The organism is Candidatus Nitrosocaldus islandicus (genome assembly GCF_002906215.1).
Classification (GTDB): Archaea; Thermoproteota; Nitrososphaeria; order Nitrososphaerales; family Nitrosocaldaceae; genus Nitrosocaldus; species Nitrosocaldus cavascurensis.
Window position 1 is genome coordinate 57,672 of the sequence record NZ_CP024014.1, and the last position, 55,472, is coordinate 113,143.

The window sequence follows — 55,472 nt, forward strand, 5'->3', positions numbered from 1 at the left end:
TTATGAAGAAGAAGAATATCAGTGTTACAATCCTTGCATGAGGGAACATCACCATGTACGCTCCTAGCACTCCAGATATTGCGCCAGAGGCACCAACAGCAGGTATGAGCATCTGCTCCCCTCCAACGCCCATTGCCCATGCTAGATGTGCCATTGCAGCAGCAAAACCCCAGAATAGGTAGCATGCAAGGTACTTTGCATGACCAAACCTATCCTCTATGTTATCCCCAAATATCCAGAGGAAGAGCATGTTACCAAGTATATGCATTATGCTACCATGCATGAACATTGATGTTAGTATGGATATACCAGCATCGATGAACTGAGCATTGCTAACATCATCAAGGAACCTTGCTGGTACAAACCCATGGTTAAGGAAGAGCGTTATAGTTGCTCTTTGATCCATGAAGAACCTTGTTACAATAACCTCCCATATGAATACGATGAAGTTAACTGCTAACAGTGCATAGTTAACGTAAGGTCTAGTTGTTCTAGGATTCTCATCATAGAGTGGGAACATCCATATAACTGCTGCATAACACTATTTATATTATGGGTTAGAGGGAAGGCAGAGCATGGTTATTATTAAAGGTTTGTATTCAAGCATACATGCCTCTAGTAACCATATCCCTATGGCCTGGAAGAACACAGCAGCAGAAGGAAGAGCTTGCAAAGGCTATAACAGATGCAATAACCAAGGTTCTGGGTAGCAAAAAGGAGCATGTGATAATAGTCTTTCAGGATATACCTAAAGAGAACTGGTATGTTGCAGGGAATCCTTTGACATAATAAATGTTAGCAGAAGATCATCATGCGCTAATTCAACCAATAAACAACAAACAAGCAAACCAATCAACGATCCACCAACAATCAAATATTATTTATTTAATGGTGAGCAACTAACTATGGCTATGAATAGTGATGAAGGGAAGAGGAGGAGGGTAGCAGTTGTACAGTTCAGATCATCTGTTAGCAAGGAGGAGAACCTAGAGAAGGCTCTTCATTACATAGATGAGGCAAGTAGAGATGGTGCATCCCTTGTAGCCTTTCCAGAGTTCACCATGGCATACTCACCTGAGGAGCAGAGTGCAGATACCCTCTACCATATAGCAGAGGGCATAGATGGTAACTTTGTATCAAGCATAAGGGAGAGGGCTAGGATGGGTAGAGTTGATGTTGTAATAACGATGTATGAGAGGGGCTTGCATAGCAATAAGGTATATGATACTGCACTTCTCATAGATAGCAATGGAAGCATAAGATCTGTCTACAGGAAGGTACACCTGTACGATGCCCTTGGCTTCAAGGAGTCAGCAAAGCTTCTAGCAGGTGATGAGATAGCATTGCCTGTAGATGCACCAATAGGTAGGTTAGGCATGATGATATGCTATGATGTTAGGTTCCCAGAGATGTCAAGGATACTTGCACTCCTTGGGGCAGAGGTATTGATCATACCCTCAGCCTGGGTTCAGGGTAGGATGAAGTATGAGCATTGGCAGACTATGCTTAGGGCAAGGGCTATAGAGAATGGATGCTATGTCATTGCTCCAGATCAAGTAGGCAACATATACATAGGGCATAGCATGGCTATAGATCCCTTTGGAGGCATAATGCTGGATATGGGTGAGAGGGATGAAGGGCTTGGCATTGTTGATGTTGATGTAAAGCATGTGTATGAGGTTAGGAGCAGGCTACCATTGCTAAGAAACAGAAGGGTGGATGTATATGCTAGGTATTCAGATACAATGCAGAGATACGTGTATGAATGATGGATAGGCTAGTGCTGATTGATGATGAGCATAGACTAACTAAATATTGCTTATAATTGATGCTAACTAAATGCTGTTATAGATATGCAGGGTAGTTTACTTACGTTTTTATATATGGTGAGGGGATAGGTTAACGTGAACAAGGTTTGTGTTATAGGTGCTGGTAGCACTAGGTATGGCAAACTCAGCGAGGGTATAGTTGAGTTGGCAGTGAATGCATCTAGAGAGGCTATAAAGAGCGCAGGAATAGAGGTTAGGGATGTACAGTATGCATTCATATCCAACGTATTTGGTGTTGCAGATAAGCAGGTTCATCTAGCCCCTGTTATAATGAGTGATCTAGGGATTGCTAATGTTCCAGGGCTAACAGTAGAGTCAGCATGTGGGAGTGGTTCAATAGCATTCAGGGAGGCATATGCTAACGTTGCTGCTGGCTTCTACGATGTTGTGTTAGTTGTTGGGGTTGAGAAGGTAACCCATACAGGTACTGCAAGATCAACCACACTCTTCTCATACTGCTCAGACTTCTTCTATGAGGGAGGTAATGGTGTATCATTCCCAGGGCTATTTGCATCAATGGCTAGAGCATATATGCACAAGTACAATGCAAGTGAGGAGGATCTAGCACTTGTTGCTGTGAAGAACCATGAGCATGGGCTTCTTAACCCCAAGGCGCATCTAAGGAAGAGGATAACTGTTGGGGATGTTCTAGAGTCTCCCCCAGTAGCAAGTCCATTGAAGCTCCTTGACTGCTGCCCATTCTCAGATGGTGCTAGTGCTGTGATACTTGCAAGTGAGGAGTATGCAAAGAGCCATGGTCTAGAGTATGTAGAGGTTATAGGTTCTGGAAGGGGGGCATCACCAGCAACCCTCCAGGATAGAGAGGATATAACCACAATACCAAGCACAAGGGCTGCTGCTCAACAAGCATTCAAGCAGGCAAGGATAGAGCCTAAGGATGTTGACTTTGCTGAGGTTCATGACTGCTTCACAATAGCAGAGATTGTGGATATTGAGGATCTTGGCTTCTTCCCCAAGGGCAAGGGGGTAGAGGCTGTTAGGCAAGGGATAACTAGGCTTGGAGGTGAACTACCCATAAACCCCTCTGGTGGTCTAAAGTCAAAGGGTCATCCCATAGGTGCAACTGGTGTTGGACAGGTTGTTGAGGTGTATGAGCAACTACTTGGAAGGGCAGGGGAGAGGCAGGTTAAAGGTGCAGAGATAGCATTAACACACAACTTTGGTGCAACTGGTGCTAGTTGTGCAGTGCATATATTCAGAAGGGCTTAGGATGGGTGGGTAGAGGTAGTTAGATGGGTAGGTGTATGATGATGAGTATTAGCAGGGAGGAGTTTGTAGCAAAGTTGAAGGAGGGTAAGGTACTCCTCTACAGGTGCAGGAGGTGCAATAATCTGCAGTTAGCAACAATAGTATTCTGTAGGAAGTGTAACTCTGATGAGTTTGAGGTTGTGGAGGAGAAGGGTGAAGGTAAGGTTGTTACATTCACCATACTCTATGTGCCTCCTGAAGGTTATGAGAAGTACGCTCCATATGGCTGGGCTGTGGTTAGACTTGACTCTGGAGTGAACATCTCTGGCTTCATAGATGTCAAGTCTGCTAAGGATCTACCACTCAACTCTAGGGTTAAGATAGTAGACTATGATGGTAGGGGTATAGTGCTAAAGGCTGAGGATAATACTAGTAATAGCAATAGCAGTAGCAATAGCAAGTAAGCAAACTCTATTATTTTAGGTTAAACTATCTTGATAATATTATAAAGTATGATTGCCTACATCTCTTATTGCCCCTTATGAGAAGATAAGGTATGCCTATAGAGATCATATGCAGCAAGTGTGGTGCACTGCTATCTACCATCTCTATATTGAAGCCAGTAAAGGATATCATGAAGAACGGTAATAGATGTCCATCATGTGGTGCACTGCTTCTAGCAGACTTCGTTATAGAGGTTACAAGATTCTAACAAATTATTTACATTTCCTATCCTTCTATGCTATAATCTTACAGTTAAGTGTATTAAAAACAACAATTACAACAACACTAATTAATTAATTTCATCTACCAATTAACTACTACCATTAATGCTGCTGCTATTATGATATGTTATTTGGCTGCTATTAATCTACTCAACCACCCTTGCAAGCATTATGTTCACTTCTCTACCATCATCAGAGAGATCAACCTGCATCCTCATCCTGCTTGATATCCTAAGCCCATATGGTGCTGAGTGTATGACTGCAACTATCCTCCCGCCATCCCATACCTCTACCATGTACTCATCCCTCCTGCTACCATACTCTACTGCCAATCTGAACTCTACCATTGAGTATAATTATACATGCATATAGATATATCCATCCTCTCCAACATCTACCCTATACACCCTTAGATCACCAGACCTGTACCACTCTGGATCCTGTTCAGGCCAATTATTCCCATTGTGCCATGGCTTTATCTTAACCAACCTTCCAGTATCTATATCAAACTCAAACCCATGCAGAGGGCAGACTATATTGTTATCGTTGAAATGCCCTCTATGTAGATAGGCATAGCGATGGGGGCAGTGTGCATCACATGCAAATACCCTACCATTATGCTTCCCTACAACATACTCTCTCCCATCAACCCTAACCAGCACCATTGACTCATCCTTTACATCCTCTAACCTGCATACCCTTACAGGCACACCAGAGAGAGATTGCAAGGAATTTTTAAATGTTGATGATAGTATGATGTGTATATGTATGATGTGATAGTCGTTGGAGGGGGTGCTGCTGGCCTTACTGCAGCACTATACACTGCAAGACAGGGTATGAGCACACTTGTGCTTACAAAGGATATAGGAGGACAGGCAATACTTACACCAAGCATAGAGAACTATCCTGGATTTGAGAGTATAAGCGGGCTTGAGTTTGCAGAACGTGTAAAGGAGCAGGCAGAGAGGTTCAATGCTGAGTTTAGGTATGAGGAGGTTAAGGGTATAGAGGCTGCAGAGAGTTACTATCTAGTAAGGAGTACCATGGATGAGTATGAAACCATCTCAGTGATACTTGCATTTGGGAAGACACCTAGGGATCTTAACGTTCCTGGAGAGGCAAAGCTTGTAGGCAAGGGTGTATCATACTGTGCAGTATGCGATGCTCCCCTCTACAAGGGAAAGAGGGTTGCTGTAGTTGGTATAGGTGATCCTGCACTAGATGCTACGCTCATGCTATGCAGTATAGCAGAGAGAGTGTACCTTATAAGCAGGAGTTCAGCACTTATAGGGCATGAGGATCTTATGGGTTCATGCTCAAATGCTAGGAACGTTGAACTACTCTTACGTGCAAACGTGCTTGAGATAGTTGGTGATAACAGGGTTAAGGGTATAAGGGTAAAGGATGCTCAAGGTATAAAGGATATAGAGGTTGATGGGGTATTTATAGAACTAGGCTACATAGCAAGGACAGAGTGGCTAAAGGGATTGGTTGAGTTGAATGAGAAGGGTGAGATAGTTGTTAACAAGAACCAAGAGACATCTAGAGCAGGGATATTTGCTGCTGGTGATGTAACAGATACACAATTCAAGCAACTTGTGATCTCTGCTGGAGAAGGCGCAAAGGCTGGACTTGCAGCATACAACTATGTTCAGAGGCTTAAGGGCAAGCCAGTTGTAAGGTCTGACTGGAAGACACTCCTAAGCAGTAAATAGATTGATTGATTGATACAAATAAAATAGAGGATAAATATTCTATCTCTATCTCTAACCCTTGCTAGAGATGCTCTTCAACATACTCCTCATAGCACTCATAAGTGCAAAGATCTCAGGACTCCTCATTAGAGCAAGTAACTCCATTATGCTAGCCTTCTTCTTTGGTGCCTTGATCTCCTCATACATGAGATTCAAGCCTTTAGGTAACTTCTCTGCAATCTCAAAGAGCATAGGTTGGTCTATCCTGCTGAGCATGTAGAGTAGCATCATTAGGTTCCCTATGGCAGCCATCATCTCTGCTCTAGCCATGTAGTTGAAGCCCTCATCAAAACCCTCAGCAAGCCCTTCTAATGCTGCAAGCATACCACTCTCCTTAAGCCTTGATAGTGTCCTAAGCAGGCTCTCTATAGCATCAGAGTTATCTGCAAGCATATCCAGCAGTCTTATCACCTTCTCAGCCTTCTCCTCTGGTATGTTTAGTGTTAGTGCCATAATACTCACCCACCTCATCCATCCATCTATCTCATCTTACTCAATTCCATTACTTTCATCCTCCTATCTACCAAAGAGTTCTGCAAACCACATCCTCTCGAATGCCATCTTTATTCCTCTGAATGCCTTCATACCTCCAAGCATCCAGCACTCTGGGTACTTTGCCTCTCCAGCAATCACCTTTGAGAAGTCACAGAATACAGCAGCACCAGCATACCCTATATCCATAACACATATCCCGCTCCTGTTGTAGTTCATTGCCATGTATGCACCAGATAACTCATCTGCAATCTGCGTAGCTATGTAATCTCCTTCAAAGTGTGCAAATACACCAGCCATGCCTATACCTAGGGTAGGTGCTATTATATCCCCTAATCCAAATACATCATCGTATCTAGCGTTCCTTAGGTTCTTCCTTGCTACACTCATGTATCCAGTTGCCCCATCAGCAATATCGCTCTCAGCAACTGCCCTAGGTGGCATGTGTGGTGGTATAACCACTGCAAGATCATAATCTAGAGCATCCCCATCCTTTGCTACTATCCTCTTCCTCTCCCCATCTATGTGATCTACCTTCCAGTTGCCATGGAACCTTATCCTGTACTGCTCTAGGAAGTTGCTGAATGCTTTCTGCATGAATGGGCCGAATGGCTCCATTGGAATGTTCCAAGCAGGGTGGAATATGCTTATCTCTGTTCTATCATCAACACCCCTCTGCTCTGATAGGTAGCGGAGCATCAATGCAAGTTCAAATGGTGCTGGAGGGCATCTGTATGGCATTGATGCTACCCCTACTACTATCCTTCCTCCCTTGAACCCAGCAAGAGCATCCTTGAACCTTAAGGCATCATCCAACTCCCATGTATGGTATGCATGCTCCATACCCTTAAGCATCTCAGGTCTCAACTCTGCGCCAAGTGCAACAACAAGATAGTCATAATCAAGCATCTTTGTACCTCCACCTCCATCATCTACACTAACCTTCCTATCTGCTGCATCTATGGACTTGACTGAACCGTTAAGGAAGTTTATGCCCTTCCTCTCTAGTAGGATGAGTTCTCTCCTAATATCATCTGGCTTCCTTGTACCCATGGCAAGCCAGAGGTAGGATGGTCTGAACTCATGGTACCTATTCTTATCTACAAGGGTGATGCTTACCTTATCCTTGAGCATCTTACTTAGCCTTGAGGCTACAACAACACCACCTGCTCCACCTCCAAGGATCAGTATCCTCTTCATAAATATACTACTATAAGCATGCTAATATCACTTATCTCAATTCTCATCCATAGTAATATGATAAGCAAACTTTAGTTACAAAAGAAAAGAAGAGTGTGGTTTAACCGTGTATGGTTCTTAGATGCTGTCCAGCGTGAGGAGATTCACCTATGAACCTCCTCCTAAAGTGCGCAGATGGTCTACCATAGAGGAGTTCAAGGAACCATGCCTCATGCTCTATCTCCTCCTGCATTATCCTCTGTGCAATATCATATGTCCTTGGGTCCTTACCAAAGGTCATCTCACATACAGCTGCCCATGACTTTATTGCACACTGCTCTGCAGCAAGAAGAACCTTTATTATCTCCTTCACATCTCTCCAGTTCTCTGGCAACTTTGCATCTGGGCATGCTGCCTTGTTTGCAAACTCCCTTATATCCTCTGGAAGGGATCCTCCCAACTCATATATCCTTGGAACCATAGCCTCAAAGTGGTTCCTATCCTCTATCCTTGCATCCTCCACAATCTCCTTTATACCTTCACCATCAAGGCCTACACAATGCATCCTTAGGATTGTGTAGTAATAATAGGTTGTGAACTCTGCGCTAACCCCTGCTATGAGGAGATCGAGCAACTTCTTAACATCAACCCCTGCCTGCTTTATAACCTGTACTGCAACAACATCCTCCTCCTTAACCTGCATAGTCTTGGCAGGATCTCCACTCTTGCTCATACCATAGATAACTGTAGAAATGATTTAAACTTTATCATGTATGTTAGATGCTTTCAATCTAGTCAAGTTTCATAGCATCAATGGATAAAACTATTTTACAAAGGTACTTTAATATGATGAGTGCTACCCATGGGTGATGGGATTGACTAATGATTATGCTGAGAGGGGTGATGGAAGTAACAATATCAATAGTAATAGCAACAGCATCGAGCCAGTCCCTAAGCGTGTTAAGATGATATTCTCCGTTATGGCAAATCCAAACAGGATAGATATACTAAGGATACTAAACTCAAAAGGTTCACTCACATACTCTGATCTAAAGGCGCAGGTAGGCTTCAAATCCAAGAAGGAGAGTGGTAAGTTTGCCTACCATCTAAGGAAGCTCTTGAAGCACTCACTTGTAGCATTGAATAGGGCTGAGAGGAAGTATGTGATAACCAACAAGGGCAAACTCATACTTAACCTAACTAGGCAGATAGAGGAGAGGTCTGTTATGGAGAGCGGGAATATATATGTAAGAACAAAGGATAGGATAGAGGAGTTCAATACCCACAAGGTAACCCAGTCCCTTGTAAGAGAGACTAATATGCCACCAGAACTTGCACAGAAGATAAGCGAAGAGGTTGAGAACAAGGTTCATAGGATGCAGGGAGTATATCTTACAACACCTCTCATAAGGGATATAGTAGGTTCCATACTCTTGGAGCATGGACATGAGGATTACAGGGAGAGGTTCTCTACCATAGGCATACCATTATCGGAGATGGCTAGCATGCTTGCTAATAAGAGTTATGATATAGGTATGTTGATGAACAACATGGCTGATGCATTGCTCAAGGAGTACCATCTCTTCCATATACTACCAAAGGATATAGCAGATCTGCATCTCTCAGGTGATATAAATATAGCAAGCTTGAGTTGTTGGAGCATGATGCCAGATACCATCTTTGTTAACATCAAGGAGTTGCTTGATAACTACAACGAGAGCGGTAATAGCAAACCAAGGTTACATAGCATAGATGGAATAGATGATCCATTCATAAAGGTTGGCATATTATGCAGCATAATTAGCAGGTATGCAGCGGATGAGGTTGTAGTGTATGGGATATCTGATGTGTTGGATGATGGTACAAATGGGATAACAGGAGATAAGTTTGCTAGAATGCTTATGATTATATCATCATCCATTACAAACTCAAGGATATCGTTTGTGCTTAGAGAGTTCTTTGATAATAAGGGTGTTGCTGGTGAACTTTTAGATGGTTATGCTTACTATGTTAAACATGCCCAACTTCCTAAAATCTCTATCGTGCTTCCCAACCATAATCATGATGGTGATGGTAATACACTCATCGCTGAGTATGTTGATAAGATTGTTGATATATCATCTATGGGTGGATCTATAGCAGTAAGCGATGGACTTGCAGGATCTAACGGGTTGAGGTGCAACAGTGAATGTACAAACCTTGTACTACATTCACTCTCAATAAACCTGCCTAGACTTGCATATGAGTCTAATAACGATGAGATATACTTTAGGGCAAGGCTTGTACTGCTACTCAAACCCATACTAACAGCACTATCCTCTAGGAAGGCTATGGTTGAAGATTCTCTGAAGCATGTACTACCCTTCCTCTCTGATGGCTCTGTGATGGATACAAGCATGGTTATAAACATGGTAGATCTACAATCATCCATATCTAATGTTCTTAAGCATGATGATATGGTAGATGTAGCAAGGAAGGTTAGAAGGACGCTAGTTGATAAGAGCAGGGAGATGGGGTATGGTATAAGCATAGCAATGATCGATGATGGAAGTGCATCAAGACTTGCTAGACTTGATGTGGAGAGGTATGGCAGGTTACCTACTAATGGGAGTGATTACATGCATGGTGTAGAGGTACATGCTGAGGATATGCCTAACCTTGATGCAAGTTACTACACCAACATAGCAGCGTTAAGCAGTATATTCGATGGTGGTATAACAACAACCCTAGATGTAAGCAATGTTAACCCTAGTGTTGCAAGGAATGCTATAACTCATGCTATGAATATGTTTAGTTTCTTTAGGATAGTAAGCAGGGGGGTAAGGGTATGCAATAGGTGTGGTTCAAAGTTCAGTACTGCTAGCATAACTGCTATGAAGGGTAGTAGCGCTAATAGATGTCCAAACTGTAATGCGCCTATTATAAGTATCAAATAAAGTATATCTCTTATCTACTCTAGATATGTAGTAGAATTCAAATAAAGGATGCTTACAATATACAATAATGAAGGATAGTACCGATGTGAAGCCCCAAGACCTAGCCAGTGCTATAGGCAAGATAAGGAAGAGGGATGGTAGCATAGTTGAGTTCCAGATGGCAAAGATAACCAATGCAATATACAAGGCACTTGTTGCTACAAGGAGGCCAGACTATGCCCTTGCTGAGAGGCTTGCAGAGAAGGTTGTGCAGAGGCTCATCAAGCAGGGATTCGATGCAAGCAACATACCAGGGGTTGAGGATGTTCAGGATATAGTTGAGACAGTGCTCATAGATGAGGGCTTGGCAGATACTGCCAAGGCATACATACTCTACAGGCATGAGAGGAGGAGGATAAGGGAGGAGAAGATGAAGATACTTGAGAGGAGTAGGCTTGATGAGGTTGACAAGGCATTAAGCACAAACTCTCTACGTGTACTTGCAAGCAGATACCTGCTGAAGGATGAGAGTGGTAAGATAGTTGAGAGTCCAAAGCAGATGTTCGAGAGGGTTGCCATACTGATCGCTATACCAGATATGCTTAGGGATGCTAGAGTCTTCATGCTAGATGGTAAGTTCAAGAGGGATGATGTTGCAAGGGTTAATGCATACATCGAGAGTATAGATGAGCTTGATGGAAGGTATAGCATAGGAAGGTACAGGTTGAATAAATGGCACCTTGAGGCAATGCTTAGACTCTACAAGGAGTTAGCATTACAGAACAGGATGAAGGTAGGCATAGATGAACTGCTCAGCATGCTTGAGAAGGGTGAGTTTGATGCGTATGAGAAGAGGGTTGAGGAGTACTATAGGCTCATGGTTGATATGTACTTCCTACCAAACTCCCCAACACTCATGAATGCAGGTACAAGGCTTGGTCAGTTGAGTGCATGCTTTGTCCTCCCAATACATGATGATCTAGCAAGCATAATGAAGACTGCTACAGATGCTGCACTCATCTTCAAGTCTGGTGGGGGAGTTGGTATAAACTACTCAAACCTTAGGCCAGAGGGCGATATAGTTGCATCTACAAGTGGAGTTGCATCTGGCCCAGTATCGTTCATGCGTATAGTTGATACAACCACTGAGGTGGTTAAGCAGGGAGGCAAGAGGAGAGGTGCAAACATGGGCATACTTGAGGTATGGCATCCAGATATAGAGAAGTTTGTAACGGCAAAGACCAAGCCAGGAGTGCTAGAGAACTTCAATGTAAGTGTTGGGGTATGGTCAGACTTTGTAGATGCTGTAAAGAGCAATGAGAAGTATGCATTGAGGAACCCAAGGAATGGGAAGATAGTTGGCTATATAGATGCTAGGCAGATGATGGAGTTGATTGCCATAAGTGCATGGCAGTCAGCAGAGCCTGGAATGATATTCCTTGATAACATGAACAAGTATAATGTGATGAAGGATGTGCAAGGGCTGATAAGGGCAACAAACCCATGTGGTGAGCAGAGCCTCTACCCATACGAGTCATGCAACCTTGGCTCAATAAACCTTGCCAAGTTGGTTAAGCGTAGGGCCGATGGGAGTTACGAGTTTGACTGGCAGAAGTATGAGCAGATAATAAGGCTAGCAACTAGGTTCCTTGATAACGTTATAGATGTGAGCAAGTACCCAATAGATGAGATAGATAGAGCAACAAAGGCTAGCAGGAGGATAGGGCTAGGGATAATGGGCCTTGCAGACCTACTCTACATGCTAAAGATACCATACAACAGCAGGGAAGGTTATGAGTTGATGAATAGGATTGCTGAAGCCTTGACATACTACAGTATGGATGAGAGTGTTGAGATAGCAAAGGCTAGGGGAGCATTCCCACTCTACAACGAGAGTGGATACATCCAAGGTAGATTACCAGTTGCAGGTTACTATGAACTTGCAAAGGAGGAGCATACACATGATTGGGATGCGTTGATAGAGAAGATAAAGCGCTATGGGATAAGGAATAGCCAAACCACTACTGTTGCTCCCACTGGAACGCTAAGCATGATAGCTGACTGCTCTGGAGGTATAGAACCTACATTCGCACTTGTGTATGAGAAGCATGTAACTGTTGGCAAGTTCTACTATACCAACAGGATATTCGAGGAGGCTCTAAGGGAGGCAGGCTTATACAGTGATGAGCTGCTTAAGAAGATAGCAGAGAACTATGGCTCTGTTAGAGGGCTTGATGAGGTGCCAGAGGAGATGCAGAAGGTCTTTGTTACTGCAATGGATATACACTGGGCAGACCACATCATGGCTCAAACTGTGTGGCAGAGGTGGATAAGTAATGCAATAGCAAAGACCATAAACATGCCTAACGATGTTACTGCTGAAGATGTGAAGTGCTCATATCTCCTTGCCCATGAACTAGGGTTGAAGGGCATAACAGTATTCAGGGATGGTTCAAGGCAGCAGCAGGTTCTTCACATAACTGGTGAGAGCAAGGTTAAGAGGTTTGATGCTATCCCAAGCAGTTATGTTGTAGAGTACATAAGGAGGTATGTAAAGGATGGTTCATTGCTAAGGGAGATAGAGGGTGCTATACTTAAGAGTGATAGGGCTAAGAGTAGTAGTAGGGGGTATGTACTTACTAGTGCTGGTGAAGGTGAGGTTCTATGCCCACTCTGCAAATCCAAGTTGGTCTTTGCTGAGGGTTGCAATACATGCGTGAACTGTGGATGGAGTAGTTGTATAGTCAGTTAATAATAGTATTAGCCTCCCATTCTATACATCCCTTTTTATTTATCTCTCTGTTAAGAAAGGATGCGATGGTTAGTTGTATGTATCAACCCCTACTCTAAAAGAACTGAAAGAGTAGGCCTAGCATAGATATGATATGGATAAGAGGAACAGGTTTGAGATAGTTGCAGATATACTTACAGTGCTGGAGAGAGAAGGAGCCATGTATAAGACACAGATAGCCAACAAGTGCAATCTAGATACAAGGATGCTAGGCAGGTATATAGATATGCTTCTAGATGCAAGGCTTATAACACATGATCCAGATCAACCTAGAGCATTCATCATAACAGATGAGGGGAGGAGGTATCTCATACTCTACAGGAGGATAAAGCAGATGCTATCTGATTATGAATTCAACTTGCACTGATCCATACATACATGCATACATAAATGATTATACTGGGAGATTTGGGTTTATGATCAATGCTAGTAGTGCTGCCCTAACATCCTTGCCATAGGAGGCCTGCTTGAAGTACCTTGCCCTTGAATCAGAATCAACCTCATATGCTACCTCATCAACCCTAGGCAATGGATGGAGCAGTATAGCATCGCTCTTTGCATCTTCTAGCACTCTACCATCTATTATGTAACTATGCTTTACCTTCTCATACTCATGTGGATCTGGGAACCTCTCCCTCTGTATCCTTGTTACGTATATAACATCCAGCACATCTATAACCTCATCTATAGAATCATGCTCCTTGATGTGCAAGGAGTCTAATGCATAAAGGGATTCCCTCCGTATCCTAAGCATTGGTGGTGCTATAAGATGTACCTCCACACTATATCTAGCAAGAGCATAGAGTAGAGAGTATACAGTTCTACTGTACTTCAAGTCTCCAACTATACCAATCTTGAGTCCATCTATCCTACCCTTCTCCTTCATCATCGTGTATAGATCAAGCATTGCCTGTGTTGGGTGCTCCTCTGCTCCACTCCCAGCATTTATAACTGGCTTCTCTGCAACCTCTGCTGCCAATCTTGCAGAGCCATCAAGCCAATGCCTAAGCACTATAACATCACTGTACGAGTCAACAACCCTTATAGTATCAACAAGGCTCTCCCCCTTCTCCATGGATGACTCTTTGCCACTTGCTATACCTATGCTTGTACCACCTATGGATGCCATTGCTATCTCAAAACTCAGCCTTGTTCTAGTGCTAGGCTCAAAGAATAGGTAGCAGAGAACCTTTCCCTTGCATATGCTTAGCCTCTCCTGCATGCTCATCTCCCTTATCCTATCAGTTGCCTTGAAGAGCATCTCTAACTCATCCCTTGCTATATCCCTAGTTGAGATCACATCCCTTCTATAGAACGGGTTATCCATGAGCAAGAAGATTATAAACCACTATATATGCAATTAGTACATGTCAGCAACAACAGAGGAGCAACTCCTAGTTAGGAGGATAAGGGAGGGTACTGTTATAGATCATATAGATGCGGGTAAGGCACTACTCGTACTTAAGGCTCTAGGCATAACTGGCAGGGAAGGTAATGTTATTACAGTAGCGATGAACGTGCCTAGCGTAAAGCTTGGGAAGAAGGATATAATCAAGATAGAGAATAGGTTGCTTGCTGTAGATGAGACCAACAAGATAGCACTTATAGCACCTAGGGCAACAATAAATATAGTTAGTGAGTATAGAGTTAAGGAGAAGAGGAGGGTAGAGCTACCAGATCTGCTGATAGGTGTATTCAATTGCCCAAACCCATCATGTGTAAGCAATGCAGAGAAGAGCATAGCAAGCAGGATAGAGGTTATAGATAGAGAGAAACAAAAATTAAGGTGTTGGTACTGTGGCAGGATGTTAGAGGCTAACGAGTTGATATCAAGCATCTATTGAGCCCTAACCCTATCCTCTCAGCATAGTACTCCATCATCCTTGCATGCCTTGCTTTCTCTGCATAGTTATCAGCCTTCTCAAACCTTATCATGTGGTATCTGAGTTGGCTGAGATCGCACATGCATATACCAGTTACAGGCTTGTACTTTGTGTTTGAGATCTCATGCTTCTTCCTATCAGCGTAAAGGGATACAGCGTAGGTTGCAAATGGCAGACCCATTATAGATGCCATCGCAAGATATACCTTCCACCCTATGGTTATTGGACCAGTTAAGAATAACATTAGTGCTATTGCTACAGCACCTATTGGTATAAGCAGTAAAGAGTATGCAGCAAGCCTATCATATGGTTCAGCATCATGCTCAAACTTGGAGAGCAGTTCTTCTAGCCTTGGTTCTATCCTATACCTACTCTTACCCTCAACCATTAGGGACATATACCATCTATTCGCAGAACTTGATTAAAAAATTTACTATATCAGAACTATATGCTGGAATCGATAGCAGGATAGCCAGATCCTCCTATCATAGTTCTATAAAGATTTACTTTATATTATATGAATCATATATATAAGTTTGTTATTATCATAAAACTGTCTAGATTTACAAATAGATAATTGTGATAATCAAAAGATTATAATCTGATAGGGATATAATCTATCTTTATTGATATAATTTATTTATGATTATGATTATTGGCATACAATTTTTAAAATATGAGTAAGGAGAGAAGATTGATGAGATGAGTACGCAGCAGATAAGCGCTGGGAGGATTATGAGGAGGGCAAGGCAGAACAATGTAGATCCAGGTGTGTTGATGAAAGGGGCATGGGTGAGCACGATGCTTGCTTTAATAATAGTACTTCCTTTGGCAGGGGTTATACTTGCCGTTAACAGTCTTACTGGTAACATAGCGATTGCAGCAGTAGCAGGATTTGCAATTCATGCTGTAACTCTAGCATTCATTGGAAGGATAAGCGATGCTCTAACTGCTATGCTTGAATAAGTAAGTAATGGAAAGCCTTGGTTCTTATTTTGCCTCTTCTATTATCTTAAGCATAAAGTTAAAATCCCCTCTACACATATGCATTGTGATTAGCAGTTGGCACCACTTAGCCTACCAAACAGGATATTTGGCACTGTAAAATCATTTGCTACCAAGGGTTCCCTACTCTCTAGGGAAGTGCTTGAGATGCTTGCAGAGTCAAGGGATATGGATGAGTTCATAGTAAGGCTTAAGAACACAAGGTACGTTGATGCTGTATCTAGGCTACAGAGACCATACACTGCTGTTGCTGTAGAGGGTGCTCTAAGGGAGGATCTTGTGAACTTCCACTCAAGTCTAGCAAACGTTGCTAGAGAATCTGAACTGCTCAATACATACTTTATAAGGTACATAATATACAACCTGAAGGTTATACTTAAGGCAAAGGCACTAAACAGATCCTATGAGGAGATACTCCCTTACGTGAATATGCGTGCTGAAGAACTCCTTGGTAGAAGGGATGTTGTTGTTAAAGCACTGGTAGCAAAGGATCTGGATGAGGCAGTAGCAAGCCTTGCAGGGAATGAGTTTGGGGAGGATGTGCAGAGTGCTGTGAATGTGTACAAGGAGAAGAGAGATCTGCAGGTATTCGATACATTCCTAGATCACACATTCTACCTTATGCTTGCTAGGGCTCTTGCAGCACATTGGCGTGACTCTGATGTAAAGGGTATAATAGTGCCTGAGATAGATGCGTATAACATACTTGCCATACTAAGAGCAAAGTTCTGGAATCTTGAGGAGGAGCAGATAAGGAGGCTGGTTGTAAGCAAGGTACCAGCCATAGACCTCTACAAGCCTGGCAGCTCTATAATGCCACTCAACCCAGTAAGACTCCCAACCCTGACTGTTGAGAGTATGCAGAAGATGATATCTGCAGAGAGTGTTAGCAGTGCAATTGCTGAGTTGGCAAACACAGCGTATAGGAACCTTGTACCACAACCACAGCAGTATACAAGTGATATAGATGCTATAGCAATCCTTGAAAAGAACCTTGAGGATATGCTGTACAGCAGGTACATAGCAACTTATCATTCCATGTTCAAGCACTCAACCATAATAGCAGCGCTGAAGTTAAGGGCGCTAGAGGTTAGGAACCTCTCTGCTATAGCAACGGGCATAGAGCAGAAGATGACTCCTGAGGTAATAATGAAGAAGTTGTATCTGCCTTACCTTCAACAACGCTAATAATAATATTCTATTGAATAATAATAATCTTGTTATTATTACTAACCGCTAATACCGCTACTACTAGCCCTAGCAACTCTCTTCCTCTCATCATCACCTGCATCTCTCATGGCTTTATCCTTGCCCTCCCAGATGAATATTGTGTAGAGCATCCTAGGCACTATCTTCCTGAACTCTGTTCCCTCGCCAGAGTACCACTTGGGGAACCACTCGTACAGGTGCAGCCTTATTGCCTGTATGTATACTATGAGCCCCTCAAGCATCATAACACCAAGGTTACCCCCTGCTAGCACTGCTATACCCCCTCCTATGTTACCTTGGCTCTCAAACTGGATGTATGCGCTGTTTATAGTAACCATTAAAGCAACATGGACTATGAGCATTATCCCCAATCTGCTGTAACTTATCGTATGTGAGAGCCACTCCAACGGCCTTATGAAGAATGCCTCCATAACAGCTCCTATCATCCCGCTCTCCTCACCCTCTCCACCATGCGCATGCCTCCTAGCCTCAATCATGTGTCCTAGCAACTGTATTACCATGCTTGCTATTAGTGCTGTAACTGCAGCATCTGCAACTATCTCAACCCTTGCCCAGTCACCAAGTATGGGTGTTATCCATGGCACAGGCTCCTCATGCCTGATCCCTGTAAGGCTGAACATCCCTATGACATCGTACCCAGCACCTATGGCAGAGAGTATCAATGCTACTACCGATAGATAACCTATGAGCGATGGTATGTGTACAGTTATGGATTCGAACCCCTTCCCTTCCCTGAAGCCCTTTATTATCCTAAGGATGAATGCACTGACAAGATGTGCTACACCTATAGCTACTGATACCTCAAGCACCCTAAGCACCTGCTCTATGCTGAGTTCTGATACATCAAGTATGCCTATTATATAGCCTAACTGTGTATGAAGCAATGGCTCAAATACAGCAAATTTGTCTATATGCCAGCCAAAGACCTCCCCAGTTATCAAGCCTGCAATTGTAGCACCAAGCCCACTTGCAGCAAGTAGTGTGCCCCAACTCCTTATGCTACCAACACCTCTAACCCTCAAGAGCATGCCTAGCAGGAAGAGCAGGAAGCCTTGACCAAAGTCAGCAAACATGAGACCATAGAATACTGGCCATACAAATGCTATCATTGGGGTAGGATCGTTCTCCTTCCTTACAGGTATACCTTGCTGGGATGTTATAACCTCGAACGTCCTCATGTACGTTGGATTCTGCATAAGTGTTGGGGAGTCTGGGTTATCCTCACTAACATCCTCAACTATGCATACCCAGTCCTTGCTGAGTTCTCTGAACCTCTTCTCCATACTTGCAGGTATGTAACCCTCTATGAGTGCAAAGTTCTTTGTGCCTGCTGGTTTGCGCATAGTCTCGAGTACATCCTTTGCTGCCTTTGCACCCTCATGGAGTGAGAGCATGGTTGGTGTAACATTAGCCTTGAACCTCTCTATAGCCTCTTCCACCTCTTCCTTCTTCCTCTCATACTCTGCTATACCCTTCTCAACCTGTGCATATGCCTCGCTTGGGTTCTGAGATAACCCCTTGGGTATTGTGAATGGATGTACATCGAATGTTCTGAATACCTTAACAACCTTCTCTGCATCTTCCCTAGTGCTTATAACCAATAGTGTTGTATTCAACTCACTTGAGCCTATGCTCTTAACATATACACCTTCAAGGCTCCTCTCTATCTCTGCAACATCGTTCTTGCCTACTATGAATATGGATGCGTAGAACCTCTTCATCATACTCATGGTATCTATGTTCATGTTTATGTTGGATGCTGTCCTTAGAACCTCCCTTATGCCCTTATACTCCTCAAGCACCTTGCTTACCCTGTTATGCTCAGTTAGTAGTGATCTAGCCTCCTCAATGATTGGCTTGCTCCTAGCCTCCAAGTCCTTTATAAGATCCTCAAGATCAGATATCACAAGCTTGGTCTTGATGTTTGGTGCACCCTTGAACATAGTATCAAGCACTCCAGTCTCCAGTTGGATGTTGAGTGATTTTACAACATCCTCTATTGATTGGAGCAATCTGCTAGCATCTAGCAGGAGATCATCTATGTCTGGATTAGTGTAGTGTGACTCCTTGTTTATTGGATGGAACCACTCCAGTTCCGCTAGCCTGTTTATGGCATCTGCAGCCTCCTTTCTAGGCAAGATGAGGCTAACCTTTTGCAATTTGACCAGTGGCATATCTATCCGCTCACCTCATTCCTTCCTTACATTGGATGGTTTAAAAATTCCTTCTGTATCTCTAACCCTCTTACTGCCCTAGTATTATGAAGACTACCACTAGACCGTATATTGCTATAGACTCTACCATACCTATGAATATGAATACCCTAGACTGGATCTTTGGGTTCTCGCTTATTGCTGCAAGTGCTGCAGCACCAACGTAACCCAGACCTAGTCCTGCTCCAAGTGCTGCAAGCCCAAATGCTATTGCAGCACCAAGCATCTGCTCTCCCACAACAGTCTTTGCTACCTGCTCCTCCTGTGCAAAAGCACTTCCTGCTGCTACTGTTAGCATCATCGTTATTGCCATTGCCACTGCGCCAATCACTAAAGCAAGAGATCTATAACTCATTTGGCTATGGGTTAAGATTACCTATATTTAACTATAACTCAGAAAGTGTTGGATTTTACAAGTGAAAGTGGATCTTGCATGTATTTGTAGATAACCAATTCCTAAGAGTAAATATGGATGGTATGGGGATAAAATATATAAAAAATGTAACCTAACTAACTTTTAAATACCCTCTGCTTCGCTAACCTAAGTTCATCCCTTATCCTTGCAATAATCCTATCCTTCTCCTGCTTGATCCTCTCCTCAGCCTCCCTATACAGGGTATCTATAGCCTCGTTCATCTTGCTAATGCTACCTCCTCCTTTTCCTTCTCCTTCTCCTCCCCTTCCTCACCCTTACTCAAAGCCTCAACCCCTGCAGCCATACCCTTCTTCTTCTCAAGGGTACTCTTGACCTTCTTGAGCCTCACAAACTCCTCCCTCTCCCTCTCCTCAAGCACATGGCCTATGAACTTTATTGCATGCTCGTAGTATGGCACTATAACATACTCTAGAGCGTTTATGAGCCTCTGTGTCCTCTCCAGTTCCTTTGCTAGACTGAATATTGCATTCTCGTACTCTGCAGCCTTGTATATACCTGGAAGTAGGTTCTTTATCAGTCTAGCAGCCTTGTCAACTGCTGCATTGGTATCAGCAAAGCTGTATGAGAGTACTGCCTTGCTATCCTTGTATGCTACCTGCAGTGTTGGTACCTTAACATCAACGATGCGTCTAACGTTCACATCAACCTCCATGGATGGAGGGGTTAGGGATGCTATTGCCTCTACAGTGTTTGTACCAAGTGTGAGATATGCATCCCTAACTGCATCGTACACATCCTGCAGTGGTGCCCATATCTCTTCTCTAGCCTTGCTTGCCTCCTCTATCATCTCATCTATCCTCTTCAATAGAACCTCACGCTTGTCATCAAGTATCTTGTGTACCATCTTTGCAACCTTGAGAGAGCGCTTGAACCTTATGAGTTCTATCTTTGTTGGGACTATACTCCTGCTAGAGAATGACATATGCTACCATCCTCCTCCCTTCTCATGAGCCTAAACTACAGCATCGCCAACTATGCATAACCATCATCACTTGCATCCTCCCATCCACCCACTCATTCATCCATCTATCTATCAACCAACTACCCCCTAGCCTTGTAGTACTTCTTTATATGCACTTCCTTTATCTTTGTCAACTCACCCTCTGGAAGGGTTGAGAGTACATCCCATGCCCTCCTCAGCGTCTCCTCTAACGTTCTATTCTCATCAACACTCTGCTTGAGGAACTGCTGCTCAAATGCATCACCAAAGTCAAGGTACTTAAGGTCAACGCCTGTAAGCCCTGCCTTCCCAACTATCTCTGATAATGCCCTAACTTCTTGAGCCCTAGCATATGCATCATACAACTGGTTACTAACCTCCATGTGATCTGCTCTAGTCTTACCCTCTCCTACACCATCCTTCATGAGCCTGCTTAGACTCATTAGCACACCAACTGGAGGATATATATCCCTCCTGAATAGATCCCTGCTAAGCACTATCTGCCCTTCAGTTATATAGCCTGTTAGGTCTGGTATTGGATGGGTTATATCATCTGCTGGCATTGAGAGTATTGGCATCTGTGTTATGCTTCCCTTGATATTCTTTATCCTACCTGCCCTCTCATATATCGTTGCGAGGTCTGTGTATAGATAACCTGGGTAACCCTTCCTCCCTGGAACCTCTTCTCTCGCAGCGCTTATCTCCCTCAATGCTTCAGCATAATTGGTCATATCAGTAAGTATGACAAGGACATGCATGTTAAGATCGAATGCTAGATACTCTGCAACTGTTAATGCTACCCTAGGTGTTATTATCCTCTCTATTGCTGGGTCATCTGCAAGGTTAAGGAAGAGCGTGCTCCTCCTAAGTGCTCCACTCTCCTCAAGGCTACGCTTGAAGTACTGAGCCTCACTGTATTGCACGCCTATGGCAGCGAAGACAACTGCAAACTCCTCCCCACTACCTACAACTGTTGCCTGCCTTGCAATCTGTGCAGCAAGGATGTTGTGGGGCATACCAGAACCTGAGAATATTGGTAACTTCTGTCCTCTAACCAGTGTTAACATACCATCTATCACAGATACACCAGTCTGTATGAAGTCTCTAGGGTACTCCCTCCTCTCAGGGTTGATTGGTGCACCATTCACATCCCTGAACTCCTCTGCTATAGGCTCTGGAAGCCCATCTATTGGCCTTCCAAGACCATCGAATATCCTACCAAGTAACTCCTGTGATACTGGGACCTCCATGGTCTTACCTAGGAACCTTGCCCTAGTACCTTTAACACTCAACCCTGTTGTACCCTCAAAGACCTGGATGACCGCCTTGCCCTGCCCTACCTCCAGTACCTTGCCTAACCTCTTTATCCCATCTATGGTCTCTATCTCTACAAGCTCATCAAACGATGCCTTGCTTATACCCTCAACTATCAGCAATGGTCCCCTTATCTCACTAACCTTTGTGTACTCAACACCAACCTCAACCAACTACCTGCTTCACCTCCCTAGCAGTTAAAGCCTTGAACTCTTCAACCATATCATTGTATAGAGCATCTATCTTGCTTATCTCCTCCTCGCTTATCTCAAACTTTGCCTTGAGCATCCTTGTTATTATCTGCATGGATCTTATATCGGCCAATGAGATCCCTGCCTTCAATGCCTTCTGTGCCTCTCTATAGAACCCAACCATGAGCCTTAGTAGTTTGAACTGCTTTGCTGGGCTGCAGTATGTGTCTATCTTATCGAATGCTGCCTGCTGAAGTATGCCTATCTTTATCATCCTTGCAACCTCTAGCACCAACTTCTCCTCATCTGGAAGAGCCTCAGGGCCTAGAAGCCTAACTATCTCCTTGAGCGTATCCTCCCTCTGGAGTATGTAGTAACCCTCTTCCCTCAACCTGAGCCACTCCTCACTAACATTCTTCATCCACCACTTTGCTATGCTATCAACGTAGCCTGAGTAGCTTATCATCCAGTTTATTGCTGGATAATGCCTAGAGTATGCCAATCTAGTGTCTAGACCCCAGAAGGTCTTTATGAACCTGATGGTATGTGTAGTTACAGGCTCGGTAAAGTCTGCACCAGATGGTGATACAGCACCTATGAGTGTTACAGAGCCTATGCGCTCTGGTGTACCCAATGCTATTCCTCTACCAGCACGCTCATAGAACTCAGCAAGCCTTGATGCTAGATAGGATGGATAGCCTTCCTCAGCAGGCATCTCCTCAAGCCTCCCACTCATCTCCCTCAACGCTTCAGCCCATCTACTTGTAGAATCAGCAACTAGAACAACATCATAGCCCATATCCCTGTAGTACTCGCCCATGGTTACTCCAGTGTATATACTTGCCTCTCTAGCAGCAACTGGCATGTTGCTTGTGTTTGCAACAAGCACTGTACGCTCCATCAATGGTCTACCAGATCTAGGATCGGTTAGATGAGGGAACTCAACAAGGACTTCAGTCATCTCATTACCTCTCTCCCCACACCCTATGTAGATCACAACCTGTGCATCTGCCCACTTTGCTATCTGGTGCATAGTAACTGTCTTACCTGTACCAAAACCTCCAGGTATTGCTGCTGTACCCCCCTTTGCAACTGGGAAGAACGTATCTATTACTCTCTGCCCAGTTATCAAAGGTATCGCTGGATCTAACTTCTCCCTCAATGGTCTAGGCCTCCTAACAGGCCAGTAATGGTACATCTTTGCCTCATACCTTCTCCCATTCTTCTCAAGTGTTGCTATTGGATGCTCTAGATCGTAAGCATCTTCACTCTCTATAGCAATAACCTTGCCTCCAGGGCTGTCTGGAGGAAGCATTATATGATGCTTTATCAACGGTGTCTCCTCTACTGTACCCAACCTACTCCCTGGCTCAAGCTCATCACCAACCTTTACTGTTGGGATGAATCTATACCTCTTCTTCTTATCAACTGGATCTACTGCTATACCTCTACTTATGAATGCACCAGACTGCTTTGCTATATCATCTAGAGGTCTTTGAATCCCATCGTATATCCTTCCTATAAGCCCTGGGCCTAGGAGCACACTGAGGGGGTTCCCAGTACCTATAACTGGCTCACCTGGCTTAAGACCAGAGGTTGACTCATACACCTGGATGAATGCTGTATCCCCTGTAAGCCTTATAACCTCGCCTATAAGTCTTGACTCCCCAACGTATACCGTCTCGTACATCTTTGCCTCTGCCATTCCATCTGCCTTCACTGCTGGCCCGCTTATCCAGATTATCCTTCCCTTTGCTACCATATCATCACACCATAAAGAGTCTGGCTATATCTTTCTTTAGTATTGGCTTCATCCTCTCTATCCTGCTATCAAGTGTGTTATCCAGTATTATTGAACCATCCTTGGACCTTGCCCTTATACCTCCTAGGCAGTCTATGCTGTTACCAATCTCTATGCTGAAGTTGTACTTGTGCTGCAACTCTAGCACTATCCTGTCAACAACATCTCTATCACTATCATTGCACTCTAGCACAGCATCCATACCAATTGCATCCAATGCATTCTCTATAAGCCTTCTCATCATAGCCTCGTACCTCTCATCTGCCCTTATGTTATCTATCCTTGCTATAACATGCTTGAATACATCGTTTACAGCCTCCTCTATGAGGAGGAGTTGCTTGTTCCTTACAGCAAGCCTACTACTCTCAACTATCTGCCTCTTCAGGTTCTCAGCCTGCTTGCTTGCACCCTCAACTATCTTGCTATACTCAGACTCTACACCTGCTCTTGATGCCTTTAACCTCTCAAGTGATTGAGCATAAGATGATTCTATCTGAGAGATGAGATCGTTCTCAACTTGAGATACAACCTTACCAACTATACTCTCAAGCACCTTATCATGATCATGAGCCATACCAGTACGCTATACTCTCTTTTGTAAGAGAATTTTAATCTTACTGAGAGAGCATCTGCATGAAGTTTACCAACTCGCTCCTCTTATCCTTGCTAAGACTCATGAACGTCTCTATGAACTCTAACTCTGCCCTTATGCTCTCTGCAAGAACATATCTGAACTTATCTGCAGTTATAGGCACCATGCTATCTATATCTAGGCTATAGTGCATCACATACTCACCTATCAACCTTAGAGTTAGGGATGGTGCAACCTCAAGCAGTAAGAGCAGCCCATCTCTCAACATATCCTGCTCTATTGTATAGATACACTGCCTAAGTATGCTTATCTTTGCATCGCCCAACTCATCCAAGCATGAGGCTACAAGCATTCCTGCCTGCGTAAGTTCGTAGTATGGCACACCCTCATGCTGTAGTGCCCTAGGCCCACGCTTTGGAGGCAGCCTACCCTTCTCCCTGACTATGTTTGTTGGTATCAGTATCTCATCCAGATCCCTGAATATGCTTGAGTAGATGTTCTGCCAGCGTGTATTGAACTTTGATGCTAAGGCATGTGCTATTGCTATCCTTGTCCTCAACTCAGGGTCTTGCTCAACTGCCAGATATGCTATTATCTCCCTCTGCCTCTTTGCCTCATTACTTAGCATCCCCTTCTTGCTCTTGTCCTTCTGTACCTCGAATATTGCTAACCTTATCACCAATCATCGCCTTATACTTACATACCACTATTAACTATTTTAGCATTTATGCACTTACAATTAATCCATCTTCTCTATAATCGATTATGATAGTTATAATCATAGTATATGCTATCTTGCTACATCAAAATTCCTCTCTGGCCATCCAGTTACAGAGTATGTACCATTTGCATTCCACCTAACCTTCCCCTCAACAAGTGCATCCCATATCCCCTCTAAGCCTTTAACCTTGGTAACCTTTATTGTATCTTTGAGAAGTAATTGTGCATTTGGTAGAACGTAGTTTGTCTTCCCGCTACCAGTTACTATGCCCTCTAGGCTCTCTCCTATCATAGAGTCCCCAAGCCTTACACCATCTGCATACAATGTATACTTTATATTCTCAAGTATAACTGTAGTTCTGCTAAGGTTGAGTACACTGAATGTAACCTCTATCGTTGTTGTATCATCACCACCCTTGCTTACATTCACGCTATCCAAGTCTATTACAAGTTCCTGAATAGCAGTTGGCTCGCCCTGTTGCTGTTGTTGCCCTTGCTGCCCCTGCCCTAGATATGGTAGCAATACTATTATACCAACTATCAGCGCAGCTATACCAACACCTATGGCAGCAACCATGAGATTCAATCTTATCAATGGTATTGCTTGAACCTAACTTAAATGCTTAACCCGTAGCAATGGTTAATATTCATGCAGAGAGGAGCATATGCATACATGCAGTACCATGAGGCTGTACAGATAGGACAGGAGAGGGCTAGGAAGGCACAGTACAGGCTCTTTGAGTACACAGGCTTTGCTTACCTACTCAAGACTGTCAAGCGCAAAGGCTCAACGTTTGAACCAGTTGGCGATGAGGAGTTGGTGAAGATGGAGAAGGTTGGTGATGAAGGATATATAATAGCATTGTGCGATGCAGAGGGCTATGTTAAGGCTCAAAGCAGACCATTGAAGTATGAAGAGGCTATAAAGGTGTATGAGAAGATGGTTGCAGATGGTTTTAGGACATTTAAATGATGTATGGAAAGAGGTAAGGTAGTAGAGAGATGTATTATTAACTAAAGAACAAATAAAACCCTTATATCCAACATATGAAGAGAGTATGGTATGCAGTTCGACTATGAGGAGTTTCAGAACGTTGAAGAGGTTATGGCATACCTTGTAACTATTGCACCACTGATGAAACAGATTATGACCCTTCACACCTATAGAGGGTACACATTCGCCCTACTACCATTCTCCCCCCTCTCTGGAGATCATATACTCATGGTTTATGCAAAGAAGGAGATAGAGCAAGGCTTGATGGAGTTCGATCTCTCAACCCTAAAGTATAGGAAGGTTACTGCAGTGGAAAGGGCTGATAAGAACTACTTTATAGTAACAACCCCAAAGAGGAACACGCTAGCAGATAAGGCAATAGAAGAGTTGGAGAAGGTAAGTAGTAGTAATAGATGAATGTATATATGATATCTTGCTGAGGGAAAAAAGGTAGATAGATAGGATTCTACATGCTAGAGACCAACTTGCTAGTACGTATTATGTTTACAAACATTAACCATCTGTTGATGAAAGAGGAATGTATGCATGATTCATATCAAACTGTTATGGTGTGTATCAATAATTTGCAACCTTCAACGCATGTATGGTATCCTTAAGCATATCAATTCTATGCTTCACTACACGTACCATAAGCATGTAATCTCTACTGGAGTACCTTGCTGAGATTATAGTACTACTCTTACTCCATAGGTATCTGCTGCTGTATGCCTGTGTAGTTCCTACTCCCTCAACTATCCTCTTCTTCCTTATACTAGTGACTAGGAATGGTATGGAGTATCTCTCTGCATGCATTGCAAGTAATGTTATGTATGATGTTAAGAGTTGGTTGAGTGAGGTTACCTTAACCCTATCGTAGAGATGGTAGAATCCATGTATTGAATCAAGTACCACTAACCTTGTATCTGCATCTATGTTTGAGCAAGCAGTAGCAAGCAGATCCTCAACCCTGCCTATATCTGGCACCATTATATCGATCTTTGCGCCCTTGCTTCCTTCTTCCTTTATGCCCATGATACCATGCATCACATATGCAGTGAATACTGTATCCAGATCTATGTACACTATCCTACCATCATCTAAAGATCTTACAAGGCTTGATAGTAGGCATATCCTTGCTAGGGCATCCTCTGCTACAATAAGGTTGATACCATAGCAATCAAGCAGGGTTAGCAACACATCATTCCTCTTCTTCCTTTTCCCTTCCTCCTCACTCCCCTCCCCTACCATATTCATATCTTTAAATTGTACACCATTGTAAGTATGTACCGATAATAATGAATTTGGATCCAGATTCTATAAAGAGGGATTTCCCAAGGATGAGGGGCATATACCTTAACAACGCATCCAGCGCACCTGTACCATTCATAGCAATAAAGGCTGTAACAGACTTTCTCATCTCCTACGATGAGTATGGTCCAGACTCTAATGCATCAGCATCTATGTTGGATGAGCTCTTGAGCAGAGCTAGGAAGGAGGTTGCAAGGCTGATAAACTGTAGGGAGGATGAGATAATCTTCACACAGAGCACAACCCATGCCATAAACATCGTTGCAAACTCTCTTAAGATAGGCAAGGGTGATGCTATAGTTATAAGGGATGGGGAGCATGAGCATCCTGCAAACCATTATGCATGGTTAAGGTTGAGGGATGGAAGAGGAGTAACGATAAGAACACTCAACCTCAAGGATGAGGATGGGAGTATAGATGTTGAGGAGTTGGAGAAGATCGTTAACTCTGAAGGGATAAGGCTTGTAGCATTGAGCCATGTACTCTTCAACACTGGCCTCATCTTACCAGTGGAGGAGGTTAGCAAGGTGTTAAGGGATAGCGATAGGAGGATACACCTATTCGTTGATGCTGCACAGAGCGTTGGGTGCATGGATGTTGATGTTAAGAGACTAGGCTGCTCATTCATCGCATTCCCATCATCCAAGTGGTTATGTGCACCTCCTGGCTTGGGCATACTTTACTGCAGTAGAGATGCATGGGATGATATTGAACCACTGTATGTTGGAGGAGAGTCAGCATTCATACATGATGGACTATGCTACAGGGAGATGCCTTACAGGATGCAGGCTGGGTTTAGAGGATATGCACTGCTTGCTGGATTGCTTACAGCGTTACAGTACATAAATAGCATAGGGATAGCAAAGATAAGGAACTGGAATATGCACCTTGCGGGGATGATAAGGGAAGAATTACAGAATCATCAATATGATAAACTCATAAAGCTTTATGGGCCAGATGATCCTAGGCTGAGATCAAGCATAGTGTCATTCAACTTCAATGATAAGGATAGCGATACTATGGTTAGGAGACTGGTTGGAGATCTTGAGAGAGAGGGCATAATAGTTGCTGAGAGAGAGGTATTAAAGAAGAAAATAGTCAGGGTCTCTCCTCACTTCTTCAACAGCGAGGATGATATAGCAAGGTTCTTGGCCACATTGAAGAGGCTGCTAGTGCTCACTTCTTAACCTGCTGCCCTTGGCCCTCTATAACTATCATAGTTAACGTTGATCTTACCTTGTCTATCCTCCTTATCTTCCACGTTATTATCTCCCTCAACTTGTCCATCGAATCAGACTCTATCTTTGCCACTATATCATACACACCATATACTCCAGCAACCTCCCTTGCCTCTGGTATCTTCCTTATCTCCTTTATTATCTCCTCCTCTGCTCCTAGATCGCAGTTTATTAACACATATGCAGTTGGCATAATCTAGCATTCTTATTCCACTATTTAACCTATTCTATCATCATTTTGTAATATAGGGGATGATGATCTTAAATTATAAGATGATTCCCATCCCTTCCTTCTTTCTACATCCTCTTCCTTCCTTCCTTAATTAATTGATTCCTCTCTCCTCTTCTACCTCTTATCTTTGCCCTTCTCCCTATCCTTAGCACTACCATACCTTATGGCCTTGAACCTAAATGATAAACCAAATATCAGTATCCCAGTTACTATGAGCATCATCCCCCTTATGAAGGCAAACTCATCACCAGATATGAATATTGCCAATACACCTATCACAATTATTGCTGCACCAGCCCCTATACCAATTACACCTATATTCATTGCAGTAGTATGCAAGGTACTGATTTAAAAAGATAAGAAAGAACTACTATATTATTATTTATCTTGGCTTCGAAGACTCCAACCTCTTGCATGCCTCAACTAGATCGTTGAAGGTTCCCAATGGCACTATCTTCAAAGCATTGAACGATGCTATATCAAGATCCATTGCAAACCTCTGAAGCCTATGTGCATCCTCAGCATCAGCAACCCATACAAATGTATGCTCCAATGCAGAGTGGTACATGCCTAAGAACCTTACACCGTGCCTCTTTGCTACCTCATCGATACGCTCGCTTATTATAAGGACTGTACTCCTGCTCTTCTCATTGTACAATGGACAGCTCTCAACTGTATGCTCCCCAAAGAGACCATAGAGCGGCATTACTGCTGTTCTAGCAGCATATTATTTAACATTTAATAACCTACCTAGTTTAATCTTAATGCTTATGGCTTCATAAAGTATATTAATGTTTGAACCAACTCATGCCTTAATGAAGGCAGCAGTATTCAGGGAACACAGTAAGGATCCAAGACAGGTTGTTAAGATAGAGGATATAGATGTGCCGAAGATAAAGGCTAATGAAGTGCTCATAAAGGTTGAGGCAGCAGCCTACAACTACAACGATCTCTGGGCTATATGGGGTGAACCAATAAAGGTTCCCATGCCCCACATCTCTGGAAGTGATGCTGCTGGTACAGTTGTTGAGGTTGGTGAAGAGGTAACAAGGTTCAAGAAGGGAGATAGGGTAGTGTCACACTCAAACATATCATGCAGGAAGTGTGATCTCTGCATCTCTGGCAGGGAGTATGACTGCAATGAGAGGCTTGTATGGGGCTTCCAGACTGGTCCTCTAGATGGTGCATACGCTGAGTACACAAAACTGCCAGAGGTCAACGTAGTCAAGTTGCCAGATAATGTATCCTTCACCGATGCTGCAGCAGTATCCATGGTTGGGATGACCTCATGGCACATGCTTGTAGGTAGGGCAAGGATACATCCAGGGCAGACTGTGCTTATAATGGGAGGTACTAGTGGTGTTGGGAGTATAGGCATACAGATAGCCAAGCTATTCAACTGCACAGTTATAGCAACTGCAGGGAGCGATGAGAAGATGGAGGTTTGTAGGAAACTAGGGGCAGATTACGTTGTTAACCATAGAGAGCCAGATTGGGCAAGGAAGGTTAGGGAGTATACGAACAAGCAGGGAGTTGATGTTGTATTTGAGCATATAGGCAAATCAGTATTCCTTGATGAGGTTAAGTTGCTTAAGATGGGTGGTACGCTTGTAACCACTGGAGCAACAACAGGCTATGATGCACAGTTGGACCTAAGATACCTCTTCTTCAAGGGTCTAAACCTTCTTGGCTCAACACAAGGTACAAGGGCAGAACTGAGCGAGGTTATATACTGGGTCTCAAAGGGCAAGATAAAGCCGTATGTGCATGATGTACTCCCATTCAGCAGGATGGTTGAGGGGCATGTGATGATGATGGAGAATAAGATAATAGGCAAGTTGGTAACAACACCATCCAAACTCTAAACTATTATCATTATTTTTATATATTATTTGAAGGAGAGTAAAGACTAAATCATCTCCTAACCTGTTATATGCCATGACCATAGCAGGTAGGCTGATAAGGACACTGCTCTTCGTGCCAGGTAACAACCCAAGGTTCATAGAGAAGGCAAAGACCCTAAGGGCAGATATAATATGCTTGGACCTTGAGGATTCTGTACCAATGGATGAGAAGGATAGGGCAAGGACAATGGTAAGGGATGCTATAAAGGCTAGGAAGGATTACGCATCTGAACTATACATTAGAGTGAACTCGCCAGATTCAGGACTGATTAAGGATGATCTGAAGGTAGTTGATGAGGGGCTTGATGGTATAGTTATACCCAAGGTTAATGAGGCAAGGGAGGTTACAAAGGTAGCAGAGGTGCTTGATGAACTTGAGAAGAAGTATGGTATAGGAAAGAACATAGAGATCATGCCATCTATAGAGAGTGCAAGGGGTGTTGTTAATGCATACAGTATAGCATCTTCAAGTGATAGGGTCTCAGCCTTAATATTTGGTGTATTCGACTTTATGCATGATATGGGGCTAGAGTATGCTGAGGATGCTATAGGCTTCAACTATGCTAGAGCAAAGATCCCTGTTGATGCTAGAGCAGCAGGTGTATATGCAATAGATGGTATATGGCAGGCAGTTGATGATGTGGATGGGCTAATAAGGGATGCTATGCTAGGGATGAGGCTAGGCTACAAGGGGAAAAGCATAATACACCCAAGGCAGATAGAGCCTGTACATAAGGTCTTCGTGCCAAGCAAGGATGAGATTGAGTGGGCAAGGAAGGTTGTAGTAGCGTTGGAGGAGGCTATGAAGCAAGGGCGAGGTGCTGTTAGGCTTGAAGGCAGGATGGTTGATGCTGTACACTACAAGAGGGCAAAGGCACTACTGGAGGCTATAGGTAGCAGCACAGACTGATCCATGGTGAGATGATGTATATGTTCACAGGTATAATCAAGTGTATGGGCATAGTAGAGGATGTAAGGATGAGTGAGGGTGAAGGTAGTGCAATGACCATTACAGTAGATATCAAGGAGATCGCTGCTAGAGTTGGTGTAGGGGATAGCATAGCAGTTAATGGTGTATGCTTGACAGTTGTTGCACTAGAAGGTAGTAGAGCAAGGTTCAACCTAGTAGGAGAGACTATTGCAAGAACTAATCTAGGCATGCTTAAGAGAGGAGATAGTGTTAACCTTGAGCCTAGCCTTAGGGTAGGGGATAGCATAGATGGGCATTTTGTTCTAGGGCATGTGGATGGTATAGGCAGGATAGTTGAGAGGAGGGAGGAGAGGGATCAGGTAATTATGAGCATAGAGGTCCCTAATTCTCTGATGAGGTATATAGCAGTGAAGGGTTCCATTGCTGTTGATGGTGTAAGCCTTACAGTTACTAGCATCAAGGACAACAGATTCTCTGTAGCATTGATACCACATACACTACAGGTAACAACCCTAGGTAGAAAGCGTGAGGGCGATACTGTTAATATCGAGGTTGATATGATTGCTAGGTACCTAGCAAACCTCCTAGAGCATACCAATATATTAGTAGATACAAAATAATTAGTAAGATTTATAATGCTACTCCCAGGAGTTACAGGAGAAGGCAATGAAAAGGGGGTTGAAGGTAGGAAGCAAGATAGGATCTAGATCGAGCCTTGAGGATGCTATAGATGCGTTGAGAGATGGGAGGTTTGTACTACTCCATGATAGTAAGGATAGGGAGGATGAGGTTGATATGCTCATCCCTGCCCAATTCGTTACCCCAAAGAGTATTACTACAATGCGTAGAGATGCAGGGGGGTTGATATGCTTAGCATTGGGTCATGATGTTGCAAGCAGATTGGGCTTGCTCTACATGCATGATCTCCTCAATCTAGCATTGGATGGTAGGTTGAGGAGCATGGTATCAACATGCTCTCCCTATGGAGATAGACCAGCATTCTCAATAACCATAAACCACAAGGATACATACACAGGGATAACAGATAGGGATAGAGCATTAACCATATCGAAGATGGCAAGCGTAGCAGCATCTGTGCTTAATGGAGAGGATGGGGTTGCAGAGTTCATATCCTCGTTCAGATCCCCAGGGCATGTGCCATTGCTCATAGCAGCAAAGAACCTGCTCAAGGAGAGGAGGGGGCATACTGAGATGGCTATATATCTGGCAGAGAAGGCAGGACTTCTTCCAGCAGTTGCTATATGTGAGATGCTCGACTCAACAACATACAATGCACTCCCATTTGAAAAGGCAGAGAGGTATGCTGAGAGGCATGGTCTCTGTATCCTTGATGCATCGATGCTTATTGATGATGATACTGCTGAAGATGGTGTAGATTGAATTGGAATGGGTATGTCTAGCCATACCTTTAATGATGATACTGCTACCAATACAATTAGGCTTGGGGTAGTAGTTGCTGAGTTCAATGGTGAGATAACCTCTAGCATGCTTGAGAGGGCATGCAACCATGCCAAAGAGTTGAATGCAGAGATAAGGTACATATGCTATGTCCCAGGAACGTTCGATATGCCATTGTTTGTAGCAGATCTCTTGAGCAAGGATGATGTGGATGCTGTAGTCACTCTAGGTGCTGTCATCAAGGGTGAGACCATGCATGATGAAATCGTAGCATTAAATGCATCAAGGCTTATAGCAGATCTAGCGCTTAGGTATGGCAAACCAGTTGCATTGGGCATATCTGGTCCTGGGATGAACTATGAGCAGGCAGTTGATAGGATAAATCCAGTATCTACAAGGGCAGTGAGCGCTGCTGTGAACATGGTCAAGAGGCTTAGGATGCTAAGGAGTAAGGGTAAGGGCAAGGATAATGGCAAGGGCATAGACTCTAATAGGGAGGATGCAGGAGGAACGATTGTGATAAGGTAGGTCAGGCAACAGGTGCAGGAAGGGAGATGATACAGATCACACTCATAAGGCTTGAGGGTTATGGACCATGGACAGCAACCCTTGGGAGTGATAGGGAGCATAGACTACAGATACTCCAATCAAGACTATATAGTGATATGCAGGAGCAGTTCTCAAAGAGGAATGGTCTAGTATTCTTCAATAGGTTCGATGAGATGTTCGCTGTGAGCAATGGGATAAGCGTAGAGGAGCATAGGAGCATTCTAGATGCTATAACAACCTCATACGATCTTAACATAAGCATGAGGATAGGCATTGCAGATACCCCTTACAAGGCACATAAGAGTGCAAAGATGGCAAGTAGTGCAGTAGGTAGAGGTTTGTTTGTAGCAGATGATCCCAATAAATTAGAAGGTGATGGGTTGGTGCAGATAATGCATATAGATGTTGATGGCTCAACAACTGATGTAAGTTCTAGGCTCTTACCATATCAGATATCATTGCTGGTTACGAGGCTACATATTGAGATTGCTGAGAGGTTCTTGGAGAAGGGATCGTTAACATTCTTCTTGGGCGGGGATAACTTCATGGTAGTATCTAGTAGGTTAGGGAAGAGGGAGGTGGAAGAGGCTATTAGAGATGTTATGACAAAGACCTCTGTGAGGCTTAAATGTGGAATAGGCATTGCTAGGGATGCAAGGAGTGCTGCCATGCTTGCAACTAGAGCACTCGATAGCATAAGGGAGATGAGGAAGAGTATGGATGGGAGCAAGAGTAAGAGTAAGAGGATTGATATCATGCAAGAAGATAAGAGTCAGGTTCTTCCTGTTGATAATGTGGTTGAGTTGAGTTGCTTATAAGGATAAGGAATATCAGTATGCTATATGGTAGCGATCTTGAGTTCCTTGAAAGGGCAAGCATAACAGTGGATGATTGCACTGGCTTAATCAAGGATGTTGATGTTATTGTTGATGATGATAATAATGGAAGACAGTCCAACTCCAACGATTCTGATACTTCTTATGTTGATGCTGATTATAGCATAGACTGTGAGGGCTTGCTAATGATACCATCATTCATAAACGCACATACCCATATAGCAGATTCAATAGCAAAGGATGTAACATACAACCTAGGGTTCAACGAGAGCATACATCCAGTATTTGGTGTGAAGAGTAGGGTGCTGAGCAAGAGTATGAGCAAGCATATAATGCACTTCATAAGATCCTCAGCACTAGCAATGCTAAGCAAAGGGATCACAACGTTCATAGACTTTAGGGAGCAAGGGCTGAACGGTGTGAATATGCTAAGGGAGAGTATGGATGGTTTAGCGATGAGGTATCTTGCACTGGGCAGGGTTGAGCACTACAGCTATGCAGGGGATGATGAACCTCTTCCAGATAATGCTATTGAAGAGGCTTTGAATGTTGTAGGTGTAGCAGATGGATTTGGATTGAGTGGGGCGAATGAGTATAGTAGAAAGGCGCTGGAGCAGTTAGCACTTATAGCAATATCAAGGGGCAAGGTATTCGGCATGCATGCATGCGAATCAGAGGAGTCAAAGGCATACTCTATGGAGAGGTTTGGCATGAGCGAGGTTAGCAGGATACTAAGCATAACAAGACCAGACTTTCTAGTGCATATGACAGTTGCAAGCAATGATGAACTCATGCTTGCAGCATCCAAGCGTATAGGTATAGTTGTATGCCCAAGGGCAAATGCTGTACTAGGTGTAGGGATGCCAAGGGTATGGGATATGCTCAGGTTTGGATGCTCTGTTGCAATAGGCACTGATAACGTTATGCTCAACTCTCCAGATCTCTTCAGGGAGATGGATTATCTATGGAAGGTCTCAAGGCTCATGTACAAAAGCGATAAGGGTAGAGGCATAGATGCTAGAGAGATCATCAAGATGGTTACTGTTAACCCAGCAAGGATATTTAGGCTAAACAGGTTAGGATACCTTGCTGAAGGAATGTATGCAGATGCACTGTTCATAGACAAGTATAGCCTTGATATAATGCCTATGCACAACCCATACACTGCAATAGTGCATAGAGCAGATGTATCAAGCATAAGGGCTGTGATGCTCAATGGCAGGGTAGTACATGGTAGGTTATGAGTTAGCATGAAAGCACATATGGATAGACCATATGTTATAATCAATGCTGCAATGAGCGTAGATGGCAAGATATCTAGTGTAGGGAATGACTCAAGACTCTCATCCAAGCATGATCTTGTAAGGGTGCATAGGTTGAGGAGTATGGTAGATGCAGTTATGGTTGGTATAAACACAGTCCTAATAGATAATCCAATGCTCAATGTAAGGTATGTTGAGGGTAGAGAAGGGAGCAACCCATCAAGGGTTGTTGTTGATAGCCATGCTAGGATAAGCCCTACTTCCAAGATAATGAGTACATGTAAGAGCATTCCAACCATAATAGCTGTATCTGAGCATGCAGATCAAGCAAGAGTAGAGAGGTTGAGGGGTATGGGAGCAACTGTTATTGTAGTAGGAAGGGATAGGGTTGATCTACGTATGCTACTCAAGTGGTTGAGGGGTATGGGTATAGGGAAGGTACTTGTTGAGGGAGGGGGAGAGCTTAACTGGTCACTCCTCAAGGAAGGGCTGGTAGATGAGTTGATGGTAACTGTAGTACCTGTAGTACTAGGTGGCAGGGATGCAAAGACATTGGTAGAGGGTGAGGGGTTCTTAAGAGTAGAGGAGGGTAGGAGGCTCATGCTTATTGATGTGAATAGAATGCATGGGAATGGGGAGGTTATACTGCATTACAAAGTGCTAAATAGCAATATATAGAGTGTAGATAGAAAAGATTAAGTCTTGCTACATCAATTATTATTGGTCTAAATCTATCATGTGTTGCCCTTGCCATTCTTCTGCAACTCACTACTCAACTCATTTATCTTTGCTATTATTGCCTGTTTGAGCATTGAGTTATCAGCAAGGTTGAGGGGTGCCTTGCATGATGGGCACCTGAAGAATGCATCTACTGCTTGATCGAATGTTAGCCTTGGGCATGAATAATTTCCACAGTGATAGAACTGGTTGCTCTCCTCATACTGTAATCTTATCCTCAACCTATCTAGGATCTTGCGCTTCTGCCCATCTATGAATGTATCAACGTTATCCCTCTTTACCCTCCACCTGTACACAAACCAGCCCTTCTTCTCATCCCTAACCCTTATCCCTATTATAAGGGCCTTGCTGAAGAGATCATAGAGTACCTTCCTAACAGTGTTTATCTTCAACCCTGTAGCACTAGCTATCTCCTCATCTGTAGTATCCTCATTGTTGAGTAGTGCTCTAGCAACCCTAACGTAATCCTCCCCTCCTAGAAGATGTGCTATCTTTACAAATGTATCCTCATACTCCATATATTATATTGCTCATCCTCCATTATTATGCCTTTGGTATAATCAGTTTGGTGTAACTAACATTAATAAAAACTCAATATACTCTAAGGCAGATGTACTCTTATCATGGGAACGATCCTATAATTTGGCTGTATTACAATACCAGAACTCATTACCACTACACCAAACAGCCCCAGAAGGCAATCATGCAAACACAGCGTTAGGATAGTAGATCATCAAGATCAAGCTTCTAACTATCTGATAAGTATATACAACGATCATACGGCTAAGGATGTAGTAAAGAGATACGACTATGGCTAGAGGGTCAAGTTCACTCCCCCAATAATGTATCTGTATATGTCATAGCAAGGCAAGGTAGGGATGAGTTCATAATAGGGTATAGGGTGGTACTGCAAGGTTATATGATATGAAGAAGATGAAGATGTTAGATGCATAGTATGCTATACACTGCTAATCAATGATGGGAAGAATATCTCAATATGTGGGGTAGGTTATTCAGGCTATAATCCATTATGATGCAAAGATGGAGTGATGATGATTATAGTGAGAATGGTTAGTTAGAAGTGTTAAATGGTTATAGCGTAGCAGAAGCAACAGCATACTACTAACCACCAATTTATTTGGGTAACAGGAACTTGAAGAGCCTTATTAGTGTACATAATATTCATATCCTCAAGCCTCACAGCATCCACTCCCCATACTCATCCTCTTTCAATATATTGCATGTATGTTGAATATCTACCCATCCTATCCCATCCCATAAACACTCTCAATAATAGCCTACAACAACAGATACCTCCAATCACCTGCAAGGACACTCGTTGAGGATCATTATTGGTAGCCCGGCCCAGATTCGAACTGGGGTCTGGGGCTCCAAAGGCCCCCATGCTTGACCGCTACATTCGGCGAGCATCTGCTAATATGCTCTCCACCGGGCTGCCGGGCTATACCTCATGAGCCTTATCTCATTAATAATCTTAATCGCATCGTGCATGTAAAGGCTTTATTACTCTCACCCCATAATCCTATCAGATTGAAGGTAGTAGTGTATGGTCTTAGTAGTGAGGGCTACAACATAGCCAAGAGCCTCTCACTCAAGGGTTTAGATGTATCCATGGTGGATGAGTCCAAAGGCATGGCCATATCTATTAGGGCAGAGATGGCAATGGCATACTCTAGCGTTAATGCATTGATGGAGGATGAGCCATTGCTTGGGTTAGAACCTGAGAGTGTTGCAATGGCAAGTGCAGACCATGTATTCTTCACACCAAAGATAAGGAAGGTTGGTCAAGATGCAAAGGTGGAGATAGCAGGTAAGTTCAGGAGCATGATAAATCATCTTAGGAAGGGCTCATCCATAATATACTGTATACCAACTGGGATAGGAGGGAACAATGAGATGATGGAGGTTATGGAGCATGTTACAAACATGAAGGTTAATGATGATATCAACTACTACTACATGCCTATAGCATCAGATGCTCTAGGCTATGTTATAGGCTCTACCTCGATGATGAGGGAGGATCATGGCATATACAAGATAATTGATTGTGTTACAGATAGTTCAAGGATCCCTATGATGGATATACAATCAGCAGAGGTACTCTACTCAAATAGAGTGCTATCACACTACATACCCCTTATAACAGCATTCGAACTATGCAAGAGTATAGGAGAGAGCACACGTAGCATCCTTAGGGAGGAGGAAGGGTTAAGGGAACTCTTCATAGATGATGTTGCCTCTAGCCTATTCGACCTCTACATGCTAGCAAACTCTATAGAGAGTGGTACTCTAGCACATATAGTAAATAACTGCATAAGGAGTCTAGAGGCTTACTCCAAGTATGTTGTGGATGAGGTTAGGTTACTGCTCAAGAAGAGGGATCTTAGGGCAAGCAAGTGCAAGATAGTTATAGCATGGAGCATAGATAGCAATGAGATGAGGAGTAGCAGGGCAGCGATGCTATCACTCCTCTCATCTAGGTTGAGGGATTACATAGGGGATGTGGATATGCTAAGAGACACCAGCCTATTAGATGTATATGATGATAGAACTCTAGTTATACTTGCATGCTCAAGGGCAGATTATGAGAGGGTGAAGGGTTACAGGGATAAGGGTAAGAGTATAGGAAGGAATTCAATAATAGTCAAGGCAAACCCTCTACGTGAGGTTATAGATTAGATGCTAGGTTTAGGTTTATAGGCTGGCATGTTAGAGTTCATAATATGAGTATTGGTGATAAGAATAATGGCGATACCGTTAACAGTGATGCTAGTAAGATCAATAGCGAGGAGGCTATGGTTGGGGGTTCAAGCAAGGAGGAGGTTGAGATGCTAAAGAGTGCATTGAAGGAGTATGAGAGCAGGTACAAGTACCTTCTTGCAGATTACGATAACTACAGGAAGAGGGTTGAGAGGGAGGCTGAGTATAGGGTAAGGCAGAGTATAGAGTCCTTTGTGCTCAAACTCCTCAGCCTTAGGGATGACTTTATGAGAGCAGTTGATGCTGCAAGGAAGAGCGCTGATAAGCATGTGGTAGAAGGGCTTGAAGGTGTGCTTAAGAACCTTGATGGCATACTCAGGGATGCTGGGGTTGTAGAGATACCTGCTGTAGGTAAGACATTCAACCCGAACATGCATGAGGCAGTATCATTCATCTACAATGCAGAGCTCCCAGATCTTACAGTTACAAGTGAGATAAGGAAGGGTTACATGATGAATGATAAAGTAATAAGACCCAGCCTTGTAGAGGTATCTAGGAGACCTGTACAGGAAGGAGGTGGTGAGCCATGAGTAAGATAATAGGCATAGATCTAGGTACAAGTAACTCTGCTGCTGCAGTTATAATTGGAGGCAAGCCTGTAGTGATACCATCAGCAGAAGGTACATCACTCTATGGTAAGTCATTCCCATCCATAGTTGCATTCACAAAGGATGGGCAACTGCTGGTAGGTGAACCAGCAAGGAGGCAGATGGTAACAAATCCAGAGGGTACAGTAATTGCAGCAAAGCGTAAGATGGGTACAGACTATAAATTCAAGGTTCATGATAAGGAGTATACACCTCAGCAGATCTCAGCATTGATACTGCAGAAGATAAAGAAGGATGCAGAAGCATTCCTTGGTGAGAAGATTGAGAAGGCAGTTATAACTGTACCAGCATACTTCAACGATAACCAGAGGCAGGCTACAAAGGATGCTGGTGAGATAGCAGGGTTGCAGGTTGTAAGGCTTATACCAGAGCCTACTGCTGCTGCCCTAGCATATGGTCTTGACAAGGCTGACAAGGATCTCAAGATAATGGTCTTTGATCTTGGTGGAGGTACACTTGATGTTACAATAATGGAGATGGGAGGAGGTGTATTCGAGGTTAAGGCTACATCTGGAGATACACAGTTAGGAGGAACAGATATGGATAATGCAATAGTAGATTACATAATTAACAAGTTCAAGGAGGATACAGGCATAGATCTGAGCAGGGATAGGATGGCTATGATGCGTGTAAGGGAGGCAGCAGAGAAGGCAAAGATAGAGTTATCATCACTACTAACTACTGAGATAAACCTACCATTCATAGCATATGACCCAAGGAACAATGAGCCTAAGCATCTTAACATGACACTTACTAGAGCAAAGTTGGAGGAGTTGATAAGACCAATAGTTGAGCGCTGTAGGCAGCCAATGATGCAGGCATTGGCAGATGCAAAGATGAAGCCTGAGGATATAGATAAGATCATCCTTATAGGAGGTCCAACAAGGATGCCCATAGTTAGAGAGTTTGTTAAGCAGATCATGGGCAAAGAACCAGAGAGGGGTGTAGATCCTATGGAGGCTGTAGCAATAGGGGCAGCAATACAGGGTGCAATAATAGCAGGAGATATAGCAAGGGATATAGTGCTTCTTGATGTAACTCCTCTAAGCCTTGGTGTTGAGGTTCTAGGAGGGTTGACTGAGAAGATAATAGAGAGGAACACAACCATACCATGCAAGAGGAGCAAGATATTCACAACAGCAGCAGATTACCAGACAGCAGTAACCATACATGTTGTGCAGGGTGAGAGGCCTATGGCTGCTGATAACGTCTCTCTAGGCATGTTCACACTCTCAGGTATACCTCCAGCACCAAGGGGTGTGCCTCAGATAGAGGTTACATTCGATCTTGATACCAATGGCATACTGCATGTAAGTGCAAAGGATCTTGCAACTGGTAAGGAGCAGAGCATAACTATAACCTCAACAAACAAGTTGAGCAAGGAGGAGATAGAGAGGCTCAAGAGGGAGGCTGAATTGTATGCTGAGCAGGATAGGAGGAAGAAGGAGGAGGCTGAGTTAAGGAACGAGGCTGATAACCTCATCTACACTGCTGATAGGATGATAAAGCAAGATCTGAAGGATAAGTTGAGTGGAGAGCAGATTGAGAAGATAAACAAGGCAATACAGGCGTTGAAGGATGCTCTAGCAGGGAAGGATACAGCATTGATAAAGAGCAGGCTTGATGAGTTGAAGAACATCCTTGGAGAGATCAGTGCACAGGTGTACAGCAGGGTAGGCTCAGGTACTGGCTCCTCATCCTCATCCTCATACTCTTCCTCTTCAACAACAGGCTCAGAGAGCAAGTAAGTCATTGATCACTACAATCATATTAAATAAATGGCTCTTATTTTCTTATTATGTGATGTTGTATGAGCAAGAACAGCAAGCCAGATTACTATGAGGTACTAGGCGTCTCAAAGAATGCAAGTAAGGAGGAGATAAAACAGGCATACAGGAGGTTAGCATTGAAGTACCATCCAGACAGGAACAAGAGCCCAGATGCAGAGGAGAAGTTCAAGTTGATATCTGAAGCATATGCTGTACTGAGCGATGATGAGAAGCGTAAACTATACGATATGTATGGTCATGCTGGTTTGGAGGGGAGGTATACAAGCGAGGAGATATTCAAAGGTGCAAAGTTCGATATAGATGAGATACTCAAGGATCTAGGCTTCGATCTTGACTTCGATAGGATATTTGAGAGGTTCTTTGGGTTCAGCATGGGCTCACCATTCTTCTGGCAGGAGAGTAAGGGTAGAGGAGGTAGAGAACCTCTAGTCATAGATGTGGAGATAGGGCTTGAGGATGTGCTCCATGGTAAGAGGATGGAGGTTGAGGTACCAACTATAGTGCAGTGTAGTACATGCAAGGGTACAGGAGCCATGCCAGATAGTAGGATAAGGACATGCACTGTATGCAAAGGCACAGGGCAGGTTAAGAGGGTGATAGAGCAGTCAAGGTTTGGTACATTTGTAAGCATAGAGCCATGCAGGGAGTGCAATGGCAAGGGTAGGATTGTGGAAAGGCCATGCATCACCTGCAATGGTACTGGAAGGGTTAGGAGGATAGAGAGGGTAGGGGTTAGTATACCAGCAGGGCTTGAGGATGGTACAATGCTAAGGCTTGATGATGGGCATGGCAGCAAAAGCAATAGATACGGCATGGATAATGATGCAGTAGATGGATATGATGTATACATAAGGGTTAGGGTTAAACCTCATCCACTCTTCAAGCGCTCTAATAGTGATATAGTGTATGAGGCTAAGGTTAGTTTCCCAAGGCTTGTGCTTGGAGGCGATGTTAAGGTTCCACTCCTTGATGGAGGCTACTATACACTCAAGATACCCCCTGGTACACAGCCAGATACAGTATTCACAATAAAGGGCAAAGGTCTGCCTAGGCATGATGGCTACTATTATGGCAGGGGGGATCAACTTGTAAAGGTAAGCGTTAAGGTACCAACACCTTCAACTCTGAGTGAAAGACAGAGGCGCCTTATAGAGGAGTTGGATAGGGAGTTTAGAGAGTGAGGGTATACATCATATACTAGCATGTTATACAATACAATACTCAGCATATGCTAGCCATATTACATCAGCTGTTATTTATAATGGCTTAGCGTAAAAATGCAGGTTGATAACCTAAATAACTCCATACTTATGCTGGTAATACATGCATAATAATATACGAGAAGAACGAAAAGATTTTTATCTTATCATATTGTAGGTAACTGCATGTCATGGGAGGAGTGGTTCAGTAGGAGGAGAAGGCCATTCGCATTCTGGCAGGAGATAGAGGAGATGATGCGTGAGATGGAGAGAGAGATGGAGAGGATGTTCGAGAGGAGCATGAAAGAACTTGAGGAGATGGTACCGAAGGACCTTGTTAGAGAGTACAAACTACCAGATGGAAGGGTAAGGAGAGAGTGGGGACCATTCGTCTATGGTTACTCTCTAACCATAGGACCTGATGGGAAGCCAGTGATTAGAGAATTTGGCAATGTTAGGCCTTCATTGACTGGTGGAAGGATAGCGCTGAAGGAGGAGAGGGAGCCTTTGGTTGATGTTATGAGCACTGATGGAGAGCTGAAGGTTATAGTTGAACTTCCAGGGATAAACAAAGAGGATATCAGGGTTACAGCAACTGAGAAGAGTGTTAACATAAGGGCTGAGAACCCTGAGAGGAAGTACAGCAAGAGCATAGATCTGCCAGAGGAGGTTGATCCTGCAAGTGCTAAATCAACCTACAAGAATGGCATACTTGAGATAACATTCAAGAAGAAGGGCTCAAAGCAAGAAGGATTCACCATAAAGGTTGAGTGAATTGCTTGCTTACATTGCTGGCAGTATAGGAGTGATGAATTATGAAGGTTGTAGAGTACGATAGCATAAAGATGGAATCACCCTATATTTTTATAGGCCTTCCAGATGTTGGGCTTGTTGGTAGCATAGCAGTCTCATATATGATAGACAGCATCAAGATGGCTGAGATAGGACATGTGGAGTCTGATCTCTTACCTCCATTACTGCTAGTTAGGCATGGAGAAGTGAAGAATCCTATAAGACTATACTCAAATGGGAGCAATATGATAGCATTGATATCAGAGATGCCAATACACCCTTCAATCCTGCAGGAGTTTGTCACTAGCATAGCAGAGTGGTTCAAGAGGGTAAACCCTAGGCTTGTGGTAAGTATAACAGGCATCCCAGTACAGAACAGGCTTAACATAGATAAGCCGAAGGTATTCTATATAGCAACAGATGAACATACATCATCACTGATGAGATCAACGCATGCACTTGTATTTGAGGAAGGGATATTATTTGGGGCATATGCAGCAATACTAAAGGCATGCATAAGCAGGAATATACCAACACTAACTCTCTTCACACAATCCCATCTTAACTTCCCAGACCCATTTGCATCGATAGAGGCGCTAGAGGTTCTAAACAAGGCACTCAACATTGGCATAGATCTTAATGAGTTGAGGGAGGAGGCTGAGATGATAAGGATAAAGACAAGGGAGTTGATGAAGCAGACTGAGAGCATGTTAGCAGAGCCAAGGTTAAAGGCTACTCCAACATTCTATGGGTGATGGATATGAGTGATGAAGAGAGAAGGAGGAGGGAAGGGGAAGGAGAGAGGCGTGATATATTCGATGTGATAGAGGAGATGGATAGGAGGATGAGGAGGATCATGGAGAGGGCACTCTCTAGCATGATCATGGATGTTGATGAGCAGTTGTACGATATAGAGAGAAGGGAGCTGAAACCATTGACACAGATAAGTGAGACTGATGAGGAGGTTATAGTTACGCTAGATATACCATGTGCAAGCAAAGAGAGTATAGAGTTGAAGGCAACTGAGGATACACTCTTCATAAGGGCAAGGATGGATAGATGCATAACGTTCAGTAACGTTGAGTTTGAGAACTATAGCAAGAGTGTAAGGCTCCCAGCAAGGGTTGAGCCTAAATATGCTAGAGCATCGTTCAGGAATGGCATTCTTCAGGTTAGGCTACCAAAGAAGTTTGAGGGTAGTGAGATAAGCATAGAGTAGAGTAGGGTAGAGCAGGTTATTGCTTAGTTGCTGGGAAGGTTTATTATTTATTTGTGATCTAACTGTCTTGGGATGAGGATGGATTATGAGGATAGCGGTGGATGTTGATGGTGTACTTGCAGATATAATAAGTGTATGGCTAACATATTACAATAGAAAGCATAATTCATCACTTAGCAAGGAGCAGGTGCAGAGATGGGACTTCTGGAAGAGTATAGGATATAGTGCAGAGAGGTTCTATACAGAACTAGCAGCATGTTGGAAGGAATGGCTCAAGGTTCCAGTGATAGAGAGTGATATTGCTAACTCTATAGCAATGCTTAGAAGTTTAGGCAAGGTTGATATAGTAAGTGCACAGATAGCCAAGGATTACGTTAAGAGATGGCTTGAGCATAACAATATAGTTTATGATGAATACGTTAGTGTTGCAAGGGGAGTAGATAAGGCAGATCTAGCATATGATGTATTCATAGATGACTCTCCAATAAATGCAGAGAGGATATCTGCAATGGGTAGGTTGGTGCTCCTCTACGATCAGCCATGGAATAGGCATCTCAGCAATGGTAGATACATAGTAAGGGTGAAGAATATGGATGGTGTAAAGAGAGTACTCATGGATAGATTGATGAGTATGAAAAGGTTATAATTAATTATTAATTGCAACTATAGAAGAGCGGATCGTCATATTGTATTGTATCATATATATGTCAGCAAAGTTATCATCACACATCCTACTACCTACTTATTTATGATATAAAGATGTATGATATTAATGCAATTCAATGCAACACAACTATAAACCAAAATATACAGTAGCATACCCTCATACTACAATCATGTATGCGGGGGTCGCCAAGCATGGTCAAAGGCGCTAGGCTCAGAACCTAGTCCCTTAGGGGTTCGTGGGTTCAAATCCCACCCCCCGCACCTGCTACTAACCCTCTTGTATTAACCATGTATCGTTTGTACTGATGAACCTCGTCGACCCTAACTCTTCTACTATATCAGTACCATCAAGTATATGCTCTACAAGCATGTATGCAAGTGCTGGTGCTCTAGCAAGACCATAGCCTCTAAGCCCATCAAGTATGTAGAGGTTCTTGAACTCTGGTACCCTTCCAACTATAGGCCTACCATCGGGTGTGATGCTTATTGGTCCAAAGTGCACCTTGCTCTCATACACATGGAAGTTGATCCTCTTCACTAGTAGTTCCCTTACATGCTTGATGTACGTAAGCAAATGATCATCAACATGAACCCCTTCTTTTACCCTAAACTCTTCACCTAATGCATCTTCAGCCTCATTTACATCCCAAACAGTATAGTCTGCACCAACAAGCATCCCTGCACGTGAGGGTATCCAGTACGTATGGTTTATCTCATCTGCAAATGGTAATACCATATCATGCTCCCCTATATCATACTTGAAGAAGATCAATGGTACCTTTAGTATGGTTGTTGGTGCATAGCCTAGCCATCTACCTATACCTTTGCTCCAAGCACCAGTGCATAGGACTAGAGTATCAGCAACTACATGCTCATTATCAAACCTTAAAGTAACATGCTCTCCATCTACCATCATGCTTTGGATATCTACCCTACCAGTTGCAAACTCAACACCCATATCCTTGAGCCTGTCTGCAAATACGCTAGCAAATACAAGAGGGTCCATGCATACATCATCCTTGGTGTATATACACTCCTCAGCATCTACACCATCAACATTAAACCTTAACCATGGCCATCTATCCATTGCTTCTCTAACATCCATGACCTCGTATGCAACCTCACACTCTGAGAATAGCCTAGCATACTTCATGATAGAACCTTGCCTATCTATGCTCAATAGTCCTGTAGTGCTTAATATCCCATCAAGGTTGTACCTCCTTCTCCACGTATTGATTATATCTATACCCTTCTTTGCCAATCTTACATCTAGAGTATCGTTCATCTGTACAGTTGCTATCCCTGCAGATCTACCTGTAGCACCGTACCCTGCATGCTTAGCCTCAATTATACACACCTTCATACCCTTGTTAAGCATCGCCTCTGCTACAGATAGCCCTGCTATACCTGCACCAACTACAACAACATCCACTCTCATAGTATAGGCAATGGTTGAGGTAGTTAAATTACTTACCTTCTTGCTCCATCCCCTTCCTTCCCTACTACTACACTCTCCTTCATTCTAGCAAGTGAACCTTCAAGCTTATCAAGCATTGATAGTATGCTATTTAGCCTAGCATCATCCATCCTCTCCTTCCTTATTGCATTGAATGCATCAATCACTTGCTCTTGTTCATGCACAACCGCATCGTATGATGAGAAGAACCTCTCCTCCCTATCAATATGCACATCAAGATACTCAGCATATGCCTTTAGCATCCTTGCTACAGGCTCGCTATTGCTATCATCCCTAAGCCAGAGATCAAGGTTTGAGTTGAGCATCCTTGCTATCCTTCTACCAAGTTCATGCTCTATTGCTAATGCCTTTGCCTCATCCTCAAGCGTGGTACCATTTACAGCAGGGAAGTATGAGCACTCCTCCTTGCAGTGATGGTAAGCATCTATGAACACCTCGATGAGGATGAGAACTCTCTTAACATCATCAACTGGTACACTATTGCTAGAGTATATGATCTCTGCATACCCTTTTGCTATGTTACGTATCCTCCTTACTATAAGATGATCCTCCTTGAGGTTTGATGTTGCACTCATCCTTCTTTCTCACCTCACCTATCACCATCATCATCATCTACCTGAACCTCTACCAGTTGCATGACCCCTAATATAGTATGCAAGAAAGATGAGTCCAAGCACTATATTTATAACTGTTAGATAGAGGATGAACAATGAACCTGTAACACTACTCACCCATGCACCCCAGCCTCCAGCGATGAAGAACATTATCGCTATATGCATTGCCCTCTCCCTCTTCATAATCATGCTAATGGTATAAGCAGGTACTATAAAAAGAAGTGCTTATATGATTGAATTGAGTAGCAATATGGATTATACAAACTAACTATACATTGTTTATGTTAAGAGCAGTCGTATCGCTACTGTTATCTATAACCTTCTCTTATTATACTCATGCTTGGAGAGAGGAGCGTAAAGGATGCTGTTAACAAGGCTATAGATTCTATGCTAATGATAGAGAGAGAAGATAACAGGATACATGTGGATGAGGTTGCAAGATGCCTTAGGCGCTCATACTACGATAGGAGGGAGCGCTCAATACCAGCAAAGGAGAGGCTTATCCTCATGAAGAGGTCTATGCGAATCAACAGTAGCCAGAGTAAGGAGCACCATCTTGAGGATCTAGTGCTTATAGCAAGTGCAGATACAATAGTGGATGATGCCGTGATAAGGTTTGAGGTTGTTGATAGACTGCCAAGTACCCCAGAACCTGCATCACTCATAGCACTCAACGCATCGCTCTGGATATTCAACAAGGAGGAGGGTGCACTTGTATACCTTACAAGGGATGGCGATAGCATACAATTCTCTCTAACAAGGGATAAGAGGCTATTTGATGAGACAATAAGGAGGGCTAAGGTTCTAAGCATGCTACTCAAGGAGAATAGGGTGCCAGTATTCGAGCCATCTGAACAGTGCATGAACTGTCCATACTATGAGAAGTGCTATATACAGCATAAGAGGTATGAGAACCCAACACTTGAGAGAATATTTGGGTTGAAGAGAGAGTGAGTTAGCAGATAATATGCTATATCTTTGCTAGCCATAATTATAAGAAAAGATTACTTGCTATCTTCATCCATTCTACCCTACTCTAATACTAGTATCCACCACTAGCCTAACTCAGTCCTCTCCTCCCTAACCTCTTCCTCTTGCTCAACCATTTTAGAATGTCTGTATGCCCTTATGGAGAACCATACTGCAACTGCTGCAGCAAATACAGCAGTCATTGCATACATGGTTCCTATGAATGGCTCTGCCATACCTTAACTATCCTCTTCCATACTAATAAAGTATTATTAAAAGAGGTCTGGTTAAGATTGAAAATATAAAGAGATATTCTGCTAATGAAAATATTGCAACAGTATATCATGAGGATATACTCTCAACCATCCATGCCATGTACCTCTCGCTTACAGAGTCCATTGCAATGCTGACCATCTCTGGCACCTTATAGGGATGGGTTGAGGATATGAACTCTTTAAGCCTTGGCAAAGAATCCTCAGTAGTCTTGAACAAGGCTAGATACTCCTCAGCATCCTCAACCTTGCCTTCCCACCTATAGATGGATCTTATCTTTGCTATATTAACGCAAGCAGCAAGCCTTGAATCTACAGCACCTCTAGCAGCCTTAAGTGCGTTAGCCTCATCTGGGTAAGTTGATATCAGTATTACTCCTTTCATAGCAACCATTAAATCATACAGGCTAAAGATATGTGTTATGGTATTTGGAGATAATACAAGTATAGTTGCATTACTCCTAGCATGGGTAATAATAATAGCATCTGCAAAGGCTCTTAGGCTTGAGAAGAGGGGTTTTGAGATCAAACCATTCATGCTAACATACAAGAACCATGCTGTATCCTCTACGCTAGATAGGCTCTTAGCAATAAACAGGAGTGCAGTTAGGGCATTTGCAGATGTTAGCATAGTTGCTGGAGCGATAATGATGGTATTTGCTGTATGGTTCCTACTCAACAACCTAATCCACTTCTTTGCAGATAGTGGCAAGTTCTCAGAGGTAACACTACTCATCCCTGGTGTAACTATAAGGAGTGTACCCAATCTAGTGTACTTCCTTCTTGCAGCACCAATAGTGCTTGTTGTGCATGAGGTTGCACATGGGATAGTTGCTAGGCTTGAGAGGATAAAGGTCAAGTCTGGGGGCTTTGCAATAATAATCGCTCTTATAGCAGGGTTTGTAGAGCCAGATGAGGATGAGTTTAATAGGGCAAGGAGGGTATCCAAGGTAAGGGTTATAGCAGCAGGGTCAACATCCAACATACTACTCTCATTCCTTGTTGCTTCCTTGCTCATGTTCAATCCAGCATTTGGGAATATACTTGAGTTATTATCCCCACAAGTTAGGAGCATATTCTACAACGATCCCCTAGGTGTGCCAGTCGTGCAGGTTATTGAGGGTAGTGGAGCAGCTCAAGCAGGTATGCGTGCAGGGGATATAATAACTGCAATAAACGATACACAGGTGAAGACACCAGCAGATCTAGCAAGGGTTAAGCTTGTACCAGGAGAGCAGGTAAGTGTTAGCATACTAAGGGATGGAGAGCCCATGAGGCTAACAGTTACTGTTATGGGTGCTGAGGATGATCCCAATAGAGGTATGATAGGCATAATAAGGGATGTATTCCCTTACATGCCACCTAAGGTACCATTCTGGATACCATGGCCACATGAAGTCTTTATGTTCCTCCTCTGGCTCTGGATGCTCTCGTTCTTCATAGGCATATTCAACATGCTCCCCATGATACCCTTGGATGGTGAGAAGTATGTAAGTTCTATGCTTGAGAAGAGAGTCTCAGCGAGATCTCTAAAGGCAACAAGGATAGGGATAAACGCCCTAGGCTTTGGCCTGCTAGGTGCAAATATAATAGCTACTGTGATAAAGTCTGGGTTCATAACTATATAAGTTGATTAATGTGTATCTTGTGTATTACAACACATACGAACTATTGATGTATTGCATTGCTCCATGAATCAAACGTTTATAGTTGTTATACAATAGAACGTAGTGATAGGATAACTACATGGTAAGTATGATATGAGATACTAAAGGTAGGAGTCAATAGTTATATAAATATATGTAACAGGCAATCTATTGATCATACATCACATTCACATCAAAGCAAAGCTTATTTAGGGCTCCTGCATAATCTAGCATGCTTGGAGGGTTGTTCTTGCATAACAATAGATATGTTGAGTCAAACAGGTTGCATGGGACAACAACAGTAGGATTGCAGTGCAAGGATGGTGTAGTCCTTGCAACAGATACAAGGGCTACCGCTGGGTATCTCTTCATTGCTCACAGGCATGTTAGGAAGATAGCGAAGATAGATGAGCATGTAGCATTGACTATAGCAGGGAGTGTTGCAGATGCACAGAGCATGATAGATATACTTAGGTATCATGCAAGCATCTACAAGTTGGAGAATAGAGTACCTATACCAACTAAATCAGTTGCTAGGTTAGCAGCAAATGTATTCTTTGCACAGAGGTTCTATCCCTTGATAGCAGAGATACTTGTTGGAGGATATGATAGTGAAGGTCCATCAGTATATATGGTTGATCTCTTCGGCTCGGTCAACAAGGAGGTGTTTGTATCTACAGGCTCAGGCTCGCCAGTTGCATACGGCATACTTGAGAGTGAGTTCAAGCCAGATATGAGCGTTGATGAGGCAGCAAAGGTTGCAACAAGGGCAATAGCAGCAGCGATAATGCGCAATGCTGGCACTGGCGATGGTATAGATGTTGTTGCAATAGATAAGAATGGCTATAGAGAGTTGAGTAGAAGGTTCGTGGGTTTAAGGCTAAATGAGTAAGGTCAAGGCTAACAGCGTTCAAAGCATAATAGGGATTATACTACAGAATATCCCTAGCGATGCTGCTGTAACAAAGATAGAGTATGAAGGCCCAATGATAGCAATATACACCAAGAACCCTAGGTACCTGCTTGAGAATAATGCAATAATCTCTGGTATAGTGAAGAGCATAAAGAAGAGGATAGTTGTTAGGACTGATGAGTCTATAAGGAAGAGTGAGGAGGATGCAAGGAAGATAATAATACGTACTATACCAAAGGATGTTGGTATAGTTGGAACGTTCTTCGATACAGCTTTGGGAGAGGTTACTGTAGAGGTTAAGAAGCCTTGGATACTAACGCAGGTTGAGGAGGGGGAGGAGGAAGAGGTTGTAGTGGTCGAGGATAGGGAGGGCGTATCTTCTGCTGATGTTGGTGCTGGTAGCAGTAGTAGCCAGAATATACAGAAGCAGAAGCAGATTCAAGCTCTACTAATCGATCTGATAGACTCTACTGGTTGGAAGGTAAGGATAAGGAAGGCATCACACATCCCATCTGAGAGCATGAAGCAGGTCAACTATACAAAGAAGTTATTTGCAAATGAGCGCTACAGACTCTTGAGGAGCGTTGGGGAGAGCATATTCAGGCCAAGGCTCTTCGAGGGTACAGAGGCAACATTGATGACCCTAGGAGGGTTCTCAGAGGTAGGTAGATCATGTATGCTACTAATGACAAGGGAGAGTAAGATACTACTTGACTGCGGCATAAACCCTGGGGCAAGCGATCCTATGAATGCATTCCCAAGGCTTGATATAGTTGGGTTTGACCTTGAGGAGATAGATGCAGTGGTTATAAGCCATGCACATCTAGATCATACTGGCTTCCTTCCACTGCTATTCAAGCATGGGTATAGGGGTCCTGTATATTGTACAGATCCTACACTACCATTGATGACACTGATCCAGATGGATATGATCAAGGTTGCTGCAGGGGAGGGTGAACTACCTCTCTACACAGAGAGGGATATTAGGGAGGTTATAAAGCATACAATAACCCTTCCATACAAGACAGTTACTGATATTGCTCCAGATATAAAGCTGGTATTCTCAAATGCTGGGCATATACTTGGCTCTGCTACAGTTCATCTTCATATAGGGAATGGGGATCACAACATAGTCTACACTGGGGATCTGAAGTATGGGAAGAGCCAACTCTTTGATAGCGCATCATGGAACTATCCAAGGGTTGAGACACTCATAATAGAGAGTACGTATGGTGCAAAGGAGGATATAATGCCATCTAGGGAGGAGGTTGAAAGCAACTTTGTAAACTCAATAAACAAGGTTCTTATGGAGGGAGGTAAGGTGCTCATTCCTGTACCTGCAGTTGGGAGAGCACAGGAGATACTCATGGTTATAGACCATCATATGAAGGCAGGGAACATGGTTGAGGCCCCAGTATTCATAGAGGGTATGATATCAGAGGCAAGTGCAATACACGTTGCACATCCTGAGTATCTAACAAGGGAGTTGAGGCAGAGGATACTTGAGGTTGATGACAATCCATTCACATCTGAGTACTTTACAACGGTAGAGCACTCAAGCCAAAGGGAAGAAGCGTTGAGGGAAGGACCAGCAATAATAATGGCAACATCTGGAATGCTTGAAGGGGGACCTGTAATAGAGTACTTTAAGAGCATAGCAAGGGAGCCTAAGAACAAGATACTCTTTGTATCGTACCAGGTCAATGGCACCCTTGGGAGGAGAGTTCTAGATGGCTCAAGGCAGGTATCCCTTATGAGCAGGGATGGCAAGATAGAGGTTGTTGATATAATGGCACAGGTTGAGAAGATAGAGGGCTTCAGTGGGCATAGCGACTACAATCAGTTGATGGCTTATGTTAACAAACTAAGACCAAAGTTGAGGAGGGTTATAGTAAACCATGGAGAGAGGAAGAAGGTTGAGAACCTTGCAGGTTCCATCTCTAGGATATTCAAGATACCTACAGCAGCACCAATGGTAAGGGAAGCGATAAGACTGTATTGATTGTCTACATTGCTAGATCAATCTATTGATTAATCATCCCTTATCTATACCTTCTATCTATTTATCACCTACATCTATTACCTCTCCTTCAGGCTCTCATACATGTTCTTCCATATCCTTACTCCAGGAGGGGTTATCACTAGCCTCTCCTCACCAAGCCTTGCTATATCACCATGTATTGATCTAACAAACTTGTAGAGTTCTTCCACAACCATCTTAAGATCCTCAAGACTCTTCTGTGCCAATGGAGTTACCCTTATTATGAGTATGTTGTTATGCCTTATATCATCAAGTATAGCATCAAGATCATTAGCATCCCTAAGGGTAACTGTCTTGAGGTAAAGTGATACCTCACGCTCCTTCTGCATAGATAGAGAAGTTAGCAATTCTCATATATCCTTGTTTATTAATAATGATTTACCTGCAAGTAAATTGAAAGTATTTATAAACTTAATTATGATAATAGCCTATCAATTACTATAACATGTTATATTCTGTAACTTTCTAGCATAGCATCAGCAATGGGTTCACTTTTAATCTCTTTTGTGGTAATACCATCACTTACAACCACAATACATGGACCATCTGCATCTGAGTACCTACACACTATAGATGCTGCAAGTGCTAGAACCTCCTCTTCTCCCTCTCCCTCATCACCCTTACCATTGTTATACCTGAGCAGTGCCTTTGGTCCCTTTACATCCTTTGGCTCAAGCATTATATCGCCCTCCTGCATAAGTGCTTGTATCAACTCATTCTCATCCTTATTCCTACCAACTACAAGCTTTGCATCTTTGCAAAGTCTGAAGTGCCTCCCAACCTTGAGTAGTTCAACATCGTTGAGCGTAGGATTACTCACATGGTCAAGCAGATCTCTAACCCTTCTTGCAAACTGCTTATCAGTTAGTAAGCATCCTCCAGCAGCATTTGGTGCATCAAGCCCTAGTTGCCTTGCCAACTCCATCTGAACCTTCCTTGATCTACCCTTTATGCCTAGGAGCATATCCCTTCTTATAAGCCCCTTAACCTCAGCCTCTGTAGGCTTTAGATGCTTTGCTGATAATGGTCTAAGCACCTTACCTTCAAGGTTGCTCTCCCTCTCTATTATCCTCAACGCTCTCATATTCTGGCTCATTGGTCTCTGGTTCAACACTTCCCCAGTAACTATAAAGTCTGCACTGCACTCCTCCATGTACTCTTTAGCCAGTTTATACATCATTGCTCTACAGTCTATACATGGGTTCATGCCAGAGCCATAGCCATACTTTGGTCTCTTGAGCATCTCTATGTACTCCTCTCCAAGGTATACAGTCTTCAACTCAACCCCTAGAGCATCTGCAACCTCCTTCACCCTGAATCCACAGCCCTTGCCGCAATCGAAGTCACAGAACGGTGTCTTTATTGCTAGTGCCTTAACCTCAACGCCCATATCCTTCATCATCTTAACTGCTAGAGTGCTATCCAATCCTCCTGAGAGCAATGCTACACATCTTACCTTGCTAGTGGTCTTATCCTTCCCGTTATCACTCTTGCTGTTGTTGTTATTATTATTATAATACTCACTCATCTTATTATCCCTCCCTAGCATTAAGAACTAGTAGAATAAATATTAAAGTTATGTGATATGTAATAGGTTAGGGTTGAGTGAAGAGAGCAGGAGCAGAAAGGTTCTGGATGAGGCGTACAGGATGGGCTGTAGTACAGTAATAGCGTTTGAGCCAGAGGATGTATTCTATCTTACTGGCTTCTGGGGCGAGGGTATAGTAGTGCTTAACCAATCAGATACAAGGCTCATAGTGCCCCAACTTGAGGCAGATAGGGCAAGGAGCATTGCAAGGTGCGAGGTATTGGAGGCAGAGAGGGGCTCAAGCATGCTTGATAAGGCATTATCCTT

The 55,472-nt window shown here is 43.2% G+C and carries 65 protein-coding genes and 2 tRNA genes (2 of these 67 cut by a window edge); 37 read left to right on the forward strand and 30 right to left on the reverse strand.

Annotated features, from left to right (window positions below):
• On the reverse strand, positions 1-520 hold the 5' portion of the coding sequence (locus CRG89_RS00290) for a rhomboid family intramembrane serine protease (RefSeq protein WP_103286410.1). 500 nt of this gene lie to the left of the window's left edge; 520 of the gene's 1,020 nt are visible here — the first part of the coding sequence; the start codon lies at positions 518-520; the stop codon falls past the left edge of the window.
• Between the two features lie 89 nt (positions 521-609).
• On the opposite strand from CRG89_RS00290, the gene CRG89_RS00295 reads away from it, so the two are divergent.
• From CRG89_RS00295 to CRG89_RS08510, 5 genes are all read left to right on the forward strand, one after another.
• On the forward strand, positions 610-789 hold the full coding sequence (locus CRG89_RS00295; protein ID WP_103286411.1) for a 2-hydroxymuconate tautomerase: 180 nt from the start codon (positions 610-612) through the stop codon (positions 787-789).
• A gap of 116 nt (positions 790-905) precedes the next feature.
• A complete protein-coding gene (locus CRG89_RS00300) occupies positions 906-1,769 on the forward strand; it encodes a carbon-nitrogen hydrolase family protein (protein ID WP_197706639.1) in 864 nt (287 codons plus the stop codon).
• A 135-nt stretch (positions 1,770-1,904) separates the two neighbouring features.
• Complete coding sequence (locus CRG89_RS00305; protein ID WP_103286412.1) at positions 1,905-3,059, forward strand: thiolase domain-containing protein; 1,155 nt, start codon at positions 1,905-1,907, stop codon at positions 3,057-3,059.
• Positions 3,060-3,082: 23 nt separating this feature from the next.
• Positions 3,083-3,502, forward strand: coding sequence for a Zn-ribbon domain-containing OB-fold protein (locus tag CRG89_RS00310; RefSeq protein WP_103286413.1), 420 nt, complete (start codon positions 3,083-3,085; stop codon positions 3,500-3,502).
• 92 nt (positions 3,503-3,594) lie between these two features.
• Positions 3,595-3,750, forward strand: coding sequence for a hypothetical protein (locus CRG89_RS08510; RefSeq protein ID WP_158648634.1), 156 nt, complete (start codon positions 3,595-3,597; stop codon positions 3,748-3,750).
• 159 nt (positions 3,751-3,909) lie between these two features.
• Here the strand turns inward: CRG89_RS08510 and CRG89_RS00315 are convergent, their stop codons facing one another.
• Together CRG89_RS00315 and CRG89_RS00320 are read right to left on the reverse strand one after the other, a co-directional pair.
• Positions 3,910-4,110, reverse strand: a complete 201-nt coding sequence (locus CRG89_RS00315; protein WP_103286414.1) for a hypothetical protein — start codon at positions 4,108-4,110, stop codon at positions 3,910-3,912.
• 9 nt (positions 4,111-4,119) lie between these two features.
• The gene (locus tag CRG89_RS00320; protein WP_148695090.1) at positions 4,120-4,473 is read right to left on the reverse strand and encodes a Rieske (2Fe-2S) protein; all 354 of its coding nucleotides are present in this window, start codon (positions 4,471-4,473) and stop codon (positions 4,120-4,122) included.
• Between the two features lie 54 nt (positions 4,474-4,527).
• Here CRG89_RS00320 and CRG89_RS00325 point away from each other — a divergent pair, with 54 nt between their 5' ends.
• Positions 4,528-5,478, forward strand: a complete 951-nt coding sequence (locus CRG89_RS00325) for an NAD(P)/FAD-dependent oxidoreductase (protein ID WP_103286416.1) — start codon at positions 4,528-4,530, stop codon at positions 5,476-5,478.
• 51 nt (positions 5,479-5,529) lie between these two features.
• Here the strand turns inward: CRG89_RS00325 and CRG89_RS00330 are convergent, their stop codons facing one another.
• The 3 genes from CRG89_RS00330 to dps all read right to left on the reverse strand — a co-directional run bounded on the left by CRG89_RS00330 (position 5,530) and on the right by dps (position 7,891).
• Positions 5,530-5,970: a helical membrane plugin domain-containing protein gene (locus CRG89_RS00330; RefSeq protein ID WP_148695089.1), complete on the reverse strand. Its 441-nt coding sequence runs from the start codon at positions 5,968-5,970 to the stop codon at positions 5,530-5,532.
• 63 nt (positions 5,971-6,033) lie between these two features.
• Positions 6,034-7,209, reverse strand: a complete 1,176-nt coding sequence (locus CRG89_RS00335; RefSeq protein WP_103286418.1) for an NAD(P)/FAD-dependent oxidoreductase — start codon at positions 7,207-7,209, stop codon at positions 6,034-6,036.
• A gap of 100 nt (positions 7,210-7,309) precedes the next feature.
• Positions 7,310-7,891: a DNA protection during starvation protein gene (gene dps, locus CRG89_RS00340; protein WP_103287834.1), complete on the reverse strand. Its 582-nt coding sequence runs from the start codon at positions 7,889-7,891 to the stop codon at positions 7,310-7,312.
• A gap of 214 nt (positions 7,892-8,105) precedes the next feature.
• Between dps and nrdD the strand changes: the two genes are divergently transcribed.
• The 3 genes from nrdD to CRG89_RS00355 all read left to right on the forward strand — a co-directional run bounded on the left by nrdD (position 8,106) and on the right by CRG89_RS00355 (position 13,261).
• Entirely contained in the window at positions 8,106-10,124 is a 2,019-nt protein-coding gene (gene nrdD / locus CRG89_RS00345) for an anaerobic ribonucleoside-triphosphate reductase (RefSeq protein ID WP_425430392.1), read from the forward strand.
• 67 nt (positions 10,125-10,191) lie between these two features.
• On the forward strand, positions 10,192-12,855 hold the full coding sequence (locus CRG89_RS00350) for an adenosylcobalamin-dependent ribonucleoside-diphosphate reductase (RefSeq protein ID WP_103286420.1): 2,664 nt from the start codon (positions 10,192-10,194) through the stop codon (positions 12,853-12,855).
• A gap of 133 nt (positions 12,856-12,988) precedes the next feature.
• Entirely contained in the window at positions 12,989-13,261 is a 273-nt protein-coding gene (locus CRG89_RS00355) for a winged helix-turn-helix domain-containing protein (protein WP_103286421.1), read from the forward strand.
• A 27-nt stretch (positions 13,262-13,288) separates the two neighbouring features.
• Here the strand turns inward: CRG89_RS00355 and pyrB are convergent, their stop codons facing one another.
• Positions 13,289-14,221 carry an aspartate carbamoyltransferase gene (pyrB, locus tag CRG89_RS00360; RefSeq protein ID WP_103286422.1) on the reverse strand — a complete coding sequence of 311 codons (933 nt, stop codon included), beginning with the start codon at positions 14,219-14,221 and terminating at the stop codon, positions 13,289-13,291.
• Positions 14,222-14,261: 40 nt separating this feature from the next.
• Between pyrB and pyrI the strand changes: the two genes are divergently transcribed.
• A complete protein-coding gene (pyrI, locus tag CRG89_RS00365) occupies positions 14,262-14,738 on the forward strand; it encodes an aspartate carbamoyltransferase regulatory subunit (protein ID WP_103286423.1) in 477 nt (158 codons plus the stop codon).
• Here pyrI and CRG89_RS00370 read toward each other — a convergent pair.
• Positions 14,710-15,174 carry a hypothetical protein gene (locus CRG89_RS00370; protein ID WP_148695087.1) on the reverse strand — a complete coding sequence of 155 codons (465 nt, stop codon included), beginning with the start codon at positions 15,172-15,174 and terminating at the stop codon, positions 14,710-14,712. The genes pyrI and CRG89_RS00370 overlap by 29 nt on opposite strands.
• 305 nt (positions 15,175-15,479) lie before the next feature.
• Here CRG89_RS00370 and CRG89_RS00375 point away from each other — a divergent pair, with 305 nt between their 5' ends.
• Together CRG89_RS00375 and CRG89_RS00380 are read left to right on the forward strand one after the other, a co-directional pair.
• Positions 15,480-15,743, forward strand: a complete 264-nt coding sequence (locus CRG89_RS00375) for a hypothetical protein (RefSeq protein WP_103286425.1) — start codon at positions 15,480-15,482, stop codon at positions 15,741-15,743.
• Between the two features lie 96 nt (positions 15,744-15,839).
• Positions 15,840-16,970, forward strand: a complete 1,131-nt coding sequence (locus tag CRG89_RS00380; protein ID WP_103286426.1) for a V-type ATPase subunit — start codon at positions 15,840-15,842, stop codon at positions 16,968-16,970.
• 41 nt (positions 16,971-17,011) lie between these two features.
• Here the strand turns inward: CRG89_RS00380 and CRG89_RS00385 are convergent, their stop codons facing one another.
• The 9 genes from CRG89_RS00385 to CRG89_RS00420 form a co-directional block, all read right to left on the reverse strand.
• On the reverse strand, positions 17,012-19,186 hold the full coding sequence (locus CRG89_RS00385) for a V-type ATP synthase subunit I (protein WP_103286427.1): 2,175 nt from the start codon (positions 19,184-19,186) through the stop codon (positions 17,012-17,014).
• A gap of 70 nt (positions 19,187-19,256) precedes the next feature.
• Positions 19,257-19,538, reverse strand: coding sequence for an ATP synthase subunit C (locus CRG89_RS00390; protein ID WP_103287835.1), 282 nt, complete (start codon positions 19,536-19,538; stop codon positions 19,257-19,259).
• Positions 19,539-19,735: 197 nt separating this feature from the next.
• Positions 19,736-19,861 carry a hypothetical protein gene (locus CRG89_RS09075; RefSeq protein ID WP_269459685.1) on the reverse strand — a complete coding sequence of 42 codons (126 nt, stop codon included), beginning with the start codon at positions 19,859-19,861 and terminating at the stop codon, positions 19,736-19,738.
• On the reverse strand, positions 19,858-20,583 hold the full coding sequence (locus tag CRG89_RS00395) for a V-type ATP synthase subunit D (RefSeq protein ID WP_103286428.1): 726 nt from the start codon (positions 20,581-20,583) through the stop codon (positions 19,858-19,860). The genes CRG89_RS09075 and CRG89_RS00395 overlap by 4 nt, the downstream gene beginning before the upstream one ends.
• A 119-nt stretch (positions 20,584-20,702) precedes the next feature.
• Entirely contained in the window at positions 20,703-22,088 is a 1,386-nt protein-coding gene (locus tag CRG89_RS00400; RefSeq protein WP_103286429.1) for a V-type ATP synthase subunit B, read from the reverse strand.
• Positions 22,081-23,868 carry a V-type ATP synthase subunit A gene (locus CRG89_RS00405; RefSeq protein WP_103286430.1) on the reverse strand — a complete coding sequence of 596 codons (1,788 nt, stop codon included), beginning with the start codon at positions 23,866-23,868 and terminating at the stop codon, positions 22,081-22,083. The genes CRG89_RS00400 and CRG89_RS00405 overlap by 8 nt, the downstream gene beginning before the upstream one ends.
• A gap of 4 nt (positions 23,869-23,872) precedes the next feature.
• The gene (locus tag CRG89_RS00410; protein WP_103286431.1) at positions 23,873-24,481 is read right to left on the reverse strand and encodes a V-type ATP synthase subunit E; all 609 of its coding nucleotides are present in this window, start codon (positions 24,479-24,481) and stop codon (positions 23,873-23,875) included.
• Between the two features lie 40 nt (positions 24,482-24,521).
• The gene (locus tag CRG89_RS00415; RefSeq protein WP_103286432.1) at positions 24,522-25,178 is read right to left on the reverse strand and encodes a hypothetical protein; all 657 of its coding nucleotides are present in this window, start codon (positions 25,176-25,178) and stop codon (positions 24,522-24,524) included.
• 111 nt (positions 25,179-25,289) lie between these two features.
• A complete protein-coding gene (locus tag CRG89_RS00420) occupies positions 25,290-25,796 on the reverse strand; it encodes a hypothetical protein (protein WP_103286433.1) in 507 nt (168 codons plus the stop codon).
• 72 nt (positions 25,797-25,868) lie between these two features.
• Here CRG89_RS00420 and CRG89_RS00425 point away from each other — a divergent pair, with 72 nt between their 5' ends.
• On the forward strand, positions 25,869-26,192 hold the full coding sequence (locus CRG89_RS00425; RefSeq protein ID WP_103286434.1) for a hypothetical protein: 324 nt from the start codon (positions 25,869-25,871) through the stop codon (positions 26,190-26,192).
• A 90-nt stretch (positions 26,193-26,282) separates the two neighbouring features.
• Positions 26,283-26,630 (forward strand): hypothetical protein, encoded by a 348-nt coding sequence (locus CRG89_RS00430; protein ID WP_103286435.1) that lies wholly within the window; start codon positions 26,283-26,285, stop codon positions 26,628-26,630.
• A 159-nt stretch (positions 26,631-26,789) separates the two neighbouring features.
• Here the strand turns inward: CRG89_RS00430 and CRG89_RS00435 are convergent, their stop codons facing one another.
• Positions 26,790-27,467 (reverse strand): hypothetical protein, encoded by a 678-nt coding sequence (locus CRG89_RS00435; protein ID WP_103286436.1) that lies wholly within the window; start codon positions 27,465-27,467, stop codon positions 26,790-26,792.
• Positions 27,468-27,514: 47 nt separating this feature from the next.
• On the opposite strand from CRG89_RS00435, the gene CRG89_RS00440 reads away from it, so the two are divergent.
• Positions 27,515-28,708, forward strand: a complete 1,194-nt coding sequence (locus CRG89_RS00440) for an aminotransferase class V-fold PLP-dependent enzyme (protein WP_158648636.1) — start codon at positions 27,515-27,517, stop codon at positions 28,706-28,708.
• On the opposite strand, the gene CRG89_RS00445 is transcribed toward CRG89_RS00440, so the two are convergent.
• The 3 genes from CRG89_RS00445 to CRG89_RS00455 all read right to left on the reverse strand — a co-directional run bounded on the left by CRG89_RS00445 (position 28,698) and on the right by CRG89_RS00455 (position 29,697).
• Positions 28,698-28,952, reverse strand: a complete 255-nt coding sequence (locus CRG89_RS00445; protein ID WP_103286438.1) for an Lrp/AsnC ligand binding domain-containing protein — start codon at positions 28,950-28,952, stop codon at positions 28,698-28,700. The genes CRG89_RS00440 and CRG89_RS00445 overlap by 11 nt on opposite strands.
• 153 nt (positions 28,953-29,105) lie before the next feature.
• Complete coding sequence (locus tag CRG89_RS00450) at positions 29,106-29,315, reverse strand: hypothetical protein (RefSeq protein ID WP_103286439.1); 210 nt, start codon at positions 29,313-29,315, stop codon at positions 29,106-29,108.
• Positions 29,316-29,373: 58 nt separating this feature from the next.
• Positions 29,374-29,697, reverse strand: a complete 324-nt coding sequence (locus CRG89_RS00455; protein ID WP_103286440.1) for a DUF3303 family protein — start codon at positions 29,695-29,697, stop codon at positions 29,374-29,376.
• A gap of 109 nt (positions 29,698-29,806) precedes the next feature.
• Between CRG89_RS00455 and CRG89_RS00460 the strand changes: the two genes are divergently transcribed.
• From CRG89_RS00460 to CRG89_RS00495, 8 genes are all read left to right on the forward strand, one after another.
• On the forward strand, positions 29,807-30,856 hold the full coding sequence (locus tag CRG89_RS00460) for a zinc-binding dehydrogenase (RefSeq protein ID WP_103287836.1): 1,050 nt from the start codon (positions 29,807-29,809) through the stop codon (positions 30,854-30,856).
• A gap of 73 nt (positions 30,857-30,929) precedes the next feature.
• Positions 30,930-31,805 carry an HpcH/HpaI aldolase/citrate lyase family protein gene (locus tag CRG89_RS00465; protein ID WP_103286441.1) on the forward strand — a complete coding sequence of 292 codons (876 nt, stop codon included), beginning with the start codon at positions 30,930-30,932 and terminating at the stop codon, positions 31,803-31,805.
• A 20-nt stretch (positions 31,806-31,825) separates the two neighbouring features.
• Entirely contained in the window at positions 31,826-32,446 is a 621-nt protein-coding gene (locus tag CRG89_RS00470) for a riboflavin synthase (RefSeq protein ID WP_158648637.1), read from the forward strand.
• Between the two features lie 46 nt (positions 32,447-32,492).
• The gene (gene ribB / locus CRG89_RS00475) at positions 32,493-33,227 is read left to right on the forward strand and encodes a 3,4-dihydroxy-2-butanone-4-phosphate synthase (RefSeq protein ID WP_103286443.1); all 735 of its coding nucleotides are present in this window, start codon (positions 32,493-32,495) and stop codon (positions 33,225-33,227) included.
• Between the two features lie 12 nt (positions 33,228-33,239).
• Positions 33,240-33,773, forward strand: a complete 534-nt coding sequence (gene ribH, locus CRG89_RS00480) for a 6,7-dimethyl-8-ribityllumazine synthase (RefSeq protein ID WP_103287837.1) — start codon at positions 33,240-33,242, stop codon at positions 33,771-33,773.
• Positions 33,774-33,799: 26 nt separating this feature from the next.
• Complete coding sequence (locus CRG89_RS00485) at positions 33,800-34,612, forward strand: GTP cyclohydrolase IIa (protein ID WP_103286444.1); 813 nt, start codon at positions 33,800-33,802, stop codon at positions 34,610-34,612.
• Positions 34,603-35,874 carry an amidohydrolase family protein gene (locus CRG89_RS00490; RefSeq protein ID WP_103286445.1) on the forward strand — a complete coding sequence of 424 codons (1,272 nt, stop codon included), beginning with the start codon at positions 34,603-34,605 and terminating at the stop codon, positions 35,872-35,874. The genes CRG89_RS00485 and CRG89_RS00490 overlap by 10 nt, the downstream gene beginning before the upstream one ends.
• Positions 35,875-35,880: 6 nt before the next feature.
• Positions 35,881-36,570 (forward strand): 2,5-diamino-6-(ribosylamino)-4(3H)-pyrimidinone 5'-phosphate reductase, encoded by a 690-nt coding sequence (locus CRG89_RS00495; RefSeq protein WP_197706636.1) that lies wholly within the window; start codon positions 35,881-35,883, stop codon positions 36,568-36,570.
• 56 nt (positions 36,571-36,626) lie between these two features.
• Here CRG89_RS00495 and CRG89_RS00500 read toward each other — a convergent pair whose 3' ends face one another.
• Both CRG89_RS00500 and CRG89_RS00505 read right to left on the reverse strand, forming a co-directional pair.
• Positions 36,627-37,148 (reverse strand): transcription factor, encoded by a 522-nt coding sequence (locus CRG89_RS00500; RefSeq protein ID WP_103286446.1) that lies wholly within the window; start codon positions 37,146-37,148, stop codon positions 36,627-36,629.
• An 835-nt stretch (positions 37,149-37,983) separates the two neighbouring features.
• Positions 37,984-38,086, reverse strand: a tRNA-Gln gene (locus CRG89_RS00505).
• Positions 38,087-38,181: 95 nt separating this feature from the next.
• Here CRG89_RS00505 and CRG89_RS00510 point away from each other — a divergent pair.
• The 9 genes from CRG89_RS00510 (at position 38,182) to CRG89_RS00550 (ending at position 45,946) form a co-directional block, all read left to right on the forward strand.
• Positions 38,182-39,330 (forward strand): hypothetical protein, encoded by a 1,149-nt coding sequence (locus tag CRG89_RS00510; protein ID WP_103286447.1) that lies wholly within the window; start codon positions 38,182-38,184, stop codon positions 39,328-39,330.
• A 44-nt stretch (positions 39,331-39,374) separates the two neighbouring features.
• Positions 39,375-39,941 carry a nucleotide exchange factor GrpE gene (locus CRG89_RS00515; protein ID WP_103286448.1) on the forward strand — a complete coding sequence of 189 codons (567 nt, stop codon included), beginning with the start codon at positions 39,375-39,377 and terminating at the stop codon, positions 39,939-39,941.
• The gene (dnaK, locus tag CRG89_RS00520) at positions 39,938-41,767 is read left to right on the forward strand and encodes a molecular chaperone DnaK (RefSeq protein WP_103286449.1); all 1,830 of its coding nucleotides are present in this window, start codon (positions 39,938-39,940) and stop codon (positions 41,765-41,767) included. Before CRG89_RS00515 ends, dnaK begins: the two co-directional genes overlap by 4 nt.
• A 62-nt stretch (positions 41,768-41,829) precedes the next feature.
• Positions 41,830-42,990: a J domain-containing protein gene (locus CRG89_RS09080; protein ID WP_103286450.1), complete on the forward strand. Its 1,161-nt coding sequence runs from the start codon at positions 41,830-41,832 to the stop codon at positions 42,988-42,990.
• A 204-nt stretch (positions 42,991-43,194) separates the two neighbouring features.
• Complete coding sequence (hsp20, locus tag CRG89_RS00530; protein ID WP_103286451.1) at positions 43,195-43,782, forward strand: archaeal heat shock protein Hsp20; 588 nt, start codon at positions 43,195-43,197, stop codon at positions 43,780-43,782.
• 41 nt (positions 43,783-43,823) lie between these two features.
• Complete coding sequence (locus tag CRG89_RS00535; RefSeq protein WP_103286452.1) at positions 43,824-44,555, forward strand: proteasome assembly chaperone family protein; 732 nt, start codon at positions 43,824-43,826, stop codon at positions 44,553-44,555.
• A 5-nt stretch (positions 44,556-44,560) separates the two neighbouring features.
• Positions 44,561-45,019, forward strand: a complete 459-nt coding sequence (locus CRG89_RS00540; RefSeq protein WP_158648638.1) for an Hsp20/alpha crystallin family protein — start codon at positions 44,561-44,563, stop codon at positions 45,017-45,019.
• Positions 45,020-45,104: 85 nt separating this feature from the next.
• Positions 45,105-45,665 carry a 5' nucleotidase, NT5C type gene (locus CRG89_RS00545; protein WP_103286454.1) on the forward strand — a complete coding sequence of 187 codons (561 nt, stop codon included), beginning with the start codon at positions 45,105-45,107 and terminating at the stop codon, positions 45,663-45,665.
• Between the two features lie 196 nt (positions 45,666-45,861).
• Positions 45,862-45,946, forward strand: a tRNA-Leu gene (locus CRG89_RS00550).
• 7 nt (positions 45,947-45,953) lie between these two features.
• On the opposite strand, the gene CRG89_RS00555 is transcribed toward CRG89_RS00550, so the two are convergent.
• Genes CRG89_RS00555 through CRG89_RS00565 form a run of 3 tightly spaced genes read right to left on the reverse strand, consistent with a single transcriptional unit; the run spans position 45,954 to position 47,965 of the window.
• The gene (locus CRG89_RS00555; protein ID WP_103286455.1) at positions 45,954-47,123 is read right to left on the reverse strand and encodes an NAD(P)/FAD-dependent oxidoreductase; all 1,170 of its coding nucleotides are present in this window, start codon (positions 47,121-47,123) and stop codon (positions 45,954-45,956) included.
• Between the two features lie 32 nt (positions 47,124-47,155).
• The gene (locus CRG89_RS00560; RefSeq protein ID WP_103286456.1) at positions 47,156-47,737 is read right to left on the reverse strand and encodes a hemerythrin domain-containing protein; all 582 of its coding nucleotides are present in this window, start codon (positions 47,735-47,737) and stop codon (positions 47,156-47,158) included.
• A 33-nt stretch (positions 47,738-47,770) separates the two neighbouring features.
• Entirely contained in the window at positions 47,771-47,965 is a 195-nt protein-coding gene (locus CRG89_RS00565) for a hypothetical protein (protein WP_103286457.1), read from the reverse strand.
• A 147-nt stretch (positions 47,966-48,112) separates the two neighbouring features.
• On the opposite strand from CRG89_RS00565, the gene CRG89_RS00570 reads away from it, so the two are divergent.
• Positions 48,113-48,730 (forward strand): PD-(D/E)XK nuclease family protein, encoded by a 618-nt coding sequence (locus CRG89_RS00570; protein ID WP_103286458.1) that lies wholly within the window; start codon positions 48,113-48,115, stop codon positions 48,728-48,730.
• A gap of 101 nt (positions 48,731-48,831) precedes the next feature.
• Here the strand turns inward: CRG89_RS00570 and CRG89_RS08515 are convergent, their stop codons facing one another.
• Together CRG89_RS08515 and cutA are read right to left on the reverse strand one after the other, a co-directional pair.
• Positions 48,832-48,981: a hypothetical protein gene (locus CRG89_RS08515; RefSeq protein ID WP_158648639.1), complete on the reverse strand. Its 150-nt coding sequence runs from the start codon at positions 48,979-48,981 to the stop codon at positions 48,832-48,834.
• A 106-nt stretch (positions 48,982-49,087) separates the two neighbouring features.
• Positions 49,088-49,402, reverse strand: a complete 315-nt coding sequence (cutA, locus tag CRG89_RS00575; protein WP_197706635.1) for a divalent-cation tolerance protein CutA — start codon at positions 49,400-49,402, stop codon at positions 49,088-49,090.
• A 37-nt stretch (positions 49,403-49,439) separates the two neighbouring features.
• On the opposite strand from cutA, the gene CRG89_RS00580 reads away from it, so the two are divergent.
• The 3 genes from CRG89_RS00580 (at position 49,440) to CRG89_RS00590 (ending at position 53,578) form a co-directional block, all read left to right on the forward strand.
• Positions 49,440-50,645, forward strand: coding sequence for a site-2 protease family protein (locus CRG89_RS00580; RefSeq protein WP_103286460.1), 1,206 nt, complete (start codon positions 49,440-49,442; stop codon positions 50,643-50,645).
• Between the two features lie 250 nt (positions 50,646-50,895).
• Positions 50,896-51,555, forward strand: coding sequence for an archaeal proteasome endopeptidase complex subunit beta (psmB, locus tag CRG89_RS00585; RefSeq protein ID WP_103286461.1), 660 nt, complete (start codon positions 50,896-50,898; stop codon positions 51,553-51,555).
• Positions 51,548-53,578: a beta-CASP ribonuclease aCPSF1 gene (locus CRG89_RS00590; protein WP_103286462.1), complete on the forward strand. Its 2,031-nt coding sequence runs from the start codon at positions 51,548-51,550 to the stop codon at positions 53,576-53,578. Before psmB ends, CRG89_RS00590 begins: the two co-directional genes overlap by 8 nt.
• A 77-nt stretch (positions 53,579-53,655) precedes the next feature.
• Here the strand turns inward: CRG89_RS00590 and sepF are convergent, their stop codons facing one another.
• Positions 53,656-53,946: a cell division protein SepF gene (sepF, locus tag CRG89_RS00595; protein ID WP_103286463.1), complete on the reverse strand. Its 291-nt coding sequence runs from the start codon at positions 53,944-53,946 to the stop codon at positions 53,656-53,658.
• A 119-nt stretch (positions 53,947-54,065) separates the two neighbouring features.
• On the reverse strand, positions 54,066-55,145 hold the full coding sequence (locus tag CRG89_RS00600; protein ID WP_103287839.1) for an asparagine synthase-related protein: 1,080 nt from the start codon (positions 55,143-55,145) through the stop codon (positions 54,066-54,068).
• A gap of 73 nt (positions 55,146-55,218) precedes the next feature.
• Here CRG89_RS00600 and CRG89_RS00605 point away from each other — a divergent pair, with 73 nt between their 5' ends.
• Positions 55,219-55,472, forward strand: the 5' end (the start) of a protein-coding gene (locus tag CRG89_RS00605) for a M24 family metallopeptidase (protein ID WP_197706634.1). Its footprint extends 829 nt past the window's final position; 254 of the gene's 1,083 nt are visible here — the first part of the coding sequence; the start codon lies at positions 55,219-55,221; the stop codon falls past the right edge of the window.

What these genes read in the sequence shown, in the direction of transcription:
- CRG89_RS00295 (WP_103286411.1), top strand. Translation starts at nt 610, where the DNA reads ATGCCTCTAGTAACCATATCCCTATGGCCTGGAAGAACACAGCAGCAG.
- CRG89_RS00300 (WP_197706639.1), top strand. Translation starts at nt 906, where the DNA reads ATGGCTATGAATAGTGATGAAGGGAAGAGGAGGAGGGTAGCAGTTGTA.
- CRG89_RS00310 (WP_103286413.1), top strand. Translation starts at nt 3,083, where the DNA reads ATGGGTAGGTGTATGATGATGAGTATTAGCAGGGAGGAGTTTGTAGCA.
- CRG89_RS08510 (WP_158648634.1), top strand. Translation starts at nt 3,595, where the DNA reads ATGCCTATAGAGATCATATGCAGCAAGTGTGGTGCACTGCTATCTACC.
- CRG89_RS00315 (WP_103286414.1), bottom strand. Translation starts at nt 4,110, where the DNA reads ATGGTAGAGTTCAGATTGGCAGTAGAGTATGGTAGCAGGAGGGATGAG.
- CRG89_RS00325 (WP_103286416.1), top strand. Translation starts at nt 4,528, where the DNA reads ATGTATGATGTGATAGTCGTTGGAGGGGGTGCTGCTGGCCTTACTGCA.
- CRG89_RS00330 (WP_148695089.1), bottom strand. Translation starts at nt 5,970, where the DNA reads ATGGCACTAACACTAAACATACCAGAGGAGAAGGCTGAGAAGGTGATA.
- CRG89_RS00335 (WP_103286418.1), bottom strand. Translation starts at nt 7,209, where the DNA reads ATGAAGAGGATACTGATCCTTGGAGGTGGAGCAGGTGGTGTTGTTGTA.
- dps (WP_103287834.1), bottom strand. Translation starts at nt 7,891, where the DNA reads ATGCAGGTTAAGGAGGAGGATGTTGTTGCAGTACAGGTTATAAAGCAG.
- CRG89_RS00350 (WP_103286420.1), top strand. Translation starts at nt 10,192, where the DNA reads ATGAAGGATAGTACCGATGTGAAGCCCCAAGACCTAGCCAGTGCTATA.
- CRG89_RS00355 (WP_103286421.1), top strand. Translation starts at nt 12,989, where the DNA reads ATGGATAAGAGGAACAGGTTTGAGATAGTTGCAGATATACTTACAGTG.
- pyrB (WP_103286422.1), bottom strand. Translation starts at nt 14,221, where the DNA reads ATGGATAACCCGTTCTATAGAAGGGATGTGATCTCAACTAGGGATATA.
- pyrI (WP_103286423.1), top strand. Translation starts at nt 14,262, where the DNA reads ATGTCAGCAACAACAGAGGAGCAACTCCTAGTTAGGAGGATAAGGGAG.
- CRG89_RS00370 (WP_148695087.1), bottom strand. Translation starts at nt 15,174, where the DNA reads ATGTCCCTAATGGTTGAGGGTAAGAGTAGGTATAGGATAGAACCAAGG.
- CRG89_RS00375 (WP_103286425.1), top strand. Translation starts at nt 15,480, where the DNA reads ATGAGTACGCAGCAGATAAGCGCTGGGAGGATTATGAGGAGGGCAAGG.
- CRG89_RS00385 (WP_103286427.1), bottom strand. Translation starts at nt 19,186, where the DNA reads ATGCCACTGGTCAAATTGCAAAAGGTTAGCCTCATCTTGCCTAGAAAG.
- CRG89_RS00390 (WP_103287835.1), bottom strand. Translation starts at nt 19,538, where the DNA reads ATGGCAATAACGATGATGCTAACAGTAGCAGCAGGAAGTGCTTTTGCA.
- CRG89_RS09075 (WP_269459685.1), bottom strand. Translation starts at nt 19,861, where the DNA reads ATGAACGAGGCTATAGATACCCTGTATAGGGAGGCTGAGGAGAGGATC.
- CRG89_RS00395 (WP_103286428.1), bottom strand. Translation starts at nt 20,583, where the DNA reads ATGTCATTCTCTAGCAGGAGTATAGTCCCAACAAAGATAGAACTCATA.
- CRG89_RS00405 (WP_103286430.1), bottom strand. Translation starts at nt 23,868, where the DNA reads ATGGTAGCAAAGGGAAGGATAATCTGGATAAGCGGGCCAGCAGTGAAG.
- CRG89_RS00410 (WP_103286431.1), bottom strand. Translation starts at nt 24,481, where the DNA reads ATGGCTCATGATCATGATAAGGTGCTTGAGAGTATAGTTGGTAAGGTT.
- CRG89_RS00420 (WP_103286433.1), bottom strand. Translation starts at nt 25,796, where the DNA reads ATGGTTGCTGCCATAGGTGTTGGTATAGCTGCGCTGATAGTTGGTATA.
- CRG89_RS00425 (WP_103286434.1), top strand. Translation starts at nt 25,869, where the DNA reads ATGCAGAGAGGAGCATATGCATACATGCAGTACCATGAGGCTGTACAG.
- CRG89_RS00430 (WP_103286435.1), top strand. Translation starts at nt 26,283, where the DNA reads ATGCAGTTCGACTATGAGGAGTTTCAGAACGTTGAAGAGGTTATGGCA.
- CRG89_RS00435 (WP_103286436.1), bottom strand. Translation starts at nt 27,467, where the DNA reads ATGAATATGGTAGGGGAGGGGAGTGAGGAGGAAGGGAAAAGGAAGAAG.
- CRG89_RS00445 (WP_103286438.1), bottom strand. Translation starts at nt 28,952, where the DNA reads ATGCCAACTGCATATGTGTTAATAAACTGCGATCTAGGAGCAGAGGAG.
- CRG89_RS00450 (WP_103286439.1), bottom strand. Translation starts at nt 29,315, where the DNA reads ATGAATATAGGTGTAATTGGTATAGGGGCTGGTGCAGCAATAATTGTG.
- CRG89_RS00455 (WP_103286440.1), bottom strand. Translation starts at nt 29,697, where the DNA reads ATGCCGCTCTATGGTCTCTTTGGGGAGCATACAGTTGAGAGCTGTCCA.
- CRG89_RS00460 (WP_103287836.1), top strand. Translation starts at nt 29,807, where the DNA reads ATGAAGGCAGCAGTATTCAGGGAACACAGTAAGGATCCAAGACAGGTT.
- CRG89_RS00465 (WP_103286441.1), top strand. Translation starts at nt 30,930, where the DNA reads ATGACCATAGCAGGTAGGCTGATAAGGACACTGCTCTTCGTGCCAGGT.
- CRG89_RS00470 (WP_158648637.1), top strand. Translation starts at nt 31,826, where the DNA reads ATGTTCACAGGTATAATCAAGTGTATGGGCATAGTAGAGGATGTAAGG.
- ribB (WP_103286443.1), top strand. Translation starts at nt 32,493, where the DNA reads ATGAAAAGGGGGTTGAAGGTAGGAAGCAAGATAGGATCTAGATCGAGC.
- ribH (WP_103287837.1), top strand. Translation starts at nt 33,240, where the DNA reads ATGTCTAGCCATACCTTTAATGATGATACTGCTACCAATACAATTAGG.
- CRG89_RS00485 (WP_103286444.1), top strand. Translation starts at nt 33,800, where the DNA reads ATGATACAGATCACACTCATAAGGCTTGAGGGTTATGGACCATGGACA.
- CRG89_RS00495 (WP_197706636.1), top strand. Translation starts at nt 35,881, where the DNA reads ATGAAAGCACATATGGATAGACCATATGTTATAATCAATGCTGCAATG.
- CRG89_RS00500 (WP_103286446.1), bottom strand. Translation starts at nt 37,148, where the DNA reads ATGGAGTATGAGGATACATTTGTAAAGATAGCACATCTTCTAGGAGGG.
- CRG89_RS00515 (WP_103286448.1), top strand. Translation starts at nt 39,375, where the DNA reads ATGAGTATTGGTGATAAGAATAATGGCGATACCGTTAACAGTGATGCT.
- dnaK (WP_103286449.1), top strand. Translation starts at nt 39,938, where the DNA reads ATGAGTAAGATAATAGGCATAGATCTAGGTACAAGTAACTCTGCTGCT.
- CRG89_RS09080 (WP_103286450.1), top strand. Translation starts at nt 41,830, where the DNA reads ATGAGCAAGAACAGCAAGCCAGATTACTATGAGGTACTAGGCGTCTCA.
- hsp20 (WP_103286451.1), top strand. Translation starts at nt 43,195, where the DNA reads ATGTCATGGGAGGAGTGGTTCAGTAGGAGGAGAAGGCCATTCGCATTC.
- CRG89_RS00535 (WP_103286452.1), top strand. Translation starts at nt 43,824, where the DNA reads ATGAAGGTTGTAGAGTACGATAGCATAAAGATGGAATCACCCTATATT.
- CRG89_RS00540 (WP_158648638.1), top strand. Translation starts at nt 44,561, where the DNA reads ATGAGTGATGAAGAGAGAAGGAGGAGGGAAGGGGAAGGAGAGAGGCGT.
- CRG89_RS00545 (WP_103286454.1), top strand. Translation starts at nt 45,105, where the DNA reads ATGAGGATAGCGGTGGATGTTGATGGTGTACTTGCAGATATAATAAGT.
- CRG89_RS00555 (WP_103286455.1), bottom strand. Translation starts at nt 47,123, where the DNA reads ATGAGAGTGGATGTTGTTGTAGTTGGTGCAGGTATAGCAGGGCTATCT.
- CRG89_RS00560 (WP_103286456.1), bottom strand. Translation starts at nt 47,737, where the DNA reads ATGAGTGCAACATCAAACCTCAAGGAGGATCATCTTATAGTAAGGAGG.
- CRG89_RS00565 (WP_103286457.1), bottom strand. Translation starts at nt 47,965, where the DNA reads ATGATTATGAAGAGGGAGAGGGCAATGCATATAGCGATAATGTTCTTC.
- CRG89_RS00570 (WP_103286458.1), top strand. Translation starts at nt 48,113, where the DNA reads ATGCTTGGAGAGAGGAGCGTAAAGGATGCTGTTAACAAGGCTATAGAT.
- CRG89_RS08515 (WP_158648639.1), bottom strand. Translation starts at nt 48,981, where the DNA reads ATGGCAGAGCCATTCATAGGAACCATGTATGCAATGACTGCTGTATTT.
- cutA (WP_197706635.1), bottom strand. Translation starts at nt 49,402, where the DNA reads ATGAAAGGAGTAATACTGATATCAACTTACCCAGATGAGGCTAACGCA.
- CRG89_RS00580 (WP_103286460.1), top strand. Translation starts at nt 49,440, where the DNA reads ATGGTATTTGGAGATAATACAAGTATAGTTGCATTACTCCTAGCATGG.
- psmB (WP_103286461.1), top strand. Translation starts at nt 50,896, where the DNA reads ATGCTTGGAGGGTTGTTCTTGCATAACAATAGATATGTTGAGTCAAAC.
- CRG89_RS00590 (WP_103286462.1), top strand. Translation starts at nt 51,548, where the DNA reads ATGAGTAAGGTCAAGGCTAACAGCGTTCAAAGCATAATAGGGATTATA.
- sepF (WP_103286463.1), bottom strand. Translation starts at nt 53,946, where the DNA reads ATGCAGAAGGAGCGTGAGGTATCACTTTACCTCAAGACAGTTACCCTT.
- CRG89_RS00600 (WP_103287839.1), bottom strand. Translation starts at nt 55,145, where the DNA reads ATGAGTGAGTATTATAATAATAATAACAACAACAGCAAGAGTGATAAC.